Raw genomic sequence first — 57300 nt, forward strand, 5'->3', positions numbered from 1 at the left:
TTCGGTGGCGCGCAACAGCGCATCGGACAAGGCGCCGGGCAGCTTGCCGCCGGCCTCGATCTCGCGGATGGGTTTAGCGACGGGCAGCATCGGTACCCGCGACGAGGCGGTTCTTGCGGTCGATCAGGCCGCGGAACTGCGCCAGCGAGGCCACCGCCATGTAGATGGCCTGCAGGTAGCCGGCTTCATGCAGGCGGCCCAGCTGCTCGGGCTTGAGGGCGGCGAGGCGCTCCTCGTTGATGGTGTAGAAGCCCGCCAGGCGGTTCTGCGAGCCGTCGTCCAGCTCGATGTCGAGCACGAAGGACTCCAGCAGCTCGAGGTGCAGCAGGGCTTCGATGAAGGTCTTCGAGGTCTCCAGGCCGTCGTGGATGCTGCGCAGCACGCGGCTGATGCGCTCCAGGTATTCGCTGCTGCCGCCGTAGGACAGGAACAGCGGCTCGCCTTCCGACCTGCTCAGGCGCGGGCTGTCGAGGTCGACGTGGATCATCATGCCTTCGCCGGAACCATCGGCGGGCCGGCCGATCAGGAAGGGCTGGCGCTCCACGGTCAGCGGGATGGTAGGCGCGTCCCAGCCGTTGCCGAGACCCTGGCCGCCGCCCAGGAACAGGTTCTCGCCCTGCTGGAAGCCGAACAGCGCGATCGGGTCGAAGGACGTGCCCTCATGGTTCTTGGCGAAGACGATCGGATAGTGGGCCTGCAGTTCGCGGAACTCGGCCGGGAAGGTGAGGGCGGACATCACCGCGTCACCGTAGGCCGCGCCGCGCTGGGTGAGGATGCGCAGGTCTTTGTGCTCGATGTTGTTCAGGAGTGCGTGATTGGGCATGGTGTCTCTTGTTATAAGTTAGATCCGCTGCAGGCCGTGCTTGCGGATATGGTCCAGCAGTTCGCGGTTCGAGGGCAGGGCCGGCAGCATGCGCGCGGTCAGGCGCGCGGCTTCGCGGAAGGCTTCGTCGGCCAGGTCGGGACGGTCGGAGGCGCGCGGCGCGGCTTCGCTGGTAAAACCCATGCCGTACAGGATGTACTGCCAGCTCGCGGACGGGAACACTTCCTCGATGCGCGGGAAATCCCGGCGCGAAGGCGGTCGCGCGCGCCACAGCTGCAGCAATTCCCGCAGGCGCTCCGGGATCGAGGCTTGTTCCCGGTGCTCGCGCCAGTAGGCGGTGTCGTCGCGCCTGCTGAGTACATAGTGCAGCTTGAGGAAATCGATGATCCGTTCCCAGCGATAGGTGAAGGCTTCGTTGAAGCGCGCGGCGAGCGTGTCCATGTCGGCGCGCGTGGCCGGCATGTCGTCGGCCAGCCAGGCGGCCGACAGCTCCACCAGGGCCAGGGCCGAGGCTTCGAGCGGCTCGATGAAGCCGGCCGACAGGCCGATCGCGACCACGTTGCGGTGCCAGAAGCGCTCGCGGTAGCCTGGCTCGAAGTCCAGCTTGCGCGGGGCCGGCATGTCGGCCGGACCGCCGGACTCGCGCACGTAGGCGCGCAGCACCCGCTCCGCCTCCTCGTCGCTGGAATGGACGCTCGAGTACACGTGGCCGATGCCGCGCCGGCCGGGCAGGCCGATGTCCCAGATCCAGCCGTTCGGCTGCGCGCTCGAGGTGGTCTGCGAGGCGATCGGCGTGTCCTCGCTGGCGTAGGGCACCTGCACCGCCAGCGCGCTGTCGTTGAACAGCACGTGGCGCTGGTGCAGCAGCGCCACGCCGTAGTGCTTGCCGAGCAGGAGCGACTGCATGCCGGTGCAGTCGACGAAGAGATCGCCCTCGACCACGCCGCCGCCGCGCAGGCGCAGGGCGGCGATGTCGCCGTTCTCTTTCGAGCGGATCTCCTCGACGTGGCCGACCACGTGGTGCACGCCCAGCTTGCCCACGCAGTGCTCGCGCAGGAAGACCCCGAACTTGCCGGCATCGAGGTGGTAGCCGTAGTTGGCGACCGCCGCGAATTCCGGGGTGGCGGCCTGCTTGGGCGCGCGGCCCCGCACGCACAGGTGCGGCTGGTAGCTGACCAGGTCGGCGAAAGGCAGGTGGCGGTGGGCGCGCTGCCAGGCCCCGGCCAGGTTGGCGTCGCCGTAGCCCTGCGGCAGGGAGAAGGGGTGGAAATAGGCGTCGCCGTCGGCGCCCGTGACCCAGCGCTCGAAGCGCGAGCCCTGCTTGAAGGCGGCGTCGCATTCGCGCAGGAAGTCGGATTCGGACACGCCGATGCGATGCAGGGTATCGCGCATCGAAGGCCAGGTGCCTTCGCCGACGCCGATGGCGGGCACCGCCGGCGATTCGACCAGGGTCACGCGCAGCGGATGCTCGGCCGCCAGCACCCCGGCGACCAGCCAGCCGGCGGAACCGCCGCCGACCACCACGATGTGTTCGATCGTGTTGTTCATCGTTCGAGTCTAACCAAAAGGCTTTAGTTGAAGCAAGGCTTAATCCTAAAAACAACTTGGCCCCAAAAAGCACGGCCGGGAGAGCCCGGCCGTGCCAGGTCGCGGGGCGCCGGGGACGCCCCTGGCCAGGTCAGAACTTGTAGCGTGCGCCCAGCATGTAGCGCGGGCCGGTCTGGGTCACGTACTCGGCCATCTCCTTGGCGCGGCCGTGGCTGCGGGTGATTTCGTTGGTCAGGTTGATCGCTTCGAACTGCACGCTCAGTTTCGGCGTGATGTTGAAGCCGACGCTCAGGTCCAGCTGGCCGTAAGGCTCGGTGTACTGCGGGTTCGGACCGGCCGCATCGAAGGTCGAGGACAGGAACTCGCCGCGCCAGTTCCAGGCCAGGCGGGTGCTCATGAAGTCGTTTTCGAAGATGCCGACCACGTTGTACGAGTTCGACAGGCCGACCAGCGCGAACTGCTCGCCCACCGACTTGTTGTCGTAGCGGAGGCCCGAGTGCACGTAGGTGTAGTTGGCCGAGACGCCGAAGCCGGTGTTCGCGAACATGTGCTGGACGTTGAACTCCAGGCCGTTCAGGCTCGCCTTCTTCTGGTTCGAGAAGGAGGTGATCCGGAAGTTGGCGACCGGGTCGCCCGGCTGGCCGACGATGTCGCCGGTGGCGTTGCCGAGGCTGTCGTTACCCTTGAAGATCACGCCGTTGGCGCCGGCGTGGTTGCGGAAGATGTAGTTGCGGATGCAGGTGGTGTCCGAATTCGCGCAACCGTTCTGCATGGCTTCGTTCCAGAATGCGCCGCCGACCGGGGTATGCAGGCCGAAAGGCTGCTCCACGACCTGCGACTGGCCGGCGTAGTTCTCGAGGTCCTTGTAGAAGGCGTTCACCGAAGCGAAGCTCTGCTTGGCGTAGTACCACTCGAAGGACAGGTCGAAGTTCTTCGACTTGACCGGCTTCAGCGCCGGGTTGCCCTGCGAGCCAGTGCCGCCTTCGACGCGCGCCAGGGTATTCAGGATCTGGCCGCCGGCGATCTGGTCGTAGCGCGGACGGCCGATGGTCTCGCCGTAGCTCGCGCGCAGCTTCATGTCGGCGCGCAGGTCCATGTCCCAGTCCACGCTCGGCAGCAGGTTGTGGTACTTGCCGGTCAGGGTGGTGAAGGTCGGCTCGCCCATGTTGACCGTGAACTCGTTCTGCGAACCCCAGCTGATCGAGGTCGCGGCAGGCACCAGCGCGGTCGAGACCACGTCGGTCTTCTCGTAGCGCACGCCGATCGCGGTGTGCATCGGGAAGCGGGTATCCCAGTCGGTGTTGAACTGCAGGTAGAGGTTCTTGGTGTCTTCCCTGGTGCGCTGGTCGGTCGTGAACGAGGTCTTCGGCAGGTAGCCGGCCGGGTTCTTGGTGGCGTTGGCGGCGGCCAGGCGCGCGTCGTTGAAATTGAAGGTGTAGAAATTGTTGAACAGGTTCGGGCTGTCGCTGCCGTCGATCTGGTCGAAGTAGCCGCGCACGGTGGCCGGGTGCCACAGGCTGCTCGGGTAGTCCGATGCCTTCGAAGCGCCGCCCCAGGTATCGAGCTGGTTGTTCGATTCGGCCGAACGGTTGTTGACCTTGATGGCGCCCAGGCCGAAGTTCAGGTTCGAGGACTCCAGCATGCGCAGGCGGCCCTTGACCTGGTACTGGTCGATCTTGCCGATCATGTAGCGGTTCTGGAAGTTCGAACCGGTCACCTGCTGCGGCGCCCTGGTGAAGTCGGCGCCGGCGATGCTCAGCACCGGGAAGTCCTTCGAGAAGTCGGCGCTGGTGTCGCCGCGCGAGAAGCTGGCGGTGCCCAGGGTGTTGAAGGAACCGAAGGGGCTGTCCGCCATCGACTCGGCGGTCGAGTGGTGGGCGTCGAATTCCAGCTTCAGGTCGTTGGTGGCGCGCCACTGGGCGTTGAAGCCGAGCGACTTGTTGTCGGTCTTGGTGGCGAAGTTACCGGCGCCCATCGCGATGTCGCTGGTGGCCGGCGAGATCTGCTCGGTGTAGACCAGCGGCGCCGCGACCGGGCCGTTGGTCCAGGACGAGGTCGACGGGCCGAAGTTGAACCAGGCCGAGAGGTCGTTGCGCTTGGTCTGCAGCTTGTTCTGCGAGTAGGTGTAGTCCAGCGTGGTGACCAGTTCCTTGACCGGTGCGAATTGCAGGGTCAGCTGGCCGTTGGTGCGCTGGCGCTTGACGCCGGTGAAGCTGTAGTTCAGGTTCTGCGGCACCTCGTAGACGTCGCTCGGCTTCGGGTGGTTGGTGGCGCCGGTGGCCGGGATCGCGCCCCAGGTCTGCTCGTCGCCGCGGAACGGGCCTTTCCAGCCGCTCGACACGGCGGCCTGGTTGTAGCCCGAATTGCGTTCCTGGTAGCTGGCGCTGATGCCCAGGCCCCACTTGCCGTCCTTGCTGGTGGTGGTGTAGATGCCCGAGAATTCCGGCGTCGACGAACTATCTGCGCGGTCGTCGGCAGGCAGGTTGTTGTTCGAGGCGTCGTACGCCCACTTGACGCCGAAGCTCGAATAGGTGCCGAGGCGGTCGAGCGGACGCGCGGTGAGGACGTTGATGGTGGCGCCGATGCCGCCGGTCGGGGTCTCGGCGCGGCTGGTCTTGTAGACCTGCAGCTGCGAGATGGCTTCCGAGGCCAGGTTCGAGAAGTCGAAGGCGCGGCCGTTCAGGTCGCCCAGGTTCGAGGTCGGCATCTGGCGGCCGTTCAGCAGCACCATGTTGAAATCGGGGCCGATACCGCGCACGGTCACCTTCTGGCCTTCGCCGTTGCTGCGGTCGATCGACACGCCCGAGATGCGCTGCAGCGACTCGGCCAGGTTGGTATCCGGGAACTTGCCCATGTCTTCGGCCACGATGCCGTCGACGATACCGTCCGAATTGCGCTTCAGGTTCAGCGACGAGGCCATCGACTGGCGGATGCCGCTGACCACCACCTGCTGGACGCCGGCGGCTTGCGCGGTGGTGTCGCCGGTGGCGCTGGCGGCGTCCTGCGCATGCGCCGGCAGGCCGAACGCCGCGCAGGCGCCGGCAACTGCCAGGCTGATCAGTTTCTTGTTTGCCTTGGGATAATGCATTGGGTCTCCTCTGTTTTTCTTGGCGTAGTTGTCATTCATCAGGTCCGGCTTGCTCCTTGAATCCTTTCAACTCATCTGGAACCGTTGGAAACGTTTCCATCTCAGTTGTCTGAATCTTATGATTAGTAAAAAAAATTGTCAACGGGTTACTTTCATTTTTTATTGAAAGCGCGTGGCGGACGCAACACTTGCAAAATGCTATAGTCGGCGCCGATCTGGGAACGTTTCCAAGCGGACCCATAAAACAAGACCAAGGAGACTGCCAAACCATGAAGATCCGGAACCTGATCCAGGCCGCGGCGCTGCTGCTGTGTGCGCCCTTGTGTGCCCATACCGCGCTGGCCGCCGGCCCTTTTAGCTGGCCGAACGGCGCCCGCGCCGCGGTCAGCCTGGCCTACGATGACGCCGCCGATTCCCAGCTCGACCACGCGATTCCCGACCTGGACCGCCATGGCCTGAAGGCCAGCTTCTACCTGGAGTTGTCCAAGCCGTCCGTGCGGAAGCGCATGACGGAATGGCGTGCCGCCGCCCGCAGTGGCCACGAACTCGGCAACCACTCGCTGTTCCACCGGTGCTCCCGCTCGAAGCCGGACCGCGGCTGGGTCCAGCCGCAGCGCGATCTCGATACCACCACGGCCGAGCAGATGCGCGACCAGGTGGAGCTCGCGAATACCCTGCTGCAGGCGATCGACGGCGGCCATGAACGCACCTATACCGTGCCCTGCGGCGACCGGCTGGCCGCGGGCAAGGATTACGTCGATGGCCTGCGCGGCGCCTTCGTCGCCATCAAGTCGGGCGAAGGATCCGGGGTGATCGACGACATGGCGGCGCTCGACCCGTGGGCGGTGCCGGTGCTGGCCCCGGTGGGCCTGAGCGGGCAGGAGCTGATCGCCATCGTCAAGCGCGCCGACGCGAAGGGGACGATGGTGAATTTCACCTTCCACGGCATCGGCGGCGACCACCTGGCGACTTCGAACGAGGCGCACCGCGAGCTGCTGGCCTATCTTGCCGCGCACCGCCAGACGGTGTGGACCGACACCTTCCTGAACCTGATGCGCCACGTGAAGACCAAGCAGGCGGACGCGGGGCCGGACTGGGTGCTGGACTGGAGCGACGAATTCAATGGGACGGCGCTCGACCGCACGAAATGGGTCGCGGAGCTTGGCGGCCATGGCTTCGGCAACAACGAGCTGCAGGTCTACACGGCGCGTCCGGAAAACCTGCGCGTCGGTGGCGGCAATCTCGTGATCGAGGCGCGCCGCGAGAACCGCGACGGCATGCGGTACACTTCGGCGCGGATCAAGACCGCCGGCCTGTTCGAGCGCACCCACGGCCGCTACGAGGCGCGCATCAGGATCCCGCGCGGGCAGGGCATCTGGCCGGCCTTCTGGCTGCTGGGCGCCGACTGCGCGGCGAGCGGCTGGCCGCGCTGCGGCGAGATCGACATCATGGAGAACATCGGCAAGGAGCCCAGGACCGTGCACGGCACGCTGCACGGCCCCGGCTACTCGGGCGAGCACGCCTTCGGCAGGCCCTCCGGCATCGACGCCGACTTCGCCGACGGCTTCCACCTCTACGCCGTCGAATGGGAAGCGCGCGAGATCCGCTGGTACCGCGACGGCGTCCTTTACCACACAGCGCGTCCTGCGCTAGTGAATGGCGACTGGGTGTTCGAGCACCCCTTCTTCGTGATCCTCAACCTGGCCGTCGGCGGCGACTGGCCCGGCAATCCGGATGCGAGTACGGTCTTCCCGCAGCGGATGCTGGTCGATTACGTGCGCGTCTACCGCCGTTCGGGTTCGGGCTCGGCTGCCGGATCGGCGGGCGCCGTCGCCGGCAAATAGTGTTCCCGCGCCTCGCGCGTCAGCTCGGCGACGCGGCGCAGGCAGTCCAGGGTCGGCACGCCGGCGTTCGCGTCGGCCCCCTTGGCGTAGATGCGGGCCAGCTGGGTCGCGACCGCCGCCGCGCCCGGGATCTGGTCGCGGAACAGCTTGATCAGGCTGACGACGGTTTCATGCACGGCGGCGTGCGCGGCGCGCGCGACATGCCTGCCGCCGGGATCGGCGGCCAGGGACTGCGTGATCGTGCGCTCGAACTGGTTCTCCGCGCGCTGGATGAGCATGCGGAGCTGTGCCGGTGAGTACTGGAGTCGCATGGTGGTCTCGTCCTCTCTACTGGTCCGCGAATGCCGGCTCGCCCTGCGGTTCGGGCCGCAGGCGAGCGTGGGATTTTCCCGGCCGCACCCGTAGCGGCGCGCGCGGCGTGGACGAGCGCACCGGTGTGAGCGGGCCTTCGTAGGGCGGGGTGTCGTGGTCGATTTCAGTCGGTTCGCCGCGTCCGGCGCCGGCCAGGAACTGGGCGATCGCGATCTTGACGATGGCCCGGTTGCTGAGTTCTGCCGTCAGGCGGAACTTGCGGTTGTAGTAGAAGAAGGTGGCCTTGTCGCCATCGCCGCTGACGATGTCGACTTTCTTCGGCAGCGAGAACCCGTAGCGTCCGCTGGCCCACAACTTGACCGCGCAGGCCCCGGCACCGGGTGAGGAGAATGTAAAGTTCATGCAGGAATCGTAATCCTGCATAGCGCCGCGCACGGAACGAAATTGTTCCAAACTATTACGGCGAGAACAGTTCTTTCCTGCGGGTAGCTTTACCGCCTGCGGTAGGGTGGGCACCCTGTGCCCACGCGACACCGGCGGTCGAACGTAAGCGTGGGCACGGAGTGCCCACCCTACCGGGTGGTCTTCAGCATCGAGGGATAGCCGACATCTTCGGTCGCCTTTTTGAGATCGGCCACGCTCGCCTGGGCGTCGTCGTAGACGATCACGGCTTCGCGCTTTTCATAGCTGACTTGCACCTTGGACACGCCCGGCACCTTGACCAGGGATGCCTTGATCGTGATCGGGCAGGTGGCGCAATCCATGGTCGGTACGTTGAGCTTGACGGTCTGCTGTTTCGCCGATGCGAAGGGCGCGGCGGACAGCAGGGCGATCAGGGACAGGGTTTGCAGGGTTTTCATGGAAGGACCTCAGTAGAACAGGGGAGCGATCAGCGGAAAGCCCAGCAGCAGGGCGATGAACACGGCGCAGCCGAGGAACAGCTTGCGCATCGCCGGCCGCGTGGTGGCGCAGGCCGGGTCGTCGACGCTGCAGGCGGCCGCGGGGCGGAACAGCAGCCAGCCGGCCCAACCCAGTGCGCCCAGGGTGAGGGCGATCGCCCAGGGCGTCAGCGGCTTCAGCGCCGTCAGGTGCACCATCCAGGCGCCGGTGATGCCGACCAGGACCAGCACCAGTGGCAGCACGCAGCAGGCCGAGGCCAGGATCGCCGCCAGGGTGGCGACGGCGATCAGCTTGCCGGCGCTGCGTTCGGATGGTGCTGCCATGGCCGCATGTACCTCAGATGGCGCGCGAAGTGATGGTGTAGGCGAAGCTGTCCGGCGCCAGCGCGTCGTAGGCTTCGCCGCGGCTTTCCGCCTGCGGGTACATCAGGAAGCCGACCTTGCCGGCGTCGAAGCCCGGCAGGCGCACGTCGTGGGCGAAGTTGTAGCCCATCCAGTTGCCTTCCCAGCCGCCGAACAGCGCCTGCTTGACCGGCGCGACCAGCGGGTGGTCCGGATCCTTGATCCAGTTCGGGGTTTCCTGGCGCATCACCTTGGCGACGTCGGCCGGGTCCATCGCGACCCAGCCGTGGCGCTTCAGGTAGACCTCGGCGCGGCAGTGCTGGGCGCCCTGCAGGGATGCCGGCTTGCCGCCCAGCTCCTTGTAGCCGAAGGCGCTCGGGGCGATGCGGATGCCGTAGACGTCGCGCGCCGGCACGCCGCTTGCCCGGCACAGGCCCACGAACAGGCCGTTCAGGTCGGCGCACTTGCCGCCGAAATTGCCGGTCTCCAGCATGGTCTTGATGTCGCCGGTGCCGCAGCCTTTCACTTTCGGCTCGCGGAAGGTGTTCAGCACGATCCAGTCGTAGATGCGCTGGACCTTGTCTTCATCGGTTTTCGCGCCCGAGGTGATCTGCAGGGCGGTCTTCCTGACGATGCCGTCCAGCGGCATCAGGTCGGTCGGCTGCAGCCACAGGCGCAGGTCGTCGCTCGACTCGGCGCCAGGGCTGGGCTTCTTCCAGTTCTCGGCGCGGTCGCGGGTCTGGATGCGCGACACCACTTCCAGCACCGGCGGGGCGCTGCCGTCGAACTCGGCCACCAGGAAGCGGGCCCCGTAGTGCGGATCGCTGCCGACCTTCATGCTCTTGGCGTTGCCGGACCAGTTGTTCGACAGCGTGCGCTGCCAGTCGGTGTCGACCGAGGGCAGGGGAATCCAGACCGTCGACGGGCCGGCGGCGCGCTGCAGCTTCACGCGGGTGACGACTTCGAAGCTCTTCCAGTCGCCGGGGCGCGGATCGAAGTGGCGCTCCGCTTCTGCCGCCTGGTTCTGGGCCAGCAGGGTGCGCGGCAAAGCGCCGGCCAGCAGGGCGCCGGTGGCGGCTTTCAGGACGGCGCGGCGGTGCATCGGTTTCTTGTTTTCCATGGTCGAGTCTTCCAGTCTGGATTGATGGTTATTCGTTATTCGTTATTCGTTATTCGTTATTCCGCTGCGAGCGCATCGATTGCCGCTTTCAGGCGCGTGTCGCCGGCCCCGATCTCGCCCACGCTGCGCCAGCGCGCGCGGCCCTGGCGGTCGACCAGGATCGTGGTCGGCATCACGCCGGCGGTCCACTGCTTGAACATCTCGCCATTCCGGTCGCGCAGCAGCGGGTAGGCGAAGGGGTGTTCTTTCGCAAAGCGCTCGATGCTGTCGAGCGGCTCCTTGTAGTTCACGCCGACCACGGCCACCTTGCCCGTATCCTGGCGCGCCAGCGCGTTCAGCACCGGCAGCTCATCCACGCATGGGCCGCACCAACTGGCCCAGAAGTTCACCACCACGACCTTGCCGCGCAGCTGGTCCAGGTCCCAGGTCTTGCCGTCCAGGCCGGACAGGCGCAGCGGCGGCGTCGCCTGCTTCGCCGGCCACGGCTTCAGCACCGCCTCGGCCGCCGAGGCCGCGCCGGCCAGGCCCGCCAGCAGGCAGGCGGCAAGCGCGAGGAAACGGCGGAATGTCCTGGTCTGCATCGGCGTCAAGAGGGCTTGGGAAAGGCCGTCATGATACCAGAGTGGCGATTTGGGCGCGGCTCGTCGATAATCGCCGACTCAATCATGAACAGGACGACAAATGAATAATTGGGTGTGCCTGGCGATCGCGATCCTCGCCGAAACCGTGGCGACCACGGCGCTGAAAGCCAGCGCCGGATTTACGCGGCTGCTTCCCTCGGTGCTGGTGGTGCTGGGTTACGGCATCGCTTTCTATATGCTGGCGCTCACCCTGCGTTCAATACCGCTGGGTGTGACCTATGCGGTGTGGTCGGGGGTGGGGATCGTGCTGATCACGCTGGCCGGCTGGCTGCTGTATGGGCAGAAGCTGGATGCCGGGGCGCTGGCGGGGATGGCGCTGATTCTGGCCGGGGTGCTGGTGATGAATCTGTTTTCGAAGACGGCCGGGCATTAAGTTCGGTGCGTGTGGCCCGCTGTCCGCAAACCTCATTCCCGCGGAGGCGGGAATCCGAGTTCGTGGTGTTGCCCAAGCCTCACTGTTCACCCGAGGCTTGGGTTCCCGCCTTCGCGGGAACGACGATTCGGAGGGTGCGGGCCGGCGCCGCAGTGGCGGTTTTCAACCGTGCAACACCCCCGCAGACCCTACGGTATCCTCTTCCGCAAAAATCCGAGGAGACACCGATGCCCCCGTTCCGCTCCCTGGCCGCGGTCCTGCTGACGCTGCCCCTATTCGCCGGCGCAGCCGGTCCAGCCCCCTCCACCCGCGCCTACCACAACCCCCTGACCGTACGCCTCGCCAGTGGCGAACCAGCCCAGAACTGCGCCGACCCGGCAGTCCTGCGCGACCCGCGCACCGGTGGAAAGAACGGCGCGCCCACCTGGTACATGTACTGCACCAGCGACCCGGTCAGCAAGCGCGAGCGCGACCCGAACGGCAAGGACGGCGGCTGGCATTTCCGCATGATCCCGATCTACCGCTCCACCGACCTGGTGCACTGGGACTTCGTCAGCGACGCCTTCTCCGATCGCCCGGCCGGCCTGGCGGCGCCGACGTCCGGCCTGTGGGCGCCGGAGCCGGAATACCTGAACGGGCGCTACTACCTTTATTTCACGGTCACCGACGTGGTCGACGAGCACAGCCCCGAGAAGGGCTGCGGCAACGACAGCGCGATCGGCGTCGCCACGGCCGATTCGCCCACCGGCCCCTGGCGCGCCAGCACCACGCCGGTGGTCATGCCGCGCCGCGCCAGGCCTGGCTGCAACTTCCACTGGACCTTCGATCCCAAGGTGATCGAGGCCGATGGGCGCAAATACCTCTACTACGGCAGCTACGGCGGCGGCATCTTCGTGACGCGGCTGAGCGATGACGGCCTGCGCGCCGAAGGCGAGGCGACCGCGGTCGGCGCGCCCGGCCGCTACGAGGGGGCGGAAGTCAAGTTCCGCGACGGCTGGTGGTATCTGTTCGCGTCCGCCACCGACTGCTGCAACGGCCCGCTGACCGGCTACGCGGTCTACACGGGCCGCGCCCGCAGGCCGGAAGGGCCCTTCCTCGACCGCTACGGCAACGACATGGCGAAGGGCCGCGCGGGCGGCACGCCGCTGCTGCTCCAGAACGGCAACCGCTGGATCGGCGTCGGCCACAACACCGTGTTCACGGACGCCGCCGGCCAGTGGTGGACGATCTACCACGGCATCGACCAGGCCGAGTCCTTCTTCAGCGCGAAGGACAAGCTGACCCGGCGCCTGGCGCTGCTGGACCGGATCGACTGGGTCGACGGCTGGCCGGTGGCGGGCGGCGGGCTGGCGCCGAGCGACCGGGCGATGGCCGCGCCCATCGTGACCGAGGGCGTGCGCGCCGATCCGCAGCCGCTGGCGGTGCAGGCGGCCGCGCGCTTGAAGCCGCTGTGGCGCGAGGACTTCCGCGGCCGCGAACTGAACCCGCGCTGGTCCTGGCTGCGGCCGCGCGCGGACAAGGAATGGTCGCTCGGCCGCGAGGGGCTGGTGCTGGCCACCCAGGACGCCGACCTCTACGTCGACCGCAACACGGCCAGCGTGCTGCAGGCCGCGCTGCCGCAGGGCGATGTCCGTATCGAGGCCGAAATCAGGCTGGCCGCGCCGGACGACTGCTGCACCACCGCGGTGCAGGCCGGCCTGGTGGTGATGCGCGACGACGACAACTACGTCAAGCTGGTCGAGATGGCGCGCGAAGGCCTGCGGCAGGTCGAGTTCGCGAAGGAGATGGCGCCCGCCGAGCGGTATTACCCGCGCTACGGGAACACCCTGGCCGGCACGCCCGGCGCCACCACCTGGCTGCGCCTCGATGTCCACCGGGAGGGTGGCCTCGAACGTTATACAGGGTATTCCAGCCAGGATGGGCGCAACTGGGTCGGCGGTGGAACGTGGACGCACCGCCTCGGCCGGGACGCCCGTCTGGGGCTGGTCGCGATGGGCGGCGCCGGCCGGCGCGCCACCTTCGTGCGGGTCGCCGTCAGTGCGCTGTCGCCATAAAAATACAGGGCGTGAAACCAGTTGTAACGGCAGGCGAAAGCGCTTGCTTTCGGCTGCGGCGGGTCATTAAATAGGTGCATAAGAATAGCAGGAGCTGATCGTGGAATATCCCCGCCCCCAATTGCGCCGCGCCGCCTGGCGCAGCCTGGATGGCCCATGGCAGGCCATGCTCGACGACCTCGCCGTGTGCGCCGACCCATCGGAAGTCGACTGGGACCGCACCATCGTGGTCCCGTATCCGCCCGAGGCGCGCGCCAGCGGCGTGCATGACCGCGGCTACCGGCGCCGGGTCTGGTACAAGCGCCAGATCCAGCTCGACCCGTCGATGGCGCCCTCGCGCGACGAACGCCTGATGCTGCATTTCGGCGCCGTCAACTACCGCGCCCGCGTGTGGGTCAACGGCCGCTTCGCGGTCGAGCACCGCGGCGGCCACAGCCCGTTCTCGATCGACGTCAGCCGCCACCTCGACGGTTCGCTGCTCGAGGTCGTGGTGCAGGCCGAGGACGACCCGCAGGACATGCACAAGGCGCGCGGCAAGATGGACTGGGAGCCGGAGCCGCACAAGATCTGGTATCCGCGTTCCAGCGGCATCTGGCGCACGGTGTGGATCGAGAAGGTGCCGCGCGCCCACGTGAGCCAGCTGCGCTGGACCGCCGACGTCGCGTCCTGGCAGATCCGGCTCGACGCCGACCTTGCCCACGTGCCGGAAGGCGGGATGGCGAACGTCACCCTGAAGCTCGGCGACAAGCTGCTGGTGGCGGACCGCTGCCTGCTGACCGGGCCGCGCCTGTCGCGCATCTTCCAGCTGCCCGATCCCGGCATCGACGATGCGCGGGCGCTGTGGATGTGGAGCCCGGAGAGCCCGCAGCTGATCGAGGCCGAGATCGAGATCAGGACCAGCGACGGCAACCTGATCGACAGCGTGCAGAGCTACACCGCGCTGCGCACGGTGAGCGTCGAGGGCGACCGCTTCGTGCTCAACAGCCGCCCGTATTATCTGCGCATGGTGCTCGACCAGGGCTACTGGCCGGACAGCCTGATGGTGGCCTCGAGCGACCAGCTGCGCCACGACGTCCTGCTGATCAAGCGGCTCGGCTTCAACGGCGTGCGCAAGCACCAGAAGTCCGAAGACCCGCGCTGGCTCTACTGGTGCGACGTGCTGGGCCTGTGCGTGTGGGGCGAGATGCCCTCGGCCTACGGCTTCTCGAGCGCCACCGTGCATGGCGTGATGGAAGAGTGGAAGGAGCTGGTCGAGCGCGACATCTCGCACCCCTGCATCGTGGCCTGGGTGCCGACCAACGAATCCTGGGGCGTGCCGGAACTGATGAACGACCGCCGCCAGGTCGACTTCGTGCGCGCCCTGTACCACATGACGCGCGCGCTGGACGGCACGCGCCCGGTGGTCGGCAACGACGGCTGGGAGATGCCATGCGGCGACCTGGTCTGCGTGCACGACTACGAACAGGACCCGAAGGTGCTGGTCGAACGCTACGGCACCCGCGACGCCGTCGCCTACACCCTGCAGCACGTGCAGCCGGACCGGCGGCGCCTGCTCATCGACGGTTTCACCGGCGTCGGCAAGCCGCTGTTCCTGTCCGAGTTCGGCGGCGTCGCCCTCATGAAGACCAGCGAGGAGCCGGGCTGGGGCTATTCGAAGGCGAAGGACGGCAAGGAGCTGCTGGCGCGCTACCAGGGGCTGATGGCTGCGGTCCATGCCTGCCGCCCGCTATCCGGCTTCTGCTATACCCAGCTGACCGACACCTTCCTCGAAAAGAACGGCTTGCTGACCGAGGACCGGGTGCCGAAGGCGCCGGTGGAGGCGCTGGCCAGGGCCACCCGCGGCCCCGACGCCCATCTGCAGGACTGGCACCTCGACCCGCTCGGCCACGCCAGGCGCTGGCTGGCGCGGCGCGGGCCGGATTTCCCTATAGAATGGACGCGCGTCGGAGAAATTGCGGAAGTGTTAGCCTATCCGGGCGAGCGCCAGGGCGTCGTCGACGGTGCGGTGGCGGGACCGAACGATCCGGGTCCGGACGATCCGCCGGCCAGTCCGCCCAGCGGTCCCGGCCGATTCGAGCGCCGGAGCCGTGGCGGCGCGGGAGCGCGGGCGCGGCGCAAGGCGGCCTGACCCGGATACCTGAGCTAAGGCGGCAGCGCTCCGGCAGCACATCATAAAGAAAATGGAGAATACGACGTGGCGAGACGAGGATGGACCCTCGCCGCCGCCGTCGCGCTGCTGGTAACGCTGGCCGCCGGGCCGGCGCCGGCGTGGGCGCAGGTTGAGGTCAGGATGTGGACGCTGCTCAGCGGCGGCGACGGCGCCCGCATGCGGGCCCTGGTCGAGGACTTCAACGCCAGCCAGCGCGAGGTGCGCGTGGTGAGCACGACCCTGAAATGGGGCGAGCCGTTTTATACGAAGCTGATCACTTCGTCCGTGGTCGGCGCCGGGCCGGACCTGGCCACCGTGCACCTGTCGCGCCTGGTCAACCTGGCCGGCGGCGGCGTGCTGCGCCCGATCGCGGACGCCGAACTGGCGGCGGTCGGCCTGAAGGGCAGCGACTACCTGCCGCGCCAGTGGGAGAAGTCGCGCTGGCAGGGCCGGACCTGGGCGGTCCCGCTGGACATGCACCCGCTGGTCCTCTATTACAACAAGACCCTTCTCAAGCAGACCAATCTGCTGGACGCCGACGGCAAGCTGAAGCCGATCGAAGGCGTCGATGCGCTGACCGACGCCTTCCGCATCGCCACCGAAGCCAGCCATCGCCGCGGCCTGACCATGGAAAGCAGCCAGAACTCCTTCGCGATCTGGCGCCTGTGGCTGTCCATGCTGGCCCAGCAGAACGTGGCCATCGTCCGCAAGGGCCAGTACAGCTACGGCGCGGCCGGCGCCGCGACCCTGACGCGCATCAGCGACTGGTTCCGCAAGGGCTATGCCCAGGCGGGCCTCGATTACCCGGCCTCCACCAGCCAGTTCATGGGCGGCGGCGCCGCGTTCATGCTGAACGGGGTGTGGGAAGTGCCGGAGCTGGTGCGCGCCTCGAAGGCCGGCACCCTGGGCTTCGAATACGGCATCGTCCCGCTGCCGAAGATGTATGCGAACGCCAGCGCCTGGGCCGATTCGCACGCCTTCGCCATGCCAGCGAACGCCGGCGATCCGCCGTCCCCGGCCAAGGTCAAGGCCATCCTGGCGTTTGTCGCCTGGGTCGGCAAGCACTCGATGGGCTGGGCCGAGGGCGGCCATATCCCGGCCTACCGCGCGGTGGCGGAATCGCCGGAAGCGCTGGCGCTGCAGCCGAATGCCCAGTACGCCGAAGCCGCGCACAGCGTGGTCTACGATCCGGACGGCTGGTACATGGGCGCCGCCGGACCGCTGGAAGCGATCGCCTCGAAGTTCCTGCCGGCCGCGCTGTACGGCTACATGACGCCAGCGCAGGCGATCCATCGCTTCGAGACGGAAGGCGCGCGCCTGGTCCGCAAGCAGCCGCCACGTTATTAATGAGGAGCCAAGGATGAACGCCGGATGAAGCCGAACGACCTGGCCTTGAGGAGCGCCCGCCGCGAAGGCTTGCCGGCATTGACGCTGCTGGCGCCTTTCCTGATCGTGTTCCTGCTGTTCTTCCTGGTCCCGGCCGGCGTCACCTTCTGGATGAGCCTTACCGAGAGCAGCCTGACCCGCACCAATGCCTTCGTCGGCCTGGCCAACTACCACACGCTGCTGAACGACCCCGCGTTCTGGGACTCGGTGCTGAACACCTTTTATTTCGCGCTGCTGACCGTGATCCCCCTCACCGCGCTGGGCCTGGTGATGGCGCTGCTGGTGAACCGCTTCGTCAAGGCCCAGGCCTGGCTGCAGGGCGTGTTCTTCCTGCCCTTCGTGCTGCCGATCTCGGTGATGACCCTGATTGCGGACTGGATGCTGCAGCCCTCGAGCGGCGTGATCAACCACATCCTCGGCGGCCAGCGGCCCTGGCTGGCGGACCCCTACTTGGCGCTGCCGGCGGTCGCCATCGGCACCGTCTGGTGGACGGTCGGTTTCAACATGCTGCTGTTCCTGGCCGGCCTGCGCAACATCCCGGCCGATTTGTACGAGGCCGCGGCACTGGACGGCGCGCGCGGATTCACGCTGTTCCACTCGATTACCTGGCCGGCCCTGCGCCCGGTCGCGACCACCGCCCTGATCCTGCAGATCATCGCCTCGCTGAAGGTGTTCGGCCAGACCTATATCCTGACCTCCGGCGGGCCCTTCAACACCACGCGGGTCACGCTGCACTACATGTACGAAACCGCATTCACCCAGAGCGACGCCGGCTACGCGGCGGCGATCGCGATGGCATTCGTGACCATCGTGATCCTGCTGTCGGCGCTGCAGGCGGGGGTCGTGCGCTGGCTGGCGAGGAGGGACATATGACTATAAGGATAAATGCGCGTTCAAATATAGGCTGGTCCATTGTCGGCGTGGTCGCCGCCGTGGTGCTGGCCGCGCTGTGGGCCACACCATTGCTGTGGGCCTTGTCGACGGCGCTGCGGCCGGAACTGGAAACCGTGTCGAGCGACTTCCACTGGCTGCCGCAGACCTGGACCCTGGACGCCTTCGCCAGGACCCTCGCCGCCGGCAATGTGCTGCGCTGGCTCTTCAACAGCTTCCTGGTGGCGCTGCTGGTGACGGTGGTGACGATGGCGATCAGCCTGATGGCGGCCTATGCCTTCTCGCAGCTGCGCTTCCGCGGCCGCTCGCTCCTGTTCGGCATCGCCATGCTGGCCTTCTTGTTACCTTTTGAAGCGTTGCTGGTGCCGCTGTTCCGCACCATGAACCAGCTCGGCCTGATCAACAGCTATGCCGGCATCGTGCTGCCGCAGGTGGTGGCGCCGGTGGTCATCTACGTGTTCAAGCAGTTCTTCGACGAGATCCCGGCCGACTTCCGTGAAGCCGCGACGATGGATGGCGCCGGTCCGCTGCGCGTGCTGTGGAGCGTCTACCTGCCGATCTCGGGGAACATCGTGTGGGCGATGGCGATCGTGACCTTCATCGCGGCCTGGAACAACTTCCTCTGGCCCTTCATTATCGTGACCTCGAACGATATGATGACCATTCCGCTGGGGCTGACCCAGACCTACGACGCCTTCGGGGTGCGCTACGCCCAGCTGATGGCGGCCGCGCTGCTGGGCGCGATGCCGGTGGCGCTGGCCTACGTGGCCTTCCAGCGCCGCGTGACGCAGGGCTTCCTGGCGGCGAGCGGACTAAAAGGATAAGAACAAGGAGACTCTCGATATGGCATCTGTCAGGCTGCGCGGCATCAGGAAGGACTACGGCGACAATCCCGTCATCAAGGGCATCGACCTGGATATCGCGGACGGCCAGTTCGTGGTCTTCGTCGGGCCTTCCGGCTGCGGCAAGTCGACCCTGCTGCGCATCATCGCGGGCCTGGAAGACGTGAGCGCGGGTGAGTTGGAAATTGGCGGCGTGCCCAGCCTCGGCGTCGATCCGTCGCGCCGCGGCATCGCCATGGTCTTCCAGAGCTATGCGCTGTACCCGCACATGACGGTGGCCGAGAACATGGGCTTCGCGCTCAAGCTGGCCAGGCTGCCGAAGGACGAGATCGCGGACCGCGTGCAGCGCGCCGCCGAGATCCTGCAGATCGGCCATCTGCTGGAGCGCAAGCCGAAAGCCCTGTCGGGCGGCCAGCGCCAGCGGGTGGCGATCGGCCGCGCCATCGTGCGCAAACCCGAGGTCTTCCTGTTCGACGAGCCGCTGTCCAACCTCGACGCGGCGCTGCGCGCCCAGACCCGGGTCGAGCTGGCCCGGCTGCACCGCGAACTGGCCACCACCATGATCTACGTGACCCACGACCAGGTCGAGGCCATGACCCTGGGCCAGAAGATCGTGGTCTTCAACGCCGGCCGCATCGAGCAGGTGGGCACGCCGTTCGAACTGTATGAAAAGCCCGCGAACCTGTTCGTGGCCGGCTTCCTCGGTTCGCCGCGCATGAACTTCCTGGAGGCCAGCCTGGTGGGCGAGCAGGGCCACATCGCCACCGTGCGCCTGGCGGGCGGGGCGCAGGTGGAGGTCGCGGCCGATGCCGACAACGCGGCGGTGGGCGCGAGGCTGATCCTGGGCGTGCGGCCCGAGCATCTGCGCATGCAGCGTGCAGGGGCGGGGGCATCGGGCGGCATTCCGGGCACGGTCGGCCTGGTCGAGTACCTGGGCGACGTCATTCTGGCTTACGTGCAGGTCGAGGGTGCGCCGGAAATGGTGGCCGTCAAATGCGGCGGCGGCCAGCCTGCGCCGGCAGTCGGTTCGCCGGTGCTGCTGGCCTTCGAGCCGGGCCAGGCTTATCTGTTCGGCGCCGACGGTGCGGCCATGCCGGCGCGCGAACGCAGCGGCCGGACGCCGGCGCCCGCGGCGTAAGGAGGGCGAGCGATGAACAGGCCGGCGCGCGGCCGCCGTCCGACCATGACCGACATCGCCAAGCTGGCCGGGGTGTCGCAGTCGACGGTCTCGCTGGTGATCAATCACCTGAGCGGGGCCAAGGTCTCGCGCGCGACCCGCGAGACGGTGCTGCGTATCGCCCGCGAACTTGGCTACCCGCTCGAACGCCACCACGGCCGCATCGATAACCGGCCTGGCGCCGCGCGTAATTTGATCGTCTACCTGACCGACGAGCTGACCACCAGCCCGCACGCGATGCAGACCATGGACGGCGCCAAGGACGGCGCCTGGGACCAGGATTGCCTGGTCGCCGCCTTCGCCACCCGCGGCGACCCCGAACAGGAGCAGGCGGTGCTGGCGCGCATGCTCGACCATCCGGCGCTGCTGGGCGTGATCTACGCCACCATCTTCACGCGCGCGGTGAGTCTGCCGCCGGCGCTGGAGGGCGTGCCGACGGTGCTCCTGAACTGCCATGAGCGCGAACCCGCCCACCCGGCGGTGGTGCCGGCGGAGCGGCAGGGCGGCTACACGGCCACCATGCACCTGGTGGCGAACGGCCATCGCCGCATCGGCTTCATCAATGGCGAAGGCTGGATCGAGGCCGCCGGCGACCGCCTGCAGGGCTACCGGCTGGCGCTGGCGGAGGCGGGCATCGCCTTCGACCCGCTGCTGGTGCGCGAAGGCGACTGGCAGGTCGACAGCGGTTATGCGCATGCGCTGTCGCTGCTGGACGCGCCGGACCGTCCCAGCGCGCTGTTCTGCGCCAACGACCTGATGGCCCTGGGCGCGCTGGACGCGGCGCGCGAACGCAAGCTGGCGGTGCCGCGCGCGCTGTCCGTGGTCGGTTACGACGACCAGGACCTGGCGCGCTATACCCATCCGCCTTTGACGACGGTGTTGTTGCCAAACTACGAAATGGGCCGATGGGCCGCGGAAAATTTGATCGCCCAGGCGCGCGGCGGACGCGTCGAAAACATGGTTTTCGAGAGCGAATGCCCGCTAGTGAGCCGCGATTCGGTGGCGCCGCCGGCGTTGTAAAACCGATACGAATCTGGCCCAAGCGCGCGCTCCGCCGAAGTCTTTTGCGTTAGCTTCCTGATAAAAATTATTACTAATATTTTTTCAGGAGACTTGCTCATGACCACCTTGCAGCTTCGCCCGGTGTGCGCGGCCGTTCTTGCCCTGATCGCCCACGTCGCCCTGGCCCAGACGAGCGACGCCGGCGCCCCCGCGAACGACGCGCCGCAGGCCGATGCGGCGCCGGCCCAGCCCGCGCAGACGCAGCAGGAGGTCCAGCAGGTACGGGTGACGGGCCTGCGCAGCAGCATCCGCAGCGCCGAGGCGATCAAGCGCAATGCCGACCAGGTGGTCGACTCCATCAACGCCGAGGACATCGGCAAGTTCCCCGACCGCGCCACCGGCGACGCCCTGCAGCGCATCGCCGGCGTGCAGGTGGGCCGCGACCGCGGCGAGACCAGCACCGTCATCATCCGCGGCCTGCCGGACGTGGTCACGACCATCGACGGCAACCAGATCTTCACCGGCAATGGCCGGCGCCTGTCCTACCAGGACCTGCCGGTGCAGTCGATCGGCGGCCTGGATGTCTACAAGAGCGCCACCGCGAACCAGCTCGAAGGCGGCATCGCCGGCGCCGTAAACGTACGGCTGCGCGCGCCCTTCGACGTGAAGGGTTTTAACGCCACCGGCTTCCTCGAAGACCGGCGCCAGAAGATCAACGGTTCCAGCGCCACCAGCGACAAGAACAACCCGGCCGGCGGCTTCGCCGTCAGCAAGCGCTGGAACACCAGCTACGGCGAGATCGGCGCCCTGGTCGACGTCCAGTTCAACCGCGAGAACTGGGGCTATCCGGTGCAGTGGGTCGACCGCCCGGACCGCATCTTCTCGGTCAGCCCGGACGGCACCGCGGTGCGCCTCAACGACGACCAGCCGATCGCGCCGCTCAAGGCCGGCGACCGCCTGGGCGAGCTGCCCAACGTCGGCGGCATCTACAACCAGGGCAAGCGCGACCGCGGCAGCATCCACGGCGCCCTGCAATGGAAGATCAGCCCGCAGATGGACGTCACGGCCCAGTACCTCGGCACCGGCTACCGCGCGCGCAACGCGGTCGACTACATCCTCGGCATCGTCACCTGGACCCCGCGCCTGAGCAACGTGGTGCTGGCGCCGCAGGGCGACTACTGCAATACCCCCAACGGTTCGATCTGCCCGATCCAGTCGGCCTACGCCGGCGCGGCGCAGTTCGGCGGTCCCTACGACTGGGACCCCTACACCGCCACCTCGACCTGGGGCCAGAAGGAGCACACGACCACGCACTACATGAACCTGGCGGTCAACTACAAGAACGGGCCGTGGAAGGCATCGTCCAACTTCGCGTGGACCAAGTCGACCTTCGTCAACGACACCGTGATCGTCGACCAGCAGATCCCCGGCGCCAGCATCGACGTCTACACCTACGGCCGCGACGGCCATGGCGGCTACAACACCGTCACCACGCCGGGCAGCAGCGCCGCGCTGCGCGACCCCAACCAGTTCGTGCTGCGCGGGATGGTGCAGAACTGGGGCATCTCGACCGGCGAGCAGACCCAGTGGCGCCTCGACGGCAGCTACCGGCTGGGGGACGAGGGCTTTTTCCGCAGTATCGACAGCGGCATCCGCCTGTCGCAGCGCCGCGCCGGCTTCAAGGGCGCGGAAGGCCACAGCGACATCAGCGGCACCCGCGCTTCGCCAACCGGCGCCTTCGGTCCGTCCTTCGAGACGCTGGTGCCGGGCCTGGACCGCCTCGGCGGCCCCTGGATGACGCCCTCGCACGATTTCCTGATCGACCAGGCGGACACCGTGCGCGCCTTCTATGGCGCAGCGCCGGGCCGCGTGGACGAAGACCCGACCCGCGCCTTCAGCCAGAACGAGAACAACACGACCGTCTACCTGCAGGGCCGCTGGGAGACGAAGTTCAACGAGATCAGCGTCAGCGGCACGGTCGGCGGGCGGTATATGCGCATCAGCCGCAGCCTGCTCGGTAACAGCCGCATCGGCGACGTGATCAGCCCGATCGACGTGTCCTCGCGCGACAACAACTTCCTGCCGAGCGCCACGGCGGTCATTGCGTGGCTGCCGGACCTGCAGTCGCACCTCTCCTACGGCAAGACCCTGACTTATCCGGACTTCGCTTCGCTGAATCCGGCGCTGTCGCTGATTCCACCGACCGTCAATGCGCCCGGTACCGGATCGGCGGGCAACCCGAACCTCAGCCCGACCCGCTCGAAGAACTTCGACGCGACGCTGGAGTACTACTTCCCGAAGAACGGCTACGCGCAGATCGCGCTGTTCCACCGCGATATCGACGGCTATTTGCAGAACATGGAGTCGAACGAGACTATCGGCGGCCTGAATTACCGCGTGACGCGGCCGCAGAACTCCGGTTCGGGCAAGCTGAAAGGCGCCGAACTGGGCATCCAGAAATTCTTCGACTTCCTGCCTGGCATCTGGAGCAACTTCGGCGCGCAAGCCAACTACACCTGGATCTCGGGCGAGAACCAGACCCTGGTCTCGTCGACGGGGAACCAGTTCACGACCACGCCATTGATCGGCGTGGCGAAGAAGAACTACAACTTCGCGCTGCTGTACGAGGGTATGGGCATCACCGGGCGCTTGTCGGCCACCCATCGCGGCGACTACGTCGAGCAGATCGCCGAGCCGCGCTTCGGCCAGGACCGCCACGTCAAGGCCGCCACCTTCGTCGACCTGAGCCTGTCGTATGCGATCACACCCAGCATCTCGCTGCAGTTCGACGCGATCAACATCACCAAGGAGAAGTTCGAGAGCTACCTGAACGACCCGATCCGCCCGCGCGACATCCGCTACAACCCGACCACCTATGGGCTGGGGCTGCGCTTCTCGCTATGAGCACCTACCGCAACCCGGTGTATCCGGAGGTCTTCGCCGACCCGTTCGTGTTGCGGCATGAAGGGGTCTACTACGCCTACGGCACCGCGCCGGGCGGCGCCGACGGCCGGCAGATCCCGGTGCTGCGCTCCACCGACCTGGTCGACTGGCAGGCGCTCGGCCACGCGCTGGCGCCGGCCGCCGGGATGGGAGCGGCGCAGGGTTACCACTTCTGGGCGCCGGAAGTCGCCAGCCACGACGGCCGCTTCTACATGTATTACTCGTCCGGGAACGCGCCCGAGGGCACCGACCAGAAGCTGCGGGTGGCGGTGGCCGAGCACCCGGCGGGTCCCTTCGTCGACGCCGGCAAGATCCTCGTGCCCGGCCAGCCATTCTCGATCGACGCCCATCCCTTCCGCGACGACGAAGGGCAGTGGTGGCTGTTCTACTGCGTCGACTTCCTCGAACCCGCGCACGACGAGCGCATCGGCACCGGCATCGTGGTCGATCGCCTGCTCGACATGACGACCCTGGCCGGGCAGCCGCGCGTGGTGGTGCGCCCGCACCAGGACTGGCACGTGTTCCGCAAGGACCGGCCGATGTACGGCAGCGTCTACGACTGGCACACGGTCGAGGGCGCGGCGCTGCTGTACCACGACGGGCATTACTGGTGCTTCTACAGCGGCGGCGCCTGGGAGAAGGAGAACTATGGCGTCAGCTACGTGGTGGCCAAGCACGCCGAGGGGCCGTACCGGCGGCCCGAGGGCGGGCACGAGGCGCTGCTGATGCGCACCCCGGCTTCCGGGGAGCTGCTGGGGCCGGGGCATAATTCGTTCACGGTGTCGCCGGACGGGAGCGAGACCTGGATCGTGTATCACGCCTGGGATCCGGCCAGGACCGCGCGCAGGATGTGTATCGACCGGGTGGATTGGGTGGACGGGAAGCCGGTGACGCGGGGGCCGACCTGGACGGAGCAGCCTGCGCCGAAAATTTAGGCGTTAACGGGTGAGCCGTCGTTCCCGCGCAGGCGGGAACCCAAGTTTGTCAGGGCAGAGTTAAAGCACGCAGAACTTGGGGGGAGAGTGCCGGGGGCACTCTCCCGCCTGCGCGGGGACGACGGTTTTTGCGTTAGCGCTTACCCAAAAATTCCTTCACCTCCGCCTGAAACCGCACCGGCTGATCCCACATGATGAAGTGCGCACTGTCGTTCACCCGCTTCAGCGTCAGCTTCTGCACCGGCGCAAACGCCGCCTTGTACCCCGCATCGAAATGCTCGACCGGAACCGGCACATACTTCGGCTGGATGTACAGCACCGTTACAGGCACCGAAATCTTCGGCAGTTCCGGCCCCAGGTCGGTGACGATCAGTTCACGGTAAGCCCGCGTGCCCACGTCGGCGTCGCTGCGCTGCGAATCTTCGATCGCGCCGGCGCGCATGGATTCGGTGTTGACCATGCTGTTGATGGTGTCGACCGCACGCTTGCTGCGATCCTCCGGCGTGGCCGCGCGCATGCCGGCTTCGATGCGGTCGGCCACCGGCACGATATTCGCCGCATTCGCGCTTGGGCCGCCGAAGAACACGCCCAGGAAGGGCACCATGTCCACCACCATCAGCCGCGACAGGTCGGCCGGATGGCGCGCCGCCAGCATCATGCCGATGGTCCCGCCCATCGAATGGCCGATCACGGCCGGCTGCTTCAGGCCGGCCTCCTTGATGTAGCGGTCGATCTCCTCGGCCACCGGCGCGGCAACCGGGCCTTCGGCGTTGCCGCCCTTGGGCTGGCCGGCGAATCCGGACACCTGCACCAGGTGGTAGCGATAGCCCGGCACCGCCTTGAGCATCTCGGTCCAGACGCGCGGCGAGGAATTCAGGCCCGGGATCAGGACCACGTCCGGGCCGGCGCCCTCGGTACGGACCGTGATGCGTGTCGATTCGAAGGAAGCGGCGAGGGCGGGGACGCCGAGCAGGGCCAGAGCCGCGGCGGCGGCCAGGGTCTTGAGGGTGGAACGGCGTGAAAGCAGGTCAAAGGGCATCTCGTCTCCGGACTAAGTGTTTGTAGACAGGATTTTATTTATTAATGGTGAATAAAGCTTCCTGAAAGAAATGATAGGGCAGGCCCGCCAGTCAACCACGAAGCGCGCGTACAGCTTCGCAGCGGCTCAAGACCAGGCGCCACGTGCATAGAGCGCAATCGATAGCTGAATTACCAGTTGAATGAGAAGGACATTTGAAACCCGCGCCTGTGCGGTTCCAGGCGGCTTGCCGTTCGAAGCCAGAAACCAGACCACCAGGGCGACGATCGGGTTTATCAGATGAATTGCCGAGCCTCCGACCCAGGCGTCGGGACGGCTATCCGGTCCCCAGTGTGTCGCGACCTGCCCGCCAGCCGGAAGGCTGTAGATGGCCAGGAAGGCAAGCGCGAACATCGCAGCGACTAGCATTCCGTTCAATACAAAGCGTGACCAACGATGCATGAGCTTCCTTTCGAGACCTTGTCGAACCGCCCGCGAGATATTATCGCGCACCCCGGGATCGCTCAAGGCGCTGGAGCGGCGGCCGTTTGCTGTATCATCGCGCCCCTGAAGACGAAAGCCGCACATGCTGACCATTACCATCAAACAGGGCAAGGAAAAAAGCATCCTTGCCGGCGACCCGCTGATTTATCTCTCCGCGATCGACAAGGTCGAAGGCAAGCCCTCGGCGCGCAACAAGCCCGGCGCGACGGCCATCGTACAGTCGTCGTCGCGCCAGTTCCTCGCCCGCGCGGCCTACAACGCCAAATCGCAGATCGCCGCCCGGGTCTGGACCCTGCGCGAGGATGAGCCGGTCGACCACGCGATGATCAAGCGCCGCGTCCAGGCCGCAGTGGATCTGCGCGCCGATGCAATGCGCGCGGCGGATCCGGAAGCCCTGTTCCTGCTGGTCGATGGCGACAAGGACGGCTTGTCCGGACTGCTGGTGCACAGCTACGGCGGCGAAGCGGGCTACCTGGTATGCCGGTTCAATGCCGCCGGTGTCGAACATTGGAAGGTGCCCGTCGTGCAGGCCCTCATCAAGGCCACGGGCTGCGCCAATGTGGCCGAAGGCTGCGACCCGCTGATGCGCAAGGGCGAGGGACTGCCCCTCAAACCGGGCACGCTGGCCGGCGACGAAGCGCCCAAGCGGCTGATGGTGCGCGAAGGCGGACGCCTGCTGCCGATGGACATCCGCACCGGCTTCGTCTATCCGCGCTAAGGCCGGCGCGGGGCGATGCGCTCAATCCCAGTCATGTCTGGTCTCTTCTTCCTGCGTCCGCCGGTCCCGCGCAATCATCTCCTCCAGCTCCTCGCGCGCCCGCTTGGCCATCGACTCGTACTGCTCGCGGTCCTTGTAGTAGGGGTAGACCGCGTGCACGTTGGCGATATTGTGCTTCCTAAACTTCAGCGCGGCCTGGCGCACGCGGTAGGCGTTGTGTCCGAGGCCGGCGGTGAGCACGGCGCGGCCCATCTGCAGCGATGACTCGAAGGTCTCGCGCTCGATCATCGTGACGCCGCGGTCCATCAGCTGGTAGTAGTGGGTCACGTTGCGGGCGCGCGCGAAGATCTGCAGATCCGGCCAGTCGCGGCGCGCGGTCTCGACCAGTTCCAGGCTGTCCTCGATATCGTCGATCGCCACCACCAGCGCGCGGGCGCGGGCGGCGCCGGCGGCGCGCAACAGGTCGGCGCGGGTCGCGTCCCCATAAAACACCTTGAAGCCGAAGCGGCGCAGCACTTCGATCTGGTCGGGGTCGTGGTCCAGCACCGTCAGCTTCACATCGTTCGCGTTCAGGAAGCGGCCGACGATCTGGCCGAAACGGCCGAAGCCGGCGATGATCACGTGGTCCTCGTTCGGTTCGATGGCGTCGGCATCCGGCTGGTTGCCCTTGCACTCCCGGCGCGCCATGATGCGGTCCCAGGCCATCAGCACCAGCGGCGTGACCACCATCGACAGCGCGACCACGACCACCAGCATCGAGGCGACATCGTCGGTGAAAACCTTGGCCGTGGCGGCCGCGCCGAACACCACGAAGGCGAATTCGCCGCCCTGCGACAGCAGCAGCGCGAACTGCAGGTGCTGGCCGCGCGCGATGCCGAAGATCCGCGAGAGCCCGTACAGCACCGCGGTCTTGATGAGCAGGAAGGCCGCCACCAGGCCCAGGATCATCCACGGCTGCGTCAGGAACACCGCGAAATCAACCGACATGCCGACCGCGATGAAGAACAGCCCCAGCAGCAGGCCCTTGAAGGGTTCGAGGTCGGTCTCCAGCGCATGGCGGTATTCGGAGTCGGCCAGCAGCACGCCGGCCATGAAGGCGCCCAGCGCCATCGACATCTCGATCCACTGCATCAACAAACCGATGGCGATCACCAGCAGCAGCGCGAAGGCGGTGAAGATCTCGCGCGTGTCGGTGCGGGCGATGATCTGCAGCAGCGGGCGCACCAGGTAGCGGCCGCCGACGATGATCCCGGCCAGCACGCCCACCACTTTCAGGGTGGCCAGCCAGAAGTTGCCGCTCGAGCCGGCGTCGTCGGGGATGCCGAGCAGGGGCACGATGGCGATCATCGGGATCGCGGCGATGTCCTGGAACAGCAGGATCGCGAAGCCGGCCTGGCCGGCGGGGGTCGGCATCAGGTTGCGTTCTTCCAGCGACGCCAGCGCGATGGCGGTCGAGGACAGCGACAGCCCCAGGCCGGCGATCAGCGCCAGCTTCCAGCCGACGCCAGCCAGCAGCGCGGCGCCGAACAGGGCCAGGGCGACGGCCGCGACCTGCGCGCCGCCCCAGCCGAAGATGGGCCGGCGCAGCGCCCACAGGCGCTCCGGTTCCAGTTCGAGGCCGATCAGGAACAGCAGCAGCACCACGCCGAACTCGGCGAAGTGCAGGGCGTCCTCGACGTTGCCGATCAATTTGAGGCCATAGGGCCCGATCAGGATACCCGCCGCCAGGTAGCCGAGCACGGTGCCCATGCCCAGGCGTTTCGACAGCGGCACGGCGAGCACGGCGGCGGCCAGGTAGACGAGCGCGTTGGTGAGGATGCTGTGCTCCATCGTCTACTCCTGCGCTTGCGCCTGCGCGGCGCGTGCGGCTTGCAGCGGCGCAGCATAGGCGTGCAGCCTGCGCGTGAATTCGGCGATGTGGGCGTCGACCGCCGGCTCCCCGGCCTGCGCCGCGCCATGCATGACCAGCGGCGCGATCCAGTCCATGCCGCACAGGGCGGCGGTCTGCTCGAAGGGCGCGAGGAAATCGGCGAACGGACGCCCGTGCAGGCCGCCGGGCCGGTAGGCGTCCTCGCCGCTGCCGGTGGTGGCCACCAGCCAGTAGCCTTTGCCGCGCAACACGGAATCCGGCTTGCCGTAGGCCCAGCCGGGCACCATCACCACATCCATCCACTCCTTCAGCAGCGAGGGCATGCCGTACCAGCGGATCGGGTGCAGGAAGACCAGCAGGCTGGCGTCCTGGACCAGGGCGCGTTCGCGTTCGGCGTCGATGTCGAAGTCCGGGTAAGTGTCGTACAGATCCTGGACCAGGACCCCGGGCGTGGCGCGCGCGGCGTCGGCCAGGCGGCGGTTGACCGGCGAGCGGTGCGGGGCGGGGTGGGCATACAGGACGAGGATATGTTGTTTGTTCATGATCTTGATTATTCCACAATGCTCCGCCCGACATGTCCTACAAGCCAGTCGGGCGCATGCCTATTTGTCTTCGTCGCCGCCAGGGCTATGATGAATGAGACCTTACCGAAAGGAGGACCTCATGTCGAACCAGAACGAAGGCAAGGACCCGAAAGGGCGCAGCTACGATCAGATCACGAAGGATGGGACCAGCTCGGCCAGCACCATGGGCACGGGCGGAACCGGCGATATCGGCCGCATGTCGGGCGAAACCGCCGCTGGTAATTCACAGTCCGACACCCGGACCGATGACCTCATGACCTCCGACAGTGATCAGGAGCAAAGCCAGGGTTTCCGTCCCAGCGCACCCGATTCATTGAAGACTGGCATGGAAGGAATCGGCAATCTGAACCGTGATAAATCCGGCAACCGCCAGTGAAGGAGGACTCGATGACGACAGAAAACGGACCGAACGTACCCAGGAAGGACGCTGATATCGGCGCCGGCAACCAGCACAATGACTGGGGGCATAGCGACGTCGGCGGCAACAGGCAGTCGGATTCGCGGCTGGATGATGTGGTCGGGTCGGATGCCGGGGCTGCCAGTGAAGAGGCTGGTGAGCTGCAGACTGGACTGGGCGGCGTCGAGAGCCTGAGTACGGGGAATGCGGGTAGCAGGCAGTCTGAGGAAGATATCCGGCGGAATAAATAACCGTCGTGCCCGGCATTGCCGGAAACGACTCCCCGCGAAGGGGAATAGTGCCCCCGGCACTATTCCCCCAAGTTCTGCATGCGCTAACGAAATGCTAGCACCTTGGGTTCCCGCCTTCGCGGGAACGACGAGTCATGCTAAATATGCAGCGCGTGCCCTAATGCCCTGAGCGCCGCCTCCTGCACCGCCTCACCCAGCGTCGGATGCGCATGAATCGTCCCGCCCACATCCTCCAGCTGCGCCCCCATCTCGATCGACTGCACGAAAGCCGTGCTGAGTTCGGAAATCGCGCTGCCTACCGCCTGCCAGCCGACGATCAGGTGATTGTCCTTGCGCGCCACCACGCGCACGAAGCCTTCCGTGCCCTCGATGGTCATTGCGCGGCCGTTGGCGGCGAATGGGAAGTTGGCGACGATGCAATCCAGCCCCTGGTTTGCCGCCTCCTGCGGCGTCAGGCCGACCACCACCACTTCCGGATCGGTGAAGCAGACCGCGGGTATCGCCGCCGGCATGAAGTGGCGGCGCTTGCCGGCGATGATCTCGGCCACCATCTCGCCCTGCGCCATGGCGCGGTGGGCCAGCATCGGTTCGCCGGCCAGGTCGCCGATCGCCCAGACGTTGCGCATCGAGGTGCGGCACTGGTTGTCGATGCGGACGGCGCGGCCGTTCATGTCCAGCATCAGGCTTTCCAGCCCGAAGCCGGCGGTGCGCGGACGGCGGCCGACGGCCACCAGCACGCGGTCGGCCTCGATCGCCACTTCCTCGCCGCCGGCATTCTTCATACGCACCGACTTGCCGTCCTCGCTCATGCCCAGCACGCTCGATTCCAGGTGCAGCTCCACGCCCAGCGATTTCAGGCGCGCCGCCACCGGACGCACCAGTTCGTCGTCGTAGGCCGGCAGCACGCGGCCGGCGGCTTCCACCACCGTCACGCGCGCGCCCAGCTTGCGGTAGGCGGTGCCCAGTTCGAGGCCGATGTAGCCGGCCCCGACCACCACCAGGTGGTCAGGCAGGGTCTCGGGCGACAGCGCCTCGGTGGCGGAAACCACCTTGCCGCCGAAGGGCATGAAGGGCAGCTCGACCGCTTCGGAACCGGTGGCCAGCAGCAGGTGCTCGCAGCGGATGCGCGTGGTCTGGCCGCCGGCATCGTTGGCCGCGCCGGCGCCGCTGGTTCCAGGCCCGCCGCCGTCCTCGGCGCCGCGCACCTCGACCGTCTTGCCGTCCAGGATGCGGGCCCAGCCGCGCACCACCTGCACGCCGTTCTTCTTCAGCAGCGCGCCGACGCCGCCGGTCAGGCGCTTGACGATGCCTTCCTTCCAGGCCACCGTGCGGCCGACATCGATGCTGGGCGTGCCGGTGCTGATGCCGAGCGGCGATGCCTCAGGCCCCTGCGCCGCGTAATGGCAGGCCTTATGAAATTCCTCGGCCGCGTGGATCATGGCCTTGGACGGGATGCAGCCCACGTTCAGGCAGGTGCCGCCCAGTTGCGCACCTTCGACCAGCACGGTCTTGATGCCCAGCTGGCCGGCGCGGATGGCGGCCACGTAGCCGCCCGGTCCGCCGCCGATGATAAGTAAAGTCGTTTCCATCGTCATCTTCTCAGTGAGCCTTTATTCGACGAACAGCGTTGCCGGCGACTCGAGGTAGCCGCGCACGGTCTGGATGAACTCGGCCGCGACCATGCCGTCGATGACCCGGTGGTCGAAAGACGACGACAGGTTCATCAGCTTGCGCGGCACCAGGCCGCCGTTTTTCACGACCGGGCGGTCGAGGATGCGGTTGACGCCGACGATGGCCACTTCCGGATGGTTGATCACCGGGGTGGAGACGATGCCGCCCAGCGGGCCCAGGCTGGTGATGGTGATGGTCGAGCCCGACAGCTCGTCGCGCGCCGCCTTGCCGGTGCGCGCGGCTTCCGCCAGGCGCAGGATCTCCTTCGCGCTGGACCACGGATCGCGGGCCTCGGCGTTGCGGATCACCGGCACCATCAGGCCGGCGTCGGTCTGGGTGGCGATGCCGAGGTGGACCGGCTGGTAGCGGGTGACGATGCCGGCCTGGTCGTCGAAGCGCGCATTCACCTCGGGGAATTTGCGGATCGCCAGCACCACCGCGCGCATCAGCAGCGGCAGCAGGGTCAGCTTGCCGCGCTCCTTGCCGTAGCGGTCGTTGAGCTGGGCGCGCAGGGCTTCGAGTTCGGTGACATCGACTTCTTCCACGTAGGTGAAGTGCGGAATCTGCCGCTTCGACAGCTGCATCTTCTCGGCGATCTTGCGGCGCAGGCCGATCAGCGGCACCGCTTCCTCGCCGTGCAGCTCGGCATAGCGGCTGTCGCCGCCGGCTTGGGTGGCATGGCCGCGCCGGCTTCCGGATACATAGGCGTCGAGGTCGGCATGGGTGATCTGGCCGGCCGGTCCGCTGCCGGCCACGTATTGCAGTTCGATGCCCATGTCCCAGGCGCGCTTGCGCACGGCGGGCGCGGCCAGGGGTTTTTCGTTCGGATCACGGAAAAGCGCGCGGGGCGCAGCGTCTTTGCCTTGCGGCTCAGGCCGCGCCGGGCGCGCAGCCGGAGAGGGCGCCGCCGCCGGTGCGCGCGCCGCGGAGGCAGCAGGCGCCGCCACGCTGGCCGCACCGGCTGCGACCCGCTGCGGCTCCGGCACGAAGCCATGCGGCAGCTCGGCCGGCTCGTCCGCGGCCGGCGCGGCGGCAGGCGCCGAAGCAGCGGCGGGTTTGCCGGCATCGCCCTTGAAATTGCCCGCGCCCTCGACCTCGATGCGGATCAGTTCGCCACCCACCGGCAGCGATTCGCCGACCTTGCCGCCCAGCGCCATGACGGTGCCGTGCACCGGCGACGGAATCTCGACGGTGGCCTTGTCGGTCATGACGTCGGCCAGGATCTGGTCTTCCGTGATCGTGTCGCCGGGCTGGACGCGCCAGGCCACCACTTCGCATTCCGCAATGCCTTCGCCCACATCGGGCATCTTGATGATGTGAATACCCACCTGTTATGCCTCCATCGCTCGTTTGAATGCCGCGCTGACGCGTTCCGGTCCGGGGAAGTACGCCCACTCCTGCGCGTGCGGGTAGGGCGTGTCCCAGCCGGTGACGCGCTCGATCGGCGCTTCCAGGTGGTAGAAGCAGTGTTCCTGCACCAGGGAGGCGAGTTCGGCGCCGAAGCCGCTGGTCCTGGTCGCCTCATGCACCACCACGCAGCGGCCGGTCTTCTTGACCGATTCGACGATGGTGTCGAGGTCCAGCGGCCACAGGGTGCGCAGGTCGATGATCTCGGCGTCGATGCCGGTTTCATTCGCCGCCGCTTCCGAGACCCAGACCATGGTGCCGTAGGTCAGCACGGTGAGATCCGCGCCGGGGCGGAAGATCGCCGCCTTGTCCAGCGGGACCGTGTAATAGCCCTCCGGCACCTTGCCCAGGGCGTGTTTGGACCAGGATGTGACCGGGCGGTCGTGGTGGCCGTCGAAGGGCCCGTTGTACAGGCGCTTGGGCTCCAGGAAGATCACCGGGTCGTCGTTCTCGATCGAGGCGATCAGCAGGCCTTTCGCATCGTAGGGGTTCGAGGGCATCACGGTGCGCAGGCCGCACACGTGGGTGAAGAAGGCTTCCGGGCTCTGGCTGTGGGTCTGGCCGCCGTAGATGCCGCCGCCGCAGGGCATGCGGATGGTCAGCGGCGAGGTGAAATCGCCGGCCGAGCGGTAGCGCAGGCGCGCCGCTTCGGAGACGATCTGGTCGGTCGCCGGATAAAAATAGTCGGCGAACTGGATCTCTACCACCGGGCGCAGGCCGTAGGCGGCCATGCCGACCGCGGTGCCGACGATGCCGCCCTCGGAGATCGGGGCGTCGAAGGCGCGGTGCTTGCCGTACTTGGCCTGCAGGCCGTCGGTGACGCGGAACACGCCGCCGAAATAGCCCACGTCCTGGCCGTAGACGACCACGTTGTCGTCGCGTTCCATCATCACGTCCATGGCCGAACGCAGGGCCTGGATCATGGTCATGGGCGTGGTCACAACATCTTTTTCAATATCTCGCATCACTTCACACCCCCAGTTGTTGGCGTTGGCGGCGCAGGTGTTCGGGCATCTCTTTATAGACGTCCTCGAACATCGACGCGGCGCTCGGCACGCGGCCATCGATCAGCGTGCCGAATTGCTCGGCTTCCTTTTGCGCGGCCAGGACTTCGGCTTCCAGTTCCACCTGCAGCGCGTCCTGCTCGGCGTCGGACCACCAGCCCTTCTTGACCAGGTGGCGCCGCAGGCGGCCGATCGGATCGCCCAGCGGGAAGTAGGTCCATTCGTCGGCCGGGCGGTAGCGCGCGGGATCGTCGGAGGTCGAATGCGGACCGGCGCGGTAGGTGACCCACTCGATCAAGGTCGGCCCCAGGTTGCTTCTGGCGCGCTCGACGGCCCAGCAGGAGGCCGCGTACACGGCCAGGAAGTCGTTGCCGTCCACCCGCAGCGAGGCGATGCCGGCGCCGACGCCGCGCGCGGCGAAGGTCACGCTCTCGCCGCCGGCGATGGCCTGGAAGCTGGAAATGGCCCACTGGTTGTTGACCACGTTCAGGATCACGGGAGCGCGATAGACGTGGGCGAAGGTGAGGCCGGTATGGAAGTCGCTCTCGGCGGTGGCGCCGTCGCCGATCCAGCCGGAGGCGATTTTCGTGTCGCCCTTGATGGCCGAGGCCATGGCCCAGCCGACCGCTTGCGGGATCTGGGTGGCGAGGTTGCCGGAAATCGTGAAGAAGCCGTCCTTCCTGGACGAGTACATCACCGGCAGCTGGCGTCCCTTGAGCGGGTCGCGCTCATTGGACAGCAGCTGGCAGATCATCTCGACCATCGGATACTGGCGCGCCATCAGCAGGCTTTGCTGACGATAGGTCGGGAAGCACATGTCGCCATCCTTCAGCGCCAGCGCGTGGGCGGCGCCGATGGCTTCCTCGCCGAGCGAGGTCATGTAGAAGGACATCTTCTTCTGGCGCTGGCCGATGACCATGCGGGCGTCGAAGATGCGGGTCTTCATCATGGTGCGCAGGCCGGCCAGGAGGGTCTCCTTGTCCAGTTCCGGCGCCCAGGGGCCGACGGCATCGTCGTTTTCGTCCAGCACGCGGATCAGGCTGGAGGCGATTTCCGCGGTGTCCTGGTAACGGACATCGACGGGCGGGCGCGGCACGACGCCGGCGGGATTCAATCCAAGATACGAAAAATCAGTCTTGCAACCCGGACGGCCGGTAGGCTCCGGGACGTGCAGCGACAGAGGTTGACTCTGGCTCATAGTTCGCTTTCCCCTCGGTAAAGGTGTGTACAGCAGAAAACATATTAATTGCCGCAAGGCCGCACACGCATGTTTTGCGCGAATATTTTTCTGCTGCCCTGCAGCACGGGAACCGCCCGTAAAGGCAAGTTCTCCCGGCAGGCACAGGACAAGACACTAGCATGCGCCGCAGCGAAGCCGGGTCGGCTGCGGCAAGCGTGCGCGCCCGTCTCGAATCGTGTTTCCACGTATCTTCAAACCCTTTAAAATTGCGGGCTTCACAGGAATAGTAGGCATATTGACAACATGGCGATGCGCGACGCGGCCCCGGCAAGGACCTTTGGCAGTGACGGTGGAATCCTCGGCAAACTGATCGACGACCACGATTGGAGCGCCACCAGCCTCGGCCCCATCGGCAACTGGCCCGCCGCCATGCGCACCACCGTCGAACTGGTGCTGCGCTCGCCGGCGCCCATCGTTACCCTGTGGGGCCGTGAAGGCGTCATGATCTACAACGCCGGCTATGCGGCGATTGCCGCTTCGCGCCACCCGGCCATGCTCGGCCGGCCCGTGTGCGAAGCCTGGAATGAGGCCGCCGGTTTCAACGCCAACGTGCTGAAGGTGGTGCTGGACGGCGGCACGCTGTCCTACCGCGACATCGCGATGACACTGGAGCGCGATGGCAGGCCGGCCCAGTGCTGGTTCGACCTCGATTACTCGCCGGTAATCGGCGAGAACGGCGAAGCGCTCGGCGTGATGGCGGTGGTGGTCGAAAGCACCGCCAAGGTCAGGGCCGAGGCCGGGCTGGACGCCGAACACAGCCGCCTGCGCGCCATCTTCCAGCAGGCGCCGGGCTTCGTCGCCCAGCTCACCGGCCCGGAGCATGTGTTCGCGCTGGTGAACGCGGCCTACAGCACCCTGATCGGTGAACGTCCGGTGATCGGCCGGCCGGTGCGCCAGGCGCTGCCGGAGACGGTGCCGCAGGGCTTCGTCGATCAGCTGGACCGGGTCTACCGCAGCGGCGAGCCGTTTGCCGCCACCGCCGCGCCGCTGTGGCTGTCGGAGGGCGAATTCGAGCGCCGCCTGTACTACATCGACTTCGTCTACCAGCCGCTGCGCGGCGAGGACGGCAGCGTGACCGGCGTCTTCGTGCAGGGCCAGGACGTCACCGAGCGCGTGCTGGCGGAGCAGGCGCAGCGCGAGAGCGAGGCGCGCTTCCTCAGCTTTGCGCAGGCGATCCCGCACCACGTGTGGAGCGCCACCGCGGACGGCAAGAATGACTGGTTCAACGATTATGCCTATGCCTACAGCGGCCTGGGGTTCGAGGATTTGAAAGGCATCGCGTGGACCGCGATCGTGCACCCGGACGACCTGCCGCAGGTCACCACGCGCTGGGCGACCGCGGTGGCCTCCGGCGCCACCTATGAAGCGGAGATGCGCCTGCGCGCGCATGACGGCGCCTGGCGCTGGCACCTGTGCCGCGCGGTGGCGCTGCGCGGCGGCGACGGCGAGGTGAGCGCCTGGGTCGGCACGAATACCGATATCGAAGACCGCAAGCAAAGCGAGCAGCGGCTCGAGCACCTGAACGCCAGCCTCGAACAGGCGGTGGCGCAGCGCACGGCGGAGCGCGACCGCATGTGGCGGCTGTCGAAGGACATCATGCTGGTGGCGGGTTTCAACGGCAGGATCGAGGCGGTCAGCCCGGCTTTCGCGTCGCTGCTGGGCTGGAGCGAGGCCGACGTGGTCGGCCGCAACGTGCTCGACCTGGTGCACCCGGACGACCATGGCGCCACCGCGGCGCAAATGGATTCTCTGGGCAGCGGCCACTACGTCTACAAGTTCGAGAACCGCTACCGCCGCAAGGACGGCAGCTGGTGCCTGCTGTCCTGGTCGGCCGCGCCGGACGCCGCCTTCATCCACGCGATCGGGCGCGACATCACGGCCGACCGCGAACAGGCCGAGCAGATCCGCCGCACCGAGCTGGCGCTGCAGCAGTCGCAGAAGATGGAGACCATCGGCAAACTGACCGGCGGCGTGGCCCACGACTTCAACAACCTGCTGCAGATCATCTCGGGCAACCTGCAGCTGCTCGAGGTGCATTGCGAGGGCCTCGAGGTCCAGCGCTGGATAGTCAATGCCCGCTCGGCGGTCGAGAAGGGCGCCAAGCTGGCCAGCTACCTGCTGGCCTTCGGCCGCCGCCAGCCGCTGGAGCCGCGCGTGGTGAAAATCAGCCGCGTCGTGATGGGCATGGAAGACATGCTGCGCCGCTCGCTGGGCGAAGAGGTCGAGGTTGAACTGGTGATCTCGGGCGGCCTGTGGAACACAGCCGTCGACGTCGCCCAGGTCGAGAATGCGGTGCTGAACCTGGCGATCAATGCGCGCGACGCGATGGCCGGCGCGGGCCGGCTTACGATCGAGGCCCACAACGCAGTGCTGGACGACCTGTACTGCCGCAACCACGCCGAAGTCGCGCCCGGCCAGTACGTGATGATCGGCGTGACCGACACCGGCGCCGGCATGTCCCCCGAGGTGCTGCGCCAGGCCTTCGAACCCTTTTTCTCGACCAAGGAGGAAGGGAAAGGCACGGGCCTGGGACTGTCGATGGTGTACGGCTTCGTCAAGCAGTCCGGCGGGCACGTGAAGATCTACAGCGAGCCGGGGCAGGGCACGACCGTCAAGATCTACCTGCCGCGCACCCTGGCGGCCGAGGATGCGCTGGCGCCGGTGGCCGAGCTCGCGCCGCCGGTGGGCGGCACCGAGACCATCCTGGTGGCCGAGGACGACGAAGCGGTGCGCGCCACGGTGGTCGAGATGCTGACCGAGCTCGGTTACCGCGTGCTGAAGGCGGCGGATGCGGCCAGCGCGCTGGCGGTAGTGGAATCCGGCGTGCCCATCGATGTGCTGTTCACCGACGTCGTCATGCCCGGCACGCTACGCAGCCCGGAGCTGGCGCGCATGGCGCGCGAGCGCCTGCCCGGTCTGGCGGTGCTGTTCACCTCGGGCTATACCGAGAACGCGATCGTGCACGGCGGCCGCCTCGACCCCGGCGTCGAACTGCTGGGCAAACCCTACACGCGCGAAAGCCTGGCGCGCCGTATCCGCCAGGTGCTGGCCAACCAGCGCAGCCGGACGCCGGGCGAGCCGCCGGTGCTGTATCCGCGCGCGGACGACCGGTCGGAAGCGCCATCGCTGCGGATCGTGCTGGTGGAAGACGAGGAAGAAATCCGCGACGCCACCGAGGCCCTGCTGGTCCACCTCGGCCACGAAGTGTGCTCGGCCGGGACCGCGGAGGAGGCGCTCGGACTGGTCTCCAGCGAGTCCGACCTGCTGATCACCGACGTCCAGCTGCCGGGCATGTCAGGCGACATGCTGGCCGCCGAGGCGCGCGTGCTGGCGCCCGGGATCCGGATCGTGTTCGCGACCGGCAAGGGGGAAGTGAACAACTGGCCGGATGCGCTGGTGTTGCGCAAGCCTTATGATTTGAGCGGTCTGGCGGCGGTGTTGGGGAGTGTGGCCTAATCCCGTCGTTCCCGCGAAGGCGGGAGAGTGCCCCCCGGCACTCTCCCCCCAAGTTCTGCACGCGTTACGTTAGCTCGCCCAACTTGGATTCCCGCCTGCGCGGGAACGACGCGTCGTGAGCTAGCCCCTGCAAAGCAGTCTCGATAAACGCCACCGTCTTCTCCACCTGCGTCACCGGCAGCATATGCCCGCCCTCGACCAGCTCGAGCCGCGCCCCCGGCACCTTGTCCACCAGCGCCTGGCCATTTGCCTGCCAGTCCAGGATCCGGTCATCCTTCCCGTACAACACGCTCACCGGCACGCGCAGTTCGCCATAGCGCGCCTGCACCAGCGGCAGGCACGCCGGCAAGGCCTGCAGGTCGGCAGACGCCGACAGGAAAGCCGAAGGACGCAGGCTCAGCAAGCCGCCGCCCCTGGTCGCGAAATCCTTCGGCACCGCTTCCGGCCCGAACACCATCTCCAGGGTCGCGGCGCTTTTCTTGATCGAGGCCGGAATTGCCAGCGTCCAGGCGAGCAGCTTGCGCACGAAAGGCGACTGGATGGTCAGTCCGGCAAACGCCGGCGGCACATCCTCGCGCAGGTGCGTGAGCGGCGCCAGCAGGCCCAGGCCGGCCACCTGCCGCGGATGTTCGAGGGCCAGGGTCAGCGCGATCGCGCCGCCCAGCGAGTGGCCGACCACGAAGGCAGGGCCCAGGCCGAGGGTGCGGAGCAGGGCCGCGATCGCGGCGGCTTGCGTGGACAGGTCGGCGGCGGTCTCCGGGGCGCGGGTCGAGTAGCCCGAGCCGGGGCGGTCGACCACGACCACGCGATGGCGCGCGGACAGCTTGCCGGCCACGCCATAGGTGTAGTGCGAGAGCTGGCCGGCCAGGCCGTGGATCATCACGATGGCCGGGCGCTCGGCGTCGGCCTCGCCGAACTCGCGGATATGCAGGCGCGCGCCCGGCACGTCGATGAAGCGCCCCTTTGCCGGGAGCGCGCTCTCGACCTTGCGCGCGGTCCAGGCGGTGAACAGGGCAAGGATGGCGACGAACAGCAGGACGAAGCCAAGGAGGAAACCAATCACGGTCAGGACAATGTTCATCGCTTCATCGCTTTCTTGAGGAGGTTCCAGTAGCCGACGGGTGCCAGGCGTTCCAGCAGGGCGGCGGCCTTGGCGTCGCTGCCGACCAGGATGCGGGCCTGGCGCTTCTCGATGCCGCGCACGATGATCTCGCCGGCCTGTTCGGGCGGCATGCGCAGCATCTTCTGCATGGCCTTGCGGCCGCGCGCGATCTCGTCGCCGTGCGCGCCGGTCGGCACGCGGGCATTCGTCGCGATCGAGGTGGCGACGCCGCCCGGATGCACCACCGAGACCCCGACCGTGCTGCCTTCGAGCTCGAGGCGCAGCGCGTTCGAAAAGCCGCGCACCGCGAACTTGCTGGCCGAGTAGGCGGCTTGGCCCGGCGGCGTGATGATGCCGAAGATGCTGGAGACGTTGACGATGCGCGCGTCGTCCGAGCCGTGCAGCAGCGGCAGGAAGGCGCGGGTCATGCGCACGACGCCGTGGAAGTTGATCTCCATCAGCCAGTCGAAGTCGTCCGCGCCGACCTGTTCGAAGGTGCCGCCCACGGCCACGCCGGCATTGTTCATCAGGATGTCGACCCGCTCGTGCGCCTGCCTGACTTCCTGCGGGAAGGCGGCGACGGCGGCGCGATCGGCCACGTCGAGCCGGTGGGCGGTGGCGCGCACGCCCAAGGCCTGGGCCGTTTGCGCGGTCGCCTGGGCGCCGGCTTCGTTGATGTCGGCCAGCGCCAGGTGGCAGCCGCGGCGGGCCATGGCGAGGGCGGTGGCGCGGCCGATGCCGCTGCCGGCGCCGGTGATGACGGCAACCCGGTTACTGAGCTTCAAGGCATGGCTCCTTCTTGTTTGGCTTCGGCGGCGCCGAAGTGCATGACGCCGTCGGCGATGCGGCCGTAGCGGATGGTGATCATGTCCTGCAAGTAGTTCTGGTAGACCTGCCAGGGCTTGCGCGAACCCTGCTGCGGCAGCTCTCCCTTCGCCCGCTGCACATAGCCGGAAGTGAAGTTGAGGAAGGGCTGGGGCTCGACTCCGGCCTCGCGGCGCGGCACGGCGATGGCGACGCCCTTGCGGTCCATGTAGCGCAGCAGCCGGCACACATAGGCCGCGGTGAGGTCGGCCTTCAGGGTCCAGGAGGCGTTGGTATAGCCGAAGGTCATCACGCAGTTCGGCAGCTCGCTCAGCATCATGCCCTTGTACGACATCGCCTCGCAGGCGTGGAAAGGCTTGCCGTCGACGGTGATGGCGATCCCGCCCAGGATCCTGATCTTCAGCCCGGTGGCCAGCACCACCACGTCGGCCGCCAGTTCCTTGCCCGACTTGAGCAGCACGCCGGTCTCGGTGAAGCGTTCGATATGGTCGGTCACGACCGATGCCCAGCCCTTGCGGATGGCCTTGAACATGTCGCCGTCCGGCACCACGCAGATGCGCTGGTCCCAGGGTTTGTAGTCGGGCGTGAAATGGGTGCCGACGTCGAAGTCCTTGCCCAGCTGGTGCCGCGCCATCTCGATGATCTTCTGCTTTGCCAGCGCCGGCTTGCTGCGCGCCACGCGGTACAGCAGCATGCTCTCGAAGATCACGCGCCAGCGCGTGGCCCGGTAGGCGGCCTTTTCCGGCAGCCAGCTGCGGAACCTGCGCGCGAAGCCGTACTCGGACGGGCGCGTGACGACATAGGTAGGGGAGCGCTGCAGCATGGTGACGTGGGCGGCCTTCTCGGCCATCGCCGGCACCAGGGTCACGGCGGTGGCGCCGCTGCCGACCACCACCACCTGCTTGCGCCGGTAGTCGAGGTCCTGCGGCCAGAACTGCGGCTGCACGATCTTGCCCAGGTACCCGTCCTCGCCCTCGAAGCGCGGGCGGTAGGCTTCCTCGTAGCTGTAATAGCCGCTGCACATGTACAGGAAACGGGTGCGGATCGTGACCGGGGCGCCGTCATGCTCGGCTTGCACGGTCCAACAGGCATCCTCGCTCGACCAGGCGGCGCCCGTCACCTTGTGCCCGAAGCGGATGTGGCGGTCGATGCCGTTGTGGCGCGCGGTGTCCTGGATGTAGTCGCGGATAGCGGGGCCGTCGGCGATGGCCTTGCCGGCGGTCCAGGGCTGGAAGGCGTAGCCCAGGGTGTACATGTCGGAGTCGGAACGCACGCCGGGATAGCGGAACAGGTCCCAGGTGCCGCCGATGGCCTCGCGCGCCTCGAGGATGGCGTAGCGCTTGTCCGGGCAGCGCCGCTGAAGGTACCAGGCAGCGCCGATGCCGGACAGGCCGGCGCCGACGATCAATACGTCCAGAGGTGGGTCCAGATGCGCGTCTTGCCGCTTCGAAGAGGAATGCATGTTGTCTCTTTGTTCTGGTTCTTTATAGTGACACTCTACATTGTCACATTTGTTCTGACAACATTCCGTGGCAAAATAGAAGGATGTCTCGAGAAACCCCACCAGCGCGTCCCTATCGGGGCGTGTCGCAGGACGAACGCCGCGCCCAGCGGCGCAGCCAGTTGATCGCAGCCGCCATCCAGGTGTATGGCGAGCGCGGCTATCGGCAGGCCACCGTCAAGGCGGTATGCGAAGCGGCCGGCCTGACGGAACGCTACTTTTACGAATCCTTCGCCAACAGCGAGGACCTGCTGATCGCGTCCTACAACGCGGTGACCTACGCCGTGTTCGGCGAAATCCGCGCGTCCGGCGTGGCGCCGGGCGCCACCCGCGCGGAACGGGCGCGCGCGATGCTGCGCGCCTACTTCTCGGCGCTACAGCGCGATCCGCGCTCGGCGCGCGTGTTCCTGGTCGAGATCCGGGGCGTCAGCCGCGCCGTCGACAAGGCCTTCGACGCCTCCCTGCGCGCGATCGGCGAAGAAGTCGCGCGCATCGCCGGGCCGGAAGCCGGCGTCGCCGATCCGCTGCTGCAGGCCGGCGTGGTGGGCGGCGTGATCCACATCGCGCTGCGCTGGATCGAGGATGGCTACACGCCGGACATCGACAGCGTGACCGGCAGCGCGATGCGGCTGGTGATGGTGGAGGGCAGGCCGGCGCTGGCTTAGGCCGGTTCAGGGCCAGTCGAGGTCGACCCAGGTCGGCACATGGTCGCTCGGCTTCTCGCGGCCGCGTACTTCGTGGTCGACCCCCGCCGCCTTCAGCTTCGGCGCCAGCGATGGGCTGAGCAGCAGGTGGTCGATGCGCAGGCCGGCGTTGCGTCCGTAGGCGTCACGCATGTAGTCGAAGAAGGTGTAGATGACCTGGTCGGGGTGGGTCGCGCGCAGCGCGTCCAGCCAGCCCTGGTCGACCAGCTTGCGCCAGGCGGCGCGGGTCTCGGGACGGAACAGGGCGTCGGCGAGCCAGCGTTCGGGCTTGTAGACATCGAGCTCGGTCGGCATCACGTTGTAGTCGCCGCAGATGACCACCGGGGCGCCGGTATCGATCAGTTCCTGGGCGCGCTTGTGCAGGCGATCGAACCAGCGCAGCTTGTAGTCGAACTTGGGGCCGGGCGCCGGGTTGCCGTTCGGGAGATACAGGCAGCACACCAGGATGCCGTTCACGGCGGCCTCGATGTAGCGGCTCTGCTCGTCCTCCGGGTCGCCGGGCAGGCCGCGCCCGACTTCCTGGGGCTCGGCGTCGCGCGCCAGGATCGCGACGCCGTTCCAGCTTTTCTGGCCGTGCCAGATCGGGTGGTAGCCGGCGGCGCGGATTTCCATTTCGGGGAATTTTTCCTGCGGCGCCTTCAGCTCCTGCAGGCAGGCGACGTCCGGCTGCGTCTCTTCCAGCCATTGGAGCAGGGCAGGCAGGCGGCTGTTGATGCCGTTGACGTTGAAGGTGGCGATGCGCATGAAAGCTCCCGATGTCGATTTGGCAGTATTGTGGCAGAGTCAAGCCGCCCTTGCCGCACCTTGAGCGCGGCAGTAGTCAAACTACGGATCAACCAGGTATGCGAAACGACGCTCGCCGCTCGCCGGCCTGATTTCTGCTGTAAATTTACTACCTCATCCATGTAAATTCTGGCATGCTCTCGGAAGAACCATGACCATCATCCCGAGACCATGAAACACACCCGCCTCAAGGCCGCCCTGGCCGCCGCCTTCGCTACCCTGGCCGCCAGCCCGCTGGCCCACGCCCAGAACGCCGACCGCCATTTCATCGGCGTCAGGAACGCCGGCAATGGCATCGAGATCGCCACCAGCGACGGCCGCTACCTGATCAAGCCCTACGCACCGAACATCGTCGAGACCAGCTTCATCCCGTCCGCGGACGAGGGCAAGCCGCAGGCGCCGTCGCACGCGGTGGTCCTGCAAGCCGGCCAGGTGGCGGCCAAGGTCCAGGAAGACGCAAGCCGCATCGTGCTGTCCACCGAAGGCATCACGGTCACGGTCGAGAAGTCGCCCTTCCGCATCGGCTACAGCTACAAAGGCATGCCGCTGGTGGCCGAGAAGCGCGGCTACACGCATGCCGACAAGCTCGAGGAAATCGAATTCGCGGTCGAGGGCAACGAAGCCCTGTACGGCGCCGGTTCGCGCGCGGTCGGCATGAACCGCCGCGGCTACCGCTTCCCGTTGTATAACAAGGCGTCCTATGGTTTCGGCGCGCACGCCGAGCAGATGGGCTACGGGATTCCGATGGCGCTGTCCTCGAAGCGCTACGCGATCCACTTCGACAATCCGCAGGCCGGCTACCTCGACCTCGACAGCCGCAAGGACGGCACGCTGCGCTTCGAGGCCATCGGCGGGCCGAAGACCTACCAGGTCGTCGCCGGCGACGACTGGGCCCAGATCATGGACGGCTACACCCGCCTGACGGGGCGCCAGCCGCTGCCGCCGCGCTGGGCCTTCGGTAACTTCGCCAGCCGCTTCGGCTATCACACCGAGCTTGAAACGCGCGCGGTGGTGGACAAGTTCATCGCCGACGGCATCCCGCTGGACGCCGTCGTGCTCGACCTCTACTGGTTCGGCAAGACCGTCAAGGGCACGATGGGCAACCTGGCCTGGGACCGCGACAGCTTCCCGCATGCCGAGCAGATGATGGCGGACTTCAGGCAGAAGGGCGTGCAGACGGTGGTGATCACCGAGCCCTTCATCCTGACGACTTCCAGCCGCTGGAACGAAGCGGCGCGGAAGCAGGTCCTGGCGACCGGCCCGGACGGCAAACCCTTCACCTACGATTTCTATTTCGGGAACACTGGCCTGGTCGATGTCTTCAAGCCGGAAGCGCGCGACTGGTTCTGGAACATCTACAAGGACTTGAAGGCGGGCGGCGTGGCCGGCTGGTGGGGCGACCTCGGCGAGCCGGAGATGCACCCGAGCGCGGCCCGGCATGTGCTGGGGACCGCCGACCAGGTGCACAACATCTACGGCCACGAATGGGCGCGCATGATCCACGACGGCTATGCGCGCGACTATCCGGCGGAGCGTCCCTTCATCCTGATGCGCTCGGGGTATTCGGGTTCGCAGCGCTTCGGCATGATCCCCTGGTCCGGCGACGTCAGCCGCGGCTGGGGCGGGCTGCAATCGCAGATGGAGATCTCGCTGCAGATGGGGATGCAGGGCCAGGCCTGGATGCATTCCGACCTCGGCGGCTTTGCCGGTCCGGTGCTGGACGACGAGCTGTACGTGCGCTGGTTGCAGTACGGCGTGTTCCAGCCGGTGTTCCGCCCGCATGCGCAGGAAGACGTGGCGCCGGAACCCGTGTTCCGCGAGCCGAAGACGAAGGCCCTGGCGCGCGAGGCGGTGCGCCTGCGCTATGCCATGCTGCCGTATAACTACACGATCGCCTTCGAGAACAGCCGCAGCGGCATGCCGATGATGCGTCCGATGCTGTTCGAGGAGCAGGACGAGGAAGGCGCGGCAGGCATCTCGTCGACTTATCTGTGGGGGCCGAGCTTCCTGGTGGCGCCGGTGGTGGAGCCGGGCGCGACCCGCAAGGAGATCCACTTCCCGACCAAGGGTTCGGTCTGGTTCGACTTCTACGACGACCAGCCGCACCGCGGCGGCATCACCGAAATCGTCACGCCGGTTGCCGGCCACATCCCGACCTATGTGCGCGCCGGCGCCTTCGTGCCGATGGCGAAGGTGGTGCAGAGCACCCGCGACTACGACAGCCGCGCCCTCGACCTGCACTACTGGCACGATGACGGCGTAGCGGCCTCAAGCGGCCAGTTGTACGACGACGACGGCATGACCCCGAACGCCTTCGAGGCCGGAAAGTACGAGCTGGTCCGCTTCAGCAGCCGCTTCGAGGCCGGCAAGCTCCAGATCGGCCTGGCGCCGGAAGCCGGGGCCGCCTATGCCGCGTCGTCGCACAGCTTTGCCCTGAAGGTGCACAACGTCGCGCGCAAGCCACGCGCGGTGCAGGCCGGCGGCAAGGCTTTGGCCTACCGCTGGCACGCTGGTAAGCGCCTGCTGGAAGTCGACTTGCCGGCCCTGCGCCAGAGTGCGATGACGGTGTCGGTGAGCCTGTAAGTGCTTGTTTTTACTGTTGAGTTTTATCGCTGAGCAGTAAGCCGGACGCGTTCAGGCGCGCTCCGGCAAGGTGGGCGATCCGGTAGACTGGGAGTCCGGAACGCAGAAGCGACGCGATCGCCCATGAAGACCCAACTGCTACAGGATTTCAACGACAGCCGGGCGGACCATGCCGGGCCGCCGCGGCCAGGCGCCGGCGCGCGGACTGAACCGCCTGCCGCGCCGCCTGCGACTGCTGCATCCGCCGCGCCTGCGGAGCTCGAGGCAACAGTTGTACCGGCCGAGGCCCTGCCACCGGCACCGGCTGCGCCTGCCAAGGCCGCGGCGTCGCCATCCGCATCGACCACGCCGCCACCCGCATCGACCACGCCGCCGCCACCGGCGACGTCCGTCTCCAGGCCCGTCGCGCGGCCGCGTCCGGCCGTGTGGCAGCGTCCGCAGCAGCAAGCGGATGCCGACGCGACGGTGAAATTCCCGCCGCCCATGATGCCTGCGTCACCGCCGCTCGAGTCGCCGCTCGAGTCGCCGCCGGTGCAAGCACAGGCACAGGTACAGGTCCCCGACGGCGCCCAGGCCACCACGCCGCTACCCGGCCGGGCCCGCGGCTTTGCGCCTCAGCCGACGGCTTCCGGCCTCACGCCGCCATTGTCGGACACCACCGTGCGCGAATGGCCGCAAGGCGCGCCCGCGGGCGGCGGCGATCCCGACTGGCTCACGGAACGCCTGGCGCGCGACGTGGCCGTGCACGACAGTGGCGAATGGAACGGCCGGTGGAAGACCCGGCTCCTGAGCTGGGGCGCGGCCGGCGTGCTGCTGGCGCTGGTGGCCGGCGGCGGCTTCTGGCTGTACGAGCAGAGCCGGGTGGAAGGTGCGCTGGTGGTGGTGGCGAATACGAACCCGTCGCCGGAGGCCAATGTGCCGGGGACCGGCCGGGCAGCCGAAGCGCCGCCGGCGCCGAAGAGCGCCGCGGCCGCCAACGCCGATAATTCGGCCGCGATCCTGGCGCCGGTGTCGGCGCTGCCGCCCTCGGCGCTGCCCGCCGCAAGGCCTGCCGGGCCGGGCGCCATCGATACCTCGCCCTTCAGCATCACCGACCGCACCGTGAAGCCAGTCGCCCTCGGCGACGAGCCCGCGGTACCGCCGAAGCGCCCGCGCAGCAAGGAACGCAAGCAGGCCAGGCCGCAGCAGGAAGCCCGGGCCCGCGTCCAGGACACCGAACCCTCGGCCCGCCAGCGCCGCGAAGAAACCCTGCTGCAATGCCGCGCCCACGGCTACGACGAACGCCAGTGCCTCCGGCGCGGCTGCGAAATGACCCGCTACGGCTTCGCCTGCCGGGGCTGAAGCCGCAACGGCGCCGCGATCATTCCTCGTGGTGGTGCTTCTCGTACTCGTCGGCTTCGGCCTTGGTCGCGTGAACGATGCCGTCCGGGTGCTCCGGCGGCGTGTACAGCGTGTACAGGCGCATCGGTTCGGACTGCGACTTGTTGATCACATTGTGCTCGGTACCGGCCGGGATCACCACGGCCACGCCGTCTTCCAGCTGGTGCTCTTCGCCGTCGAGGATGGCGACGCCGGTGCCGGCTTCGACGCGGATGAACTGGTCGTGGCCGGTGTGGTGCTCCATGCCGATCTCTTCGCCCGGCTGCAGGGTCATGATGACCAGCTGGCTGCGCTGAGTCGTGTAGAGGACTTCGCGGAAGTTGTTTCCTGCGAGGGTTTTTTGTTCGATGTTGATGCTGTAACCGGACATGCTTTTCTCCTGTCGTGGGGGGGATTGGCCTGATAAAGATTGTATAAGACGCGGCGAATCGCTGCAGACAGCGGTGCAGCTGAAGCATGCCCGAACCTCTCTTTGCACGATTGCCAATCGCGCGCCGGTAACAATCTGCGCGTGCTAATGTTTCCTTGTGGCAATCATTCAAGGACGGACAAGCGTGCAATCCCAAGTCAAAGCATCGGTGATGGAAGCGATCGGCGAAACGCCGGTCGTCAGGTTAAGCCGGATCTTCCCGGCCGCGAACGTGGCCGCCAAACTGGAGTACATGAACCCCGGCGGCAGCATCAAGGACCGCATGGTGCGGCACATGCTGCGCGGGATGCCGTCCGGGACCGCGCACGTGGTCGAGAGCTCGTCCGGGAATACCGGCGCGGCGCTTGCGATGGCCAGCGCCGTGATGGGCCTGCGCTGCGACGTCACCGTGCCCGACACCACCAGCAGCGAGAAGGTCAAGCGTATCGGCGCCTACGGGGCATCGGTCCACCTGTGCGCGCCGGACGATTACCACGCCGCCGCCGAGCGCCTGGCCGGCGAGCATGACGCCCACTACCTGGACCAGTACTGCACGCCGCTGAACCGCGAGGCCCATTACCGCGACACCGGCCCGGAGCTGTGGCGCCAGCTGGCCGGCGAGGTCGACGTCTTCGTCTGCGGCGTCGGTTCGGGCGGCACCATTTCCGGCATCGGGCGCTACCTGAAGGAGCAGAACAAAAGCGTGCGGGTGATCGGCGTCGAACCCCTGAATTCCGCCTACCGCAAGCTGGTGACCGACCGACCCGCCGACGGCAGCTTCAAGAGCGCGATCGAAGGCGTGGGCAAGCGTCAGCCCTCGTCCAGCTTCGATCCGGCCGTGGTCGACGACGTGGTGCAGGTGAAGGACGAGGATGCGCTGGACTGGTGCCGGCGCCTGGCGCAGAAGGAGGGCATCCTGGCGGGCGGCTCCAGCGGCTGCGTGGTGGCCGGGATCGCGCAGCTTCTGCCCAGGCTGCAGGGCTTGCGGGTGGCGACCGTGTTCCCGGATTCCGGCGTCTATTACCTGTCGAAGTATTTTTGACTGGCAGTCATAAATCTTCGACCTTATACTCGTGGTTTTGTCATTCCGCCAAGGACCACCAGGAGCCCTATGAACCGCCGCCGCCTCTCGATCATCGCGCTGTCGCTGTCCCTCGCATTTGCCGCCGGCGCCCATGCCGGCACCACGGCCGCCGCCGCAGCCGAGTCGGCAGCCGACGCGCCGGCGCCGCAGCGCGACCTGCGTGCGCTCTACACCAAGTACGAGTACCGCATCCCCATGCGCGACGGGACGAAGCTGTTTACGGTGGTCTACGTGCCGAAGGATGGGGCCAAGAGCTATCCCTTCCTGCTGAACCGCACGCCCTACAGCTCGGGCGTCTACGCCGACGGCGAACTGCGCTACGGCGAGGACTGGTTCCCGGCCTCGATCGGCCCATCGAAGGAGTTCGAGGACGCCGGCTACATCTTCGTCAAGCAGGACGTGCGCGGCCGCTATATGTCCGAGGGCAAATGGGTCGAAATGACGCCGCACGCGCTGCCCAAGCGCGCGACGGGCGAGGGCCAGGAAAGCCAGGACATGTACGACACCATGGAATGGCTGCTCAAGCACGTCCCCAACAACAACGGCAAGGCCGGCATCTACGGCATCAGCTACCCGGGCTTCTACGCCGCCGCCAGCATCATCGATTCGCACCCGTCCATCAAGGCGGCCTCGCCGCAGGCGCCGGTGACGGACCTGTACATGGGCGACGACTCCTACCACGGCGGCGCGTTCATGCTGGCGGCGAACTTCGGCTTCTACGCCAACTTCGTCGAGCAGAAGAACCCGACCACCGGCCCGAAGAACCGCGAACGCTTCGACTACGGCGCGGCCGACGCCTACGACTTCTTCCTGAAGCACCAGAGCATGCCGAACATCCTCGGTACCCTGACCGACGGCCAGCGCGCCTACCTGGCGCCGACCATCGAGCACGACACCTACGACCAGTTCTGGCAGACCCGCGACATCTCGCGCCACATGAAGAACGTCAAGGCCGCCGTGCTGACGGTGGGCGGCTGGTTCGATGCCGAAGACCCGCAAGGTCCCTTCACGACCTACCAGGCGGTCAAGAAGTACAACCCGGGCACCTTCAGCGGCCTGGTGATGGGGCCGTGGGTGCACGGCGGCTGGGCGCGTTACGATGGCGCGCAGCTGGGCCACGTGCGCTTCGACAGCAAGACCGGCGAGTACTTCCGCAGCCAGCTCCAGTTCCCCTTCTTCGAGCAGCACCTGAAGGGCGTGAAGCCGAACAAGCCGATCGCCGAGGTCACCGCCTTCGAGACCGGCTCCAATGTCTGGCGCCAGTACACGGCCTGGCCGCCGGTGCAGGCGAAAGCGCGCACGCTGTACTTCGGCGCCGGCGGCAAGCTGTCCTGGACCCAGCCGGCCGGCGCCGCCGCGCAGTCCGATTATGACGAGTACGTGTCGGACCCGAAGAAGCCGGTGCCCTACATCGGCTATGCCTCGACCCAGGTGCCGCAGGAGTACATGGTGTCCGACCAGCGCTTCGCCGCCACCCGCCCGGACGTGCTGGTCTACCAGTCGGACGTGCTGGAAGAGGACGTGACGGTGGCCGGCCCGGTCACGCCCAAGCTGTTCGTCTCGACCACCGGCACCGATGCCGACTGGGTGGTGAAGCTGATCGACGTCTATCCGTCCGAGTACCCGGCCGGCGAACGCGGCGCCCGCGGCAAGGACGTCGGCACGCCAGAGACCAGCCTGGCCGGCTTCCAGCAGCTGGTGCGCGGCAATCCGCTGCGCGGCAAGTTCCGCAACAGCTTCGAGAAGCCCGAGCCTTTCGTGCCGGGCAAAATCGAGGCGATCAGCTACCACCTCGGCGACGTCAACCACACCTTCCGCCGCGGCCACCGCATCATGGTGCAGGTGCAGAGCTCCTGGTTCCCGCTGATCGATTTGAATCCGCAGACCTTCACCTCGATTCCGAAGGCCAGGCCGGAGGACTTCAAGGCGGCGACACAGCGGGTTTATCATGCGGCGCAGACGGCTTCCGGGGTGCAGTTGATGGTGATGCCGGGGCATTGAGCGGCGCCCGCCTACTTGAGGTGTGGGCAGCCTCAAAGTTTGTGGCGATGATGGCAATACTTTATGATTGCCATTTCGACCACTCGAGCAGTGAGCGCCCCATGAAGCGGACCATATCGACTTTCGTTCTTGCCGCGGCCCTGTATTTCGCGAGCGGCCTTGCCCTTGCCGAGGAAGCGCAGTACAAGTTACCGACGATCGACTTCAAGCAATGCGGCTTCCCCGCCTATCCGAGTTCGGCCTTGAGGAACAGCGAGGAAGGCGTGGTCTTCGTTGGCCTTCAGGTGGATGAAAACGGCGCCGTGCTCGATTCGAAGATCCTGCTCTCCAGCGGGTCGGCCGCCCTTGACCAGGCTGCGCGGCAGGTCTTCCACAAATGCCGCCATATGCCTGGCATTGTGAATGGTCAGGCCGTGACCATGTGGATGACTGTGCAGTATCTGTGGACGATCGATCCGTCGAGCGGAAAGACGCTCGCGAAGCTCAAGCAGGCTGCTCTCGAAGGCAACGCGCAAGCGCGTTATGTCCTCAGTACGATCATCGAATCGCGGGCCAAGACCGACGAAGAGCGGGCGGCAGGCCTGAAGCTGGTGCCCCTCGCGGCAGAGGCTGGGGAGCCCATGGCGCAGGTCTCGCTGGCGCGAAGGTACGAAAGCGGAAAGCAGCTTCCGCGCGATCTGGACGAAGCGCGCCGCTGGTATGACAGGGCCGCAGCACAGGGCAACGTCATCGCGATCGATCACCTGCGCTTCATCGGGGAAGCAAAGTGAGCGCGCGAATGTTGGCCAGGAAATCGATGGTATTCGCCAGCCAGTCCACGGCCTCGGTGGGGACGGCAGGGCCGCTACAGCCCTGATAGAGCATCACCGTCTTTGTCTTCCCGCCCTTGGTGACGCTGATCGTCACGGAGGGATTGTCGGTGTACATGGTGGTACATCCATCCTCGGCGGACAGGTAGCTGGCCTTCCACGACGCGAAACCGGACCGCTCCAGCACCGCCGACATCAGGGCGACGTCGCCTGGGCTGAGCCGGACTTCGCGCACGCCCTTCGCCTTCACGAATTCTTTGCCGGTGAAGCTGCCGGATCCGTCCCTGGCGATGTCCAGCTGGTACACCGGACACTCGCCGAAGCATGCGGTTCGCTCGAGATGGATGGCGTCGAATCCCTGTATGGCCTTCGTGTCCTTCGTGTCCTTCGCGGCTGGCGGCGCATCGGGATGCCGCGCGCAGCCCGATACCGTCAGCGCAAGCATGGCAAGGCTGGCGATGGCCGCTTGCTTCACGATGCGCTGCTCGCGACGAGCTTCCTGCGTTCGCTCATGCGATAGCCGATCCCCAGCACCAACAGCCACACCGGAATCAGCCACACCGACATACGCATCTCCGGCGTCAAGAACATAATCACCAAAATCCCCGCCAAAAACGCCAGGCAAAGCCAGTTCGTTACCGGATAGAAAGGGCTGCCAAACACCGGCTTGAAACCCTGCACCGCCTTCGCCTGCCGGAAGCGCAAATGACTCCAGCTGATCATCGCCCAGTTGATCATCATCCCCGCCACGGCCAGCCCCATCAGCATCCCGAGCGCCTTGCCCGGCATGGCAAAATTCACCGCCACGCAAATCACGGTAGCAACAGCGGACACCCCCAAGGACACCAGCGGCACCCCACGCTCATTCACCTTCAGCAGCGCACGCGGCGCATGGCCCTGCGTCGCCAGGCCATACAGCATGCGGCTGTTCGAATACACGCAGCTGTTATAGACCGACACCGCGGCCGTCAGCACCACCAGGTTCAGCACGTGCGCGACCACGCCCGCATCCAGCGCCTTGAAGATCAGGACGAAGGGGCTGGCGCCGGGCTTGATCTGGTCCCAGGGATACAGCGACAGCAGCACCGCGAGCGAACCGACATAGAACACCAGGATCCGCCACAGCGCCTGGTTGGTCGCCTTCGGAATCGACTTGGACGGGTCGTCCGCCTCGGCAGCGGTAATCCCGATGACTTCCAGCCCGCCAAACGAGAACATCAGCACCGCCATCGACATCACCAGGCCCGAGACGCCATGGGCGAAGAAGCCGCCGTGCTGCCACAGGTTGGCCACGCCGGCCTGCGGGCCGGCGCCGCCGGAGAACAGCAGGAAGATGCCGTAGATGATCATGGCGACGATGGCGACCACCTTGATCACGGCGAACCAGAATTCGGTCTCGCCGAAGGCACGCACATTGAACATGCTGATCGCGTTGGCGAACACGAAGCAGCCGAGCGCCGAGACCCAGGTCGGTATCTCCGGGAACCAGTACTGGACGTAGATGCCGACCGCGGACAATTCCGCCATGCTGACCAGGACGTAGAGCACCCAGTAATTCCAGCCGGTCAGGAAGCCGGCGAAGCGGCCGCAGTATTTATCCGCGAAATGACTGAACGAGCCGGCCACCGGTTCGTCGACCATCATTTCGCTCAGTTGGCGCATGATCAGGAAGGCGACCAGGCCGGCCACCGCGTAGCCCAGCAGGATCGAGGGGCCGGCCATCCTGACCGTCTCGGCGACCCCGAGGAAGAGGCCGGTGCCGATCGCGCCGCCAAGGGCGATCAGCTGGATGTGCCGGCTCTTGAGGCCGCGCTTGAGGTGATTTTCGTGGAGCGCCATCGGTACCCGCCTTGAAGATATTGCTTTAAAGACAGCAATAATAATCCATGCATGGCGCGCGGGGGAGAATATCAGTTCGTCGGTGGCGTTTCCGGGGTGTATTGACGTGTGCAAAGAATTGTAAGGACCGGCAACTTTCGCTGTTGTTCAGGTATCCTTCAGCCTTCGTTCGCCCGGCATCGTGCCCGGTCGGCGACCCCGAGACACGTTCGACGCCCATAACAATCAAATGAACCACTCCCCACGCAAGCGCACCGGTGGCGCCTCCCGGCGCCGGCGCGCGCATTATCTGGCCATTGGCCTGGCCCTGTGCGACCTGGCCGCGCTGCAGCCGGCGATGGCGCAGGCCGACCAAAACACGACGGCCGCCAGTCCGGCGCCCGCCACCACCCCTGCATCGGCCAGTACCGCCACTTCGGGCCAGGCCGGCACCGGCAACAAGATCCAGTCCGTGAGCGTGGTCGGCGAGCGCCAGACCAACCGTATCGACCGCCAGGTCTACGACCCCAAGACCGACGTCAGCACCTCGAACGACAGCGCCGCCGATGCGCTGGCCAAGGTGCCCTCGGTCGGCGTCGATCCGGACGGCACCATCTCGCTGCGCGGGAATACCAATGTCCAGATCCTGGTGGACGGCAAGCCGTCGGCCATGCTGCAAGGCGAGGGCCGCGGCTCGATGCTGCAGGCCATGCCGGCCGAGGACATCGATTCCATCGAGGTGATCAACAACCCGGGCGCCGAATTCGGCAACGAGGGCGGCGGCGGGCCGATCCTGAACCTGGTCATGAAGCGTTCGCGCCGTCCGGGCGGCCAGGGTGTGGTCAATGCCAACTACGGCAGCGCCGGGCGCTACAACTCGGCGCTGAACGGCGGCTACAACAGCGGGCGCTGGGGCATTCAGGGCCGCGTGTTCGTCCGCCACGATGGCAAGGACCAGGTCAGCGAAAGCGACCGCGACCGCATCGATCCGCGTACCGGCGTCGACCAGCACACGCACACAGTCGGTTCGAGGACCGGTCTGAACGACATGGCGGGCTTCGCCGGCCAGGTGACCTATAACCTCGGCCAGGACGATACGCTCGAGGCCAGCCTCGGCTACCAGAAGCGCGACACCGATAACCTCAACCAGAACCGCTACACGACCGCGAACAACGGCCTGCCGTACAGCGATTACCTCCGCACCGCCAAAGGCAGTGGCGACAACACCGGTTCCAACTGGGGCGCGCGCTGGGACCACAAGGGCGAGAAGATCGGCGAGCTGTTCCGCATGGACCTGCGCGTGTCGAACAGCGATACCGACAGCGAATCGCGCTCGGTGAACGATTATTTCCTGTCGCCGCCGCGCTCGCCGGATCCGCGCTTTCCGTTCTCGGGCGTCGATTCGACCAGCCAGCAATACGGCGCGACCAAGGTCAGGATCGTCGATTACACGGGCGACTACGAAAGGCCGCTCGACAGCGGCGCCATCGTCAAGCTCGGCTACAAGATCATCGACACCGACAGCCAGTTCGACAACCGCTACTTCGACCTCGATCCGCTCACCGTGGCGGAAATCGCCAACCTGCGGCTCACGAATGCCTTCGAAGTCGACGAGCGCGACGCGGCGCTCTACGGCTCCTACCAGTGGAAGGTGAACGAGCGCTGGGGCGCGCTGCTCGGCCTGCGCACCGAGTACACGCACATGGACCTGGACCAGATCACGGCCGGCACCAGTGTCACGAACAGCTACATGAACTGGATTCCGAGCGCGTTCGCGACCTACAAGCTGAACGAGACGACCAATCTGCGCTTCGCCTACGCGCACCGGATCCGCCGCGCCACCGGGCAGCAGCTGAATCCATTCCTGGTCTACCAGGACGAGCTGAACGAATCCAGCGGTAATCCGAAGCTGAAGCCGGTGCAGACCGACTCCTTCGAGATCGGCTACGAGACCAAGGCGGGCCAACTGAACGCCAACGTCCGCGCCTACTACCGCGCCGACCGCGACATGATCCGCAGCCGCCAGGTGCCGGTCAGCGATACGGTGCTGCTGACGACGCTGGAGAACGGCGGCAGCAACCGCGCCGGCGGCCTGGAGTTTACCTTGAACGGCAAGCTCACGCCCAAGCTGACGATCACGACCAGCGGCAACCTGGCCTTCACCGAGCAGCAGCAGATCGACATCACCGGCGCCGAGTACAAGCGTTCCGCGACCTCGCTGACCGCGCGCGGCCGCGTCCAGTACCAGCTCACGCCGGAAGACGTGGTGCAAGTGATGGTGAATGCCCAGGGCAAGACGCTCGCGGGCAGCGGATACCGCGAGCCGATGTCGACCCTGAACCTCAGCTACAAGCGTTCGCTGACACCGACCCTGAGCCTGGTGTTCAATGTAAGCGACGTGTTCCGCTCGCAGAAGATGGAGACGATCACCGATACGCAGTACCTGAAGCAGCACACGATCACCCGTTACGCGGGGCGCACGGCGTTCATCGGCCTGGCTTACCGCTTCGGCGGCTTCCAGGGCGGTGCGCAGCGCCAGCGCGGCGAGGGACGTGAAGGCGGCTTCCGTGGCGGTCCGCCAGGCGGCCCAGGCGGTCCGGGCGGATTCGGCGGCGGCGGTCCGGGCGGCGGCGGCCCGGGTATGTAATCCTTAAACGCTGTGCGGCAAACCGAGGTTGCGGTTGGCCGGCACGGCAACGTCGATCAGCTTCGGGCGCGGCAGATTCAGCTGCCCCATCAGCACGACGAAATCGGCGAGCGAACGGTTCGCCAGGCGCGCGTTGTGCTGCTTTTCCCAGCCGATGGTCGACACCGATTGCCCCTTGTAGTCGTGGCCCGGCCAGATCCGGGTTGCATCGGGCAGGGCGAACAGCTTGCGCGTCACGCTGTCGTACAGCGCCGCCGCGCTGCCGCCCTGGAAATCGGTGCGGCCGCAGCCGTCGATCAGCAGGGTGTCGCCGGTGAACACATTCCCCCTCCAGACGTAGCACATGCTGCCCGCCGTGTGGCCGGGCGTGTGCAGCACTGCTATCGTTTCTTCCTTGCCGAAGCGGATGACATCGCCGTCGCATAGTTGCAGCTCGGCGGGCGGGATGCCGCAGCCGCTCGGCACCGCGGCCTTGGCGCCGGTCAGCGCGCGCAGGCGGCCGGCCGAGGTCACGTGGTCGGCGTGGGCATGGGTCTCGAGGATGTAGACCAGGCGCAGGCCGAGCCGCTCGATGTGCGCGAGGTCGCGCTCCCAGTGCTCGTCGACCGGGTCGATGATCGCTGCTTCATCGTCGTTCGGGCCGGCGATGATGTAGGTGAAGGTCGAGGAGACGGGGTCGAAGAGCTGGATGGGATTCATGCCGGTGTCTATACAGGTTGCTTGATGGCGCAGTGTGCCATGGCCGGATTGCAAGGGCAACTAGGCAAAGCGCCTGTAGCCGATCTCCTTGAAGTAATCGCGCAGTGCTTCCACCTTCCCACCCGCATCCGCGAAGCCCACATACCCATCCGGCCGTACCAGGTAAACCGCATTCCGCGTCAGGCCCGCATGCTCGTGCGCGCGCTCCCAGTCGAACACGCGCAGCGGCAGGCCGGTGTGGTGGCACCAGGCCGAGAGCGCGTCGCTGGCGTCGCCGTACACCTGCACCTGCCAGTCCACCGTGCCGGTCGGCCCGAAGTTGTCGATGGCGGCGCCGGCCGCCCAGGGCAGGCGGTCGCCGCCTTTCACCTTGCCGACCGAGCCATGGCTGAGCGCACTGCCGTGGTAGTTCAGCATGCACTGCGAAACGAGCCGGAACATGAATTCCTTTACCGCGCCCACGCTG

Annotated in this window: 49 protein-coding genes (2 of these 49 running past the window's edge); 22 read left to right on the top strand and 27 right to left on the bottom strand. The window is 66.9% G+C overall.

Going from position 1 to position 57300, the window contains the following annotated elements:
- From ACFPO9_RS00230 to ACFPO9_RS00245, 4 genes are all read right to left on the bottom strand, one after another.
- Nucleotides 1–90, bottom strand: the 5' end (the start) of a protein-coding gene (locus ACFPO9_RS00230) for a cupin-like domain-containing protein (RefSeq protein ID WP_379765281.1). Its footprint begins 930 nt before the window's first position; 90 of the gene's 1020 nt are visible here — the first part of the coding sequence; the start codon lies at nt 88–90; its stop codon lies beyond the left edge, outside the window.
- Nucleotides 74–823, bottom strand: coding sequence for a SapC family protein (locus tag ACFPO9_RS00235; protein WP_379765284.1), 750 nt, complete (start codon nt 821–823; stop codon nt 74–76). The genes ACFPO9_RS00230 and ACFPO9_RS00235 overlap by 17 nt, the downstream gene beginning before the upstream one ends.
- A gap of 18 nt (nt 824–841) precedes the next feature.
- Nucleotides 842–2371 carry a tryptophan halogenase family protein gene (locus ACFPO9_RS00240; protein ID WP_379765287.1) on the bottom strand — a complete coding sequence of 510 codons (1530 nt, stop codon included), beginning with the start codon at nt 2369–2371 and terminating at the stop codon, nt 842–844.
- Between the two features lie 130 nt (nt 2372–2501).
- The gene (locus ACFPO9_RS00245) at nt 2502–5459 is read right to left on the bottom strand and encodes a TonB-dependent receptor (protein WP_379765290.1); all 2958 of its coding nucleotides are present in this window, start codon (nt 5457–5459) and stop codon (nt 2502–2504) included.
- Nucleotides 5460–5728: 269 nt separating this feature from the next.
- Between ACFPO9_RS00245 and ACFPO9_RS00250 the strand changes: the two genes are divergently transcribed.
- Complete coding sequence (locus ACFPO9_RS00250) at nt 5729–7303, top strand: family 16 glycosylhydrolase (protein ID WP_379765293.1); 1575 nt, start codon at nt 5729–5731, stop codon at nt 7301–7303.
- Here the strand turns inward: ACFPO9_RS00250 and ACFPO9_RS00255 are convergent.
- The 6 genes from ACFPO9_RS00255 to ACFPO9_RS00280 form a co-directional block, all read right to left on the bottom strand.
- Entirely contained in the window at nt 7243–7614 is a 372-nt protein-coding gene (locus ACFPO9_RS00255; RefSeq protein WP_379765296.1) for a hypothetical protein, read from the bottom strand. The genes ACFPO9_RS00250 and ACFPO9_RS00255 overlap by 61 nt on opposite strands.
- Before the next feature lie 16 nt (nt 7615–7630).
- A complete protein-coding gene (locus ACFPO9_RS00260; protein WP_379765298.1) occupies nt 7631–8017 on the bottom strand; it encodes a hypothetical protein in 387 nt (128 codons plus the stop codon).
- A 170-nt stretch (nt 8018–8187) separates the two neighbouring features.
- On the bottom strand, nt 8188–8475 hold the full coding sequence (gene merP, locus ACFPO9_RS00265; protein WP_379765300.1) for a mercury resistance system periplasmic binding protein MerP: 288 nt from the start codon (nt 8473–8475) through the stop codon (nt 8188–8190).
- A gap of 9 nt (nt 8476–8484) precedes the next feature.
- Entirely contained in the window at nt 8485–8838 is a 354-nt protein-coding gene (locus ACFPO9_RS00270) for a mercuric transporter MerT family protein (protein WP_379765303.1), read from the bottom strand.
- Nucleotides 8839–8851: 13 nt separating this feature from the next.
- Nucleotides 8852–9976 (bottom strand): transglutaminase-like domain-containing protein, encoded by a 1125-nt coding sequence (locus ACFPO9_RS00275; RefSeq protein ID WP_379765305.1) that lies wholly within the window; start codon nt 9974–9976, stop codon nt 8852–8854.
- Between the two features lie 56 nt (nt 9977–10032).
- Nucleotides 10033–10557 carry a TlpA family protein disulfide reductase gene (locus tag ACFPO9_RS00280; protein WP_379765307.1) on the bottom strand — a complete coding sequence of 175 codons (525 nt, stop codon included), beginning with the start codon at nt 10555–10557 and terminating at the stop codon, nt 10033–10035.
- Between the two features lie 100 nt (nt 10558–10657).
- Here ACFPO9_RS00280 and ACFPO9_RS00285 point away from each other — a divergent pair, with 100 nt between their 5' ends.
- From ACFPO9_RS00285 to ACFPO9_RS00330, 10 genes are all read left to right on the top strand, one after another.
- Nucleotides 10658–10990, top strand: a complete 333-nt coding sequence (locus ACFPO9_RS00285) for a DMT family transporter (protein ID WP_379765310.1) — start codon at nt 10658–10660, stop codon at nt 10988–10990.
- A gap of 227 nt (nt 10991–11217) precedes the next feature.
- A complete protein-coding gene (locus ACFPO9_RS00290; RefSeq protein ID WP_379765311.1) occupies nt 11218–13044 on the top strand; it encodes a family 43 glycosylhydrolase in 1827 nt (608 codons plus the stop codon).
- A gap of 100 nt (nt 13045–13144) precedes the next feature.
- Nucleotides 13145–15172, top strand: a complete 2028-nt coding sequence (locus ACFPO9_RS00295; RefSeq protein WP_379765316.1) for a glycoside hydrolase family 2 TIM barrel-domain containing protein — start codon at nt 13145–13147, stop codon at nt 15170–15172.
- 66 nt (nt 15173–15238) lie between these two features.
- Complete coding sequence (locus tag ACFPO9_RS00300) at nt 15239–16540, top strand: extracellular solute-binding protein (protein WP_379765319.1); 1302 nt, start codon at nt 15239–15241, stop codon at nt 16538–16540.
- A gap of 24 nt (nt 16541–16564) precedes the next feature.
- Nucleotides 16565–17452: a carbohydrate ABC transporter permease gene (locus ACFPO9_RS00305; protein WP_379765321.1), complete on the top strand. Its 888-nt coding sequence runs from the start codon at nt 16565–16567 to the stop codon at nt 17450–17452.
- A complete protein-coding gene (locus ACFPO9_RS00310) occupies nt 17449–18294 on the top strand; it encodes a carbohydrate ABC transporter permease (RefSeq protein ID WP_379765325.1) in 846 nt (281 codons plus the stop codon). The genes ACFPO9_RS00305 and ACFPO9_RS00310 overlap by 4 nt, the downstream gene beginning before the upstream one ends.
- A gap of 19 nt (nt 18295–18313) precedes the next feature.
- Entirely contained in the window at nt 18314–19450 is a 1137-nt protein-coding gene (locus tag ACFPO9_RS00315; protein WP_379765328.1) for an ABC transporter ATP-binding protein, read from the top strand.
- A 12-nt stretch (nt 19451–19462) separates the two neighbouring features.
- Nucleotides 19463–20509, top strand: a complete 1047-nt coding sequence (locus ACFPO9_RS00320; protein WP_379765331.1) for a LacI family DNA-binding transcriptional regulator — start codon at nt 19463–19465, stop codon at nt 20507–20509.
- Nucleotides 20510–20608: 99 nt separating this feature from the next.
- A complete protein-coding gene (locus tag ACFPO9_RS00325; RefSeq protein WP_379765334.1) occupies nt 20609–23395 on the top strand; it encodes a TonB-dependent receptor in 2787 nt (928 codons plus the stop codon).
- Entirely contained in the window at nt 23392–24369 is a 978-nt protein-coding gene (locus tag ACFPO9_RS00330; RefSeq protein WP_379765337.1) for a glycoside hydrolase family 43 protein, read from the top strand. Before ACFPO9_RS00325 ends, ACFPO9_RS00330 begins: the two co-directional genes overlap by 4 nt.
- Before the next feature lie 133 nt (nt 24370–24502).
- On the opposite strand, the gene ACFPO9_RS00335 is transcribed toward ACFPO9_RS00330, so the two are convergent.
- Together ACFPO9_RS00335 and ACFPO9_RS00340 are read right to left on the bottom strand one after the other, a co-directional pair.
- Nucleotides 24503–25408: an alpha/beta fold hydrolase gene (locus tag ACFPO9_RS00335; RefSeq protein WP_379765340.1), complete on the bottom strand. Its 906-nt coding sequence runs from the start codon at nt 25406–25408 to the stop codon at nt 24503–24505.
- A 126-nt stretch (nt 25409–25534) separates the two neighbouring features.
- Nucleotides 25535–25984, bottom strand: coding sequence for a hypothetical protein (locus tag ACFPO9_RS00340; RefSeq protein ID WP_379765343.1), 450 nt, complete (start codon nt 25982–25984; stop codon nt 25535–25537).
- Here ACFPO9_RS00340 and ACFPO9_RS00345 point away from each other — a divergent pair.
- Nucleotides 25974–26609: an SAM-dependent methyltransferase gene (locus ACFPO9_RS00345; RefSeq protein ID WP_379765345.1), complete on the top strand. Its 636-nt coding sequence runs from the start codon at nt 25974–25976 to the stop codon at nt 26607–26609. The two genes, ACFPO9_RS00340 and ACFPO9_RS00345, sit on opposite strands and share 11 nt — an antisense overlap.
- Nucleotides 26610–26630: 21 nt before the next feature.
- Here the strand turns inward: ACFPO9_RS00345 and kefC are convergent, their stop codons facing one another.
- Together kefC and kefF are read right to left on the bottom strand one after the other, a co-directional pair.
- Nucleotides 26631–28439 carry a glutathione-regulated potassium-efflux system protein KefC gene (kefC, locus tag ACFPO9_RS00350; RefSeq protein WP_379765348.1) on the bottom strand — a complete coding sequence of 603 codons (1809 nt, stop codon included), beginning with the start codon at nt 28437–28439 and terminating at the stop codon, nt 26631–26633.
- Between the two features lie 3 nt (nt 28440–28442).
- Nucleotides 28443–29021 carry a glutathione-regulated potassium-efflux system oxidoreductase KefF gene (gene kefF / locus ACFPO9_RS00355; protein ID WP_379765351.1) on the bottom strand — a complete coding sequence of 193 codons (579 nt, stop codon included), beginning with the start codon at nt 29019–29021 and terminating at the stop codon, nt 28443–28445.
- Nucleotides 29022–29142: 121 nt separating this feature from the next.
- Between kefF and ACFPO9_RS00360 the strand changes: the two genes are divergently transcribed.
- Both ACFPO9_RS00360 and ACFPO9_RS00365 read left to right on the top strand, forming a co-directional pair.
- A complete protein-coding gene (locus tag ACFPO9_RS00360; protein ID WP_379765354.1) occupies nt 29143–29439 on the top strand; it encodes a hypothetical protein in 297 nt (98 codons plus the stop codon).
- An 11-nt stretch (nt 29440–29450) separates the two neighbouring features.
- The gene (locus ACFPO9_RS00365; RefSeq protein WP_379765357.1) at nt 29451–29711 is read left to right on the top strand and encodes a hypothetical protein; all 261 of its coding nucleotides are present in this window, start codon (nt 29451–29453) and stop codon (nt 29709–29711) included.
- A gap of 137 nt (nt 29712–29848) precedes the next feature.
- Here the strand turns inward: ACFPO9_RS00365 and lpdA are convergent, their stop codons facing one another.
- Genes lpdA through ACFPO9_RS00385 form a run of 4 tightly spaced genes read right to left on the bottom strand, consistent with a single transcriptional unit; the run spans nt 29849 to nt 34991 of the window.
- Nucleotides 29849–31306, bottom strand: coding sequence for a dihydrolipoyl dehydrogenase (gene lpdA, locus ACFPO9_RS00370; RefSeq protein WP_379765360.1), 1458 nt, complete (start codon nt 31304–31306; stop codon nt 29849–29851).
- Nucleotides 31307–31321: 15 nt separating this feature from the next.
- A complete protein-coding gene (locus ACFPO9_RS00375; protein ID WP_379765363.1) occupies nt 31322–32710 on the bottom strand; it encodes a dihydrolipoamide acetyltransferase family protein in 1389 nt (462 codons plus the stop codon).
- Between the two features lie 3 nt (nt 32711–32713).
- On the bottom strand, nt 32714–33754 hold the full coding sequence (locus ACFPO9_RS00380; protein WP_379765366.1) for an alpha-ketoacid dehydrogenase subunit beta: 1041 nt from the start codon (nt 33752–33754) through the stop codon (nt 32714–32716).
- 4 nt (nt 33755–33758) lie between these two features.
- The gene (locus ACFPO9_RS00385; protein WP_379765369.1) at nt 33759–34991 is read right to left on the bottom strand and encodes a 3-methyl-2-oxobutanoate dehydrogenase (2-methylpropanoyl-transferring) subunit alpha; all 1233 of its coding nucleotides are present in this window, start codon (nt 34989–34991) and stop codon (nt 33759–33761) included.
- A gap of 285 nt (nt 34992–35276) precedes the next feature.
- Between ACFPO9_RS00385 and ACFPO9_RS00390 the strand changes: the two genes are divergently transcribed.
- Nucleotides 35277–38489 (top strand): hybrid sensor histidine kinase/response regulator, encoded by a 3213-nt coding sequence (locus ACFPO9_RS00390; RefSeq protein WP_379765372.1) that lies wholly within the window; start codon nt 35277–35279, stop codon nt 38487–38489.
- 64 nt (nt 38490–38553) lie between these two features.
- Here ACFPO9_RS00390 and ACFPO9_RS00395 read toward each other — a convergent pair whose 3' ends face one another.
- The 3 genes from ACFPO9_RS00395 to ACFPO9_RS00405 are packed head-to-tail and all read right to left on the bottom strand — an operon-like array spanning nt 38554 to nt 41878.
- A complete protein-coding gene (locus tag ACFPO9_RS00395) occupies nt 38554–39570 on the bottom strand; it encodes an alpha/beta fold hydrolase (RefSeq protein WP_379765375.1) in 1017 nt (338 codons plus the stop codon).
- Nucleotides 39567–40376, bottom strand: coding sequence for an SDR family NAD(P)-dependent oxidoreductase (locus ACFPO9_RS00400; RefSeq protein ID WP_379765378.1), 810 nt, complete (start codon nt 40374–40376; stop codon nt 39567–39569). The genes ACFPO9_RS00395 and ACFPO9_RS00400 overlap by 4 nt, the downstream gene beginning before the upstream one ends.
- Entirely contained in the window at nt 40373–41878 is a 1506-nt protein-coding gene (locus ACFPO9_RS00405) for a flavin-containing monooxygenase (protein ID WP_379765381.1), read from the bottom strand. Before ACFPO9_RS00405 ends, ACFPO9_RS00400 begins: the two co-directional genes overlap by 4 nt.
- Nucleotides 41879–41961: 83 nt before the next feature.
- Here ACFPO9_RS00405 and ACFPO9_RS00410 point away from each other — a divergent pair, with 83 nt between their 5' ends.
- Nucleotides 41962–42582, top strand: coding sequence for a TetR/AcrR family transcriptional regulator (locus ACFPO9_RS00410; RefSeq protein WP_379765384.1), 621 nt, complete (start codon nt 41962–41964; stop codon nt 42580–42582).
- 6 nt (nt 42583–42588) lie between these two features.
- Here the strand turns inward: ACFPO9_RS00410 and xth are convergent, their stop codons facing one another.
- The gene (gene xth / locus ACFPO9_RS00415; protein ID WP_379765387.1) at nt 42589–43365 is read right to left on the bottom strand and encodes an exodeoxyribonuclease III; all 777 of its coding nucleotides are present in this window, start codon (nt 43363–43365) and stop codon (nt 42589–42591) included.
- 210 nt (nt 43366–43575) lie between these two features.
- On the opposite strand from xth, the gene ACFPO9_RS00420 reads away from it, so the two are divergent.
- Together ACFPO9_RS00420 and ACFPO9_RS00425 are read left to right on the top strand one after the other, a co-directional pair.
- Nucleotides 43576–45987, top strand: a complete 2412-nt coding sequence (locus ACFPO9_RS00420; protein WP_379765390.1) for a glycoside hydrolase family 31 protein — start codon at nt 43576–43578, stop codon at nt 45985–45987.
- 123 nt (nt 45988–46110) lie between these two features.
- A complete protein-coding gene (locus ACFPO9_RS00425; protein WP_379765393.1) occupies nt 46111–47328 on the top strand; it encodes a hypothetical protein in 1218 nt (405 codons plus the stop codon).
- A gap of 19 nt (nt 47329–47347) precedes the next feature.
- On the opposite strand, the gene ACFPO9_RS00430 is transcribed toward ACFPO9_RS00425, so the two are convergent.
- Nucleotides 47348–47737: a cupin domain-containing protein gene (locus ACFPO9_RS00430; RefSeq protein WP_379765396.1), complete on the bottom strand. Its 390-nt coding sequence runs from the start codon at nt 47735–47737 to the stop codon at nt 47348–47350.
- 184 nt (nt 47738–47921) lie between these two features.
- Here ACFPO9_RS00430 and ACFPO9_RS00435 point away from each other — a divergent pair, with 184 nt between their 5' ends.
- The 3 genes from ACFPO9_RS00435 (at nt 47922) to ACFPO9_RS00445 (ending at nt 51631) form a co-directional block, all read left to right on the top strand.
- On the top strand, nt 47922–48818 hold the full coding sequence (locus ACFPO9_RS00435; protein ID WP_379765399.1) for a PLP-dependent cysteine synthase family protein: 897 nt from the start codon (nt 47922–47924) through the stop codon (nt 48816–48818).
- 69 nt (nt 48819–48887) lie between these two features.
- Nucleotides 48888–50861 (top strand): CocE/NonD family hydrolase, encoded by a 1974-nt coding sequence (locus tag ACFPO9_RS00440; RefSeq protein WP_379765402.1) that lies wholly within the window; start codon nt 48888–48890, stop codon nt 50859–50861.
- 101 nt (nt 50862–50962) lie between these two features.
- Nucleotides 50963–51631 carry a TonB family protein gene (locus tag ACFPO9_RS00445; protein WP_379765404.1) on the top strand — a complete coding sequence of 223 codons (669 nt, stop codon included), beginning with the start codon at nt 50963–50965 and terminating at the stop codon, nt 51629–51631.
- On the opposite strand, the gene ACFPO9_RS00450 is transcribed toward ACFPO9_RS00445, so the two are convergent.
- Together ACFPO9_RS00450 and ACFPO9_RS00455 are read right to left on the bottom strand one after the other, a co-directional pair.
- Nucleotides 51612–52145, bottom strand: a complete 534-nt coding sequence (locus ACFPO9_RS00450; RefSeq protein ID WP_379765407.1) for a DUF6438 domain-containing protein — start codon at nt 52143–52145, stop codon at nt 51612–51614. The genes ACFPO9_RS00445 and ACFPO9_RS00450 overlap by 20 nt on opposite strands.
- Nucleotides 52142–53509 (bottom strand): amino acid permease, encoded by a 1368-nt coding sequence (locus ACFPO9_RS00455; RefSeq protein ID WP_379765410.1) that lies wholly within the window; start codon nt 53507–53509, stop codon nt 52142–52144. Before ACFPO9_RS00455 ends, ACFPO9_RS00450 begins: the two co-directional genes overlap by 4 nt.
- A gap of 229 nt (nt 53510–53738) precedes the next feature.
- Between ACFPO9_RS00455 and ACFPO9_RS00460 the strand changes: the two genes are divergently transcribed.
- The gene (locus ACFPO9_RS00460) at nt 53739–56135 is read left to right on the top strand and encodes a TonB-dependent receptor domain-containing protein (protein ID WP_379765413.1); all 2397 of its coding nucleotides are present in this window, start codon (nt 53739–53741) and stop codon (nt 56133–56135) included.
- Nucleotides 56136–56138: 3 nt separating this feature from the next.
- Here the strand turns inward: ACFPO9_RS00460 and ACFPO9_RS00465 are convergent, their stop codons facing one another.
- Nucleotides 56139–56834 carry an MBL fold metallo-hydrolase gene (locus ACFPO9_RS00465; protein WP_379765416.1) on the bottom strand — a complete coding sequence of 232 codons (696 nt, stop codon included), beginning with the start codon at nt 56832–56834 and terminating at the stop codon, nt 56139–56141.
- Nucleotides 56835–56894: 60 nt separating this feature from the next.
- Nucleotides 56895–57300: the 3' portion of an FAD-dependent monooxygenase gene (locus tag ACFPO9_RS00470; RefSeq protein ID WP_379765419.1), read on the bottom strand. 1118 nt of this gene lie beyond the right edge of the window; 406 of the gene's 1524 nt are visible here — the last part of the coding sequence; its start codon lies beyond the right edge, outside the window — the gene reads right to left on this strand; it ends in the stop codon at nt 56895–56897.

It is taken from the genome of Massilia aerilata (assembly GCF_042656905.1).
Classification (GTDB): Bacteria; Pseudomonadota; Gammaproteobacteria; order Burkholderiales; family Burkholderiaceae_D; genus Telluria; species Telluria aerilata.

Coding starts and splice junctions, on each gene's coding strand:
- ACFPO9_RS00245 (WP_379765290.1), bottom strand. CDS start 5,459: ATGCATTATCCCAAGGCAAACAAGAAACTGATCAGCCTGGCAGTTGCC.
- ACFPO9_RS00285 (WP_379765310.1), top strand. CDS start 10,658: ATGAATAATTGGGTGTGCCTGGCGATCGCGATCCTCGCCGAAACCGTG.
- kefF (WP_379765351.1), bottom strand. CDS start 29,021: ATGAACAAACAACATATCCTCGTCCTGTATGCCCACCCCGCCCCGCAC.
- ACFPO9_RS00380 (WP_379765366.1), bottom strand. CDS start 33,754: ATGCGAGATATTGAAAAAGATGTTGTGACCACGCCCATGACCATGATC.
- ACFPO9_RS00465 (WP_379765416.1), bottom strand. CDS start 56,834: ATGAATCCCATCCAGCTCTTCGACCCCGTCTCCTCGACCTTCACCTAC.
- xth (WP_379765387.1), bottom strand. CDS start 43,365: ATGCGCATCGCCACCTTCAACGTCAACGGCATCAACAGCCGCCTGCCT.
- ACFPO9_RS00425 (WP_379765393.1), top strand. CDS start 46,111: ATGAAGACCCAACTGCTACAGGATTTCAACGACAGCCGGGCGGACCAT.
- ACFPO9_RS00440 (WP_379765402.1), top strand. CDS start 48,888: ATGAACCGCCGCCGCCTCTCGATCATCGCGCTGTCGCTGTCCCTCGCA.
- ACFPO9_RS00405 (WP_379765381.1), bottom strand. CDS start 41,878: ATGCATTCCTCTTCGAAGCGGCAAGACGCGCATCTGGACCCACCTCTG.
- ACFPO9_RS00365 (WP_379765357.1), top strand. CDS start 29,451: ATGACGACAGAAAACGGACCGAACGTACCCAGGAAGGACGCTGATATC.
- ACFPO9_RS00410 (WP_379765384.1), top strand. CDS start 41,962: ATGTCTCGAGAAACCCCACCAGCGCGTCCCTATCGGGGCGTGTCGCAG.
- ACFPO9_RS00320 (WP_379765331.1), top strand. CDS start 19,463: ATGAACAGGCCGGCGCGCGGCCGCCGTCCGACCATGACCGACATCGCC.
- ACFPO9_RS00315 (WP_379765328.1), top strand. CDS start 18,314: ATGGCATCTGTCAGGCTGCGCGGCATCAGGAAGGACTACGGCGACAAT.
- kefC (WP_379765348.1), bottom strand. CDS start 28,439: ATGGAGCACAGCATCCTCACCAACGCGCTCGTCTACCTGGCCGCCGCC.
- ACFPO9_RS00390 (WP_379765372.1), top strand. CDS start 35,277: ATGGCGATGCGCGACGCGGCCCCGGCAAGGACCTTTGGCAGTGACGGT.
- merP (WP_379765300.1), bottom strand. CDS start 8,475: ATGAAAACCCTGCAAACCCTGTCCCTGATCGCCCTGCTGTCCGCCGCG.
- ACFPO9_RS00345 (WP_379765345.1), top strand. CDS start 25,974: ATGCTGACCATTACCATCAAACAGGGCAAGGAAAAAAGCATCCTTGCC.
- ACFPO9_RS00270 (WP_379765303.1), bottom strand. CDS start 8,838: ATGGCAGCACCATCCGAACGCAGCGCCGGCAAGCTGATCGCCGTCGCC.
- ACFPO9_RS00240 (WP_379765287.1), bottom strand. CDS start 2,371: ATGAACAACACGATCGAACACATCGTGGTGGTCGGCGGCGGTTCCGCC.
- ACFPO9_RS00255 (WP_379765296.1), bottom strand. CDS start 7,614: ATGCGACTCCAGTACTCACCGGCACAGCTCCGCATGCTCATCCAGCGC.
- ACFPO9_RS00360 (WP_379765354.1), top strand. CDS start 29,143: ATGTCGAACCAGAACGAAGGCAAGGACCCGAAAGGGCGCAGCTACGAT.
- ACFPO9_RS00420 (WP_379765390.1), top strand. CDS start 43,576: ATGAAACACACCCGCCTCAAGGCCGCCCTGGCCGCCGCCTTCGCTACC.
- ACFPO9_RS00460 (WP_379765413.1), top strand. CDS start 53,739: ATGAACCACTCCCCACGCAAGCGCACCGGTGGCGCCTCCCGGCGCCGG.
- ACFPO9_RS00305 (WP_379765321.1), top strand. CDS start 16,565: ATGAAGCCGAACGACCTGGCCTTGAGGAGCGCCCGCCGCGAAGGCTTG.
- ACFPO9_RS00260 (WP_379765298.1), bottom strand. CDS start 8,017: ATGAACTTTACATTCTCCTCACCCGGTGCCGGGGCCTGCGCGGTCAAG.
- ACFPO9_RS00280 (WP_379765307.1), bottom strand. CDS start 10,557: ATGCAGACCAGGACATTCCGCCGTTTCCTCGCGCTTGCCGCCTGCCTG.
- ACFPO9_RS00330 (WP_379765337.1), top strand. CDS start 23,392: ATGAGCACCTACCGCAACCCGGTGTATCCGGAGGTCTTCGCCGACCCG.
- ACFPO9_RS00430 (WP_379765396.1), bottom strand. CDS start 47,737: ATGTCCGGTTACAGCATCAACATCGAACAAAAAACCCTCGCAGGAAAC.
- ACFPO9_RS00395 (WP_379765375.1), bottom strand. CDS start 39,570: ATGAACATTGTCCTGACCGTGATTGGTTTCCTCCTTGGCTTCGTCCTG.
- ACFPO9_RS00335 (WP_379765340.1), bottom strand. CDS start 25,408: ATGCCCTTTGACCTGCTTTCACGCCGTTCCACCCTCAAGACCCTGGCC.
- ACFPO9_RS00310 (WP_379765325.1), top strand. CDS start 17,449: ATGACTATAAGGATAAATGCGCGTTCAAATATAGGCTGGTCCATTGTC.
- ACFPO9_RS00250 (WP_379765293.1), top strand. CDS start 5,729: ATGAAGATCCGGAACCTGATCCAGGCCGCGGCGCTGCTGCTGTGTGCG.
- ACFPO9_RS00455 (WP_379765410.1), bottom strand. CDS start 53,509: ATGGCGCTCCACGAAAATCACCTCAAGCGCGGCCTCAAGAGCCGGCAC.
- ACFPO9_RS00340 (WP_379765343.1), bottom strand. CDS start 25,984: ATGGTCAGCATGTGCGGCTTTCGTCTTCAGGGGCGCGATGATACAGCA.
- ACFPO9_RS00290 (WP_379765311.1), top strand. CDS start 11,218: ATGCCCCCGTTCCGCTCCCTGGCCGCGGTCCTGCTGACGCTGCCCCTA.
- ACFPO9_RS00275 (WP_379765305.1), bottom strand. CDS start 9,976: ATGGAAAACAAGAAACCGATGCACCGCCGCGCCGTCCTGAAAGCCGCC.
- ACFPO9_RS00325 (WP_379765334.1), top strand. CDS start 20,609: ATGACCACCTTGCAGCTTCGCCCGGTGTGCGCGGCCGTTCTTGCCCTG.
- ACFPO9_RS00385 (WP_379765369.1), bottom strand. CDS start 34,991: ATGAGCCAGAGTCAACCTCTGTCGCTGCACGTCCCGGAGCCTACCGGC.
- lpdA (WP_379765360.1), bottom strand. CDS start 31,306: ATGACGATGGAAACGACTTTACTTATCATCGGCGGCGGACCGGGCGGC.
- ACFPO9_RS00235 (WP_379765284.1), bottom strand. CDS start 823: ATGCCCAATCACGCACTCCTGAACAACATCGAGCACAAAGACCTGCGC.
- ACFPO9_RS00445 (WP_379765404.1), top strand. CDS start 50,963: ATGAAGCGGACCATATCGACTTTCGTTCTTGCCGCGGCCCTGTATTTC.